39 protein-coding genes and 2 pseudogenes (1 of these 41 running past the window's edge) are annotated in these 41,749 nt (G+C 38.6%); 15 read left to right on the forward strand and 26 right to left on the reverse strand.

All coding sequences use genetic code 11. From position 1 onward, the window contains the following. Positions 1–1,110, reverse strand: partial view of a choice-of-anchor Q domain-containing protein gene (locus CFPU101_RS10795; protein ID WP_206815356.1) — the start only. 1,137 nt of this gene lie to the left of the window's left edge; only the first 1,110 of its 2,247 coding nucleotides appear in the window; its start codon is at positions 1,108–1,110; its stop codon lies beyond the left edge, outside the window. A gap of 26 nt (positions 1,111–1,136) precedes the next feature. Next, positions 1,137–1,886, reverse strand: a complete 750-nt coding sequence (locus tag CFPU101_RS10800; RefSeq protein WP_206815357.1) for a response regulator transcription factor — start codon at positions 1,884–1,886, stop codon at positions 1,137–1,139. A gap of 209 nt (positions 1,887–2,095) precedes the next feature. Here CFPU101_RS10800 and CFPU101_RS10805 point away from each other — a divergent pair, with 209 nt between their 5' ends. Both CFPU101_RS10805 and CFPU101_RS10810 read left to right on the forward strand, forming a co-directional pair. Next, on the forward strand, positions 2,096–3,667 hold the full coding sequence (locus CFPU101_RS10805) for a hypothetical protein (protein WP_206815358.1): 1,572 nt from the start codon (positions 2,096–2,098) through the stop codon (positions 3,665–3,667). A gap of 114 nt (positions 3,668–3,781) precedes the next feature. Beyond that, the gene (locus CFPU101_RS10810; RefSeq protein WP_206815359.1) at positions 3,782–4,777 is read left to right on the forward strand and encodes a pentapeptide repeat-containing protein; all 996 of its coding nucleotides are present in this window, start codon (positions 3,782–3,784) and stop codon (positions 4,775–4,777) included. A 162-nt stretch (positions 4,778–4,939) separates the two neighbouring features. Here CFPU101_RS10810 and opcA read toward each other — a convergent pair whose 3' ends face one another. The 5 genes from opcA to CFPU101_RS10835 all read right to left on the reverse strand — a co-directional run bounded on the left by opcA (position 4,940) and on the right by CFPU101_RS10835 (position 11,228). Further along, positions 4,940–6,292, reverse strand: coding sequence for a glucose-6-phosphate dehydrogenase assembly protein OpcA (gene opcA / locus CFPU101_RS10815; RefSeq protein WP_206815360.1), 1,353 nt, complete (start codon positions 6,290–6,292; stop codon positions 4,940–4,942). Positions 6,293–6,339: 47 nt separating this feature from the next. Next, entirely contained in the window at positions 6,340–7,869 is a 1,530-nt protein-coding gene (gene zwf, locus CFPU101_RS10820; protein ID WP_206815361.1) for a glucose-6-phosphate dehydrogenase, read from the reverse strand. Between the two features lie 169 nt (positions 7,870–8,038). After that, entirely contained in the window at positions 8,039–9,091 is a 1,053-nt protein-coding gene (fbp, locus tag CFPU101_RS10825; RefSeq protein WP_206815362.1) for a class 1 fructose-bisphosphatase, read from the reverse strand. Positions 9,092–9,488: 397 nt separating this feature from the next. Beyond that, positions 9,489–10,337 (reverse strand): transglutaminase family protein, encoded by an 849-nt coding sequence (locus CFPU101_RS10830; protein WP_206815363.1) that lies wholly within the window; start codon positions 10,335–10,337, stop codon positions 9,489–9,491. A gap of 33 nt (positions 10,338–10,370) precedes the next feature. Next, a complete protein-coding gene (locus CFPU101_RS10835; RefSeq protein ID WP_206815364.1) occupies positions 10,371–11,228 on the reverse strand; it encodes a transglutaminase family protein in 858 nt (285 codons plus the stop codon). Positions 11,229–11,498: 270 nt separating this feature from the next. Between CFPU101_RS10835 and CFPU101_RS10840 the strand changes: the two genes are divergently transcribed. Next, positions 11,499–12,773 (forward strand): DUF3747 domain-containing protein, encoded by a 1,275-nt coding sequence (locus CFPU101_RS10840; protein WP_206815365.1) that lies wholly within the window; start codon positions 11,499–11,501, stop codon positions 12,771–12,773. A gap of 47 nt (positions 12,774–12,820) precedes the next feature. Here the strand turns inward: CFPU101_RS10840 and CFPU101_RS10845 are convergent, their stop codons facing one another. From CFPU101_RS10845 to CFPU101_RS10865, 5 genes and pseudogenes are all read right to left on the reverse strand, one after another. Next, complete coding sequence (locus tag CFPU101_RS10845; protein ID WP_206815366.1) at positions 12,821–13,465, reverse strand: HAD family phosphatase; 645 nt, start codon at positions 13,463–13,465, stop codon at positions 12,821–12,823. A 58-nt stretch (positions 13,466–13,523) separates the two neighbouring features. Continuing rightward, on the reverse strand, positions 13,524–14,381 hold the full coding sequence (locus CFPU101_RS10850) for a PIN domain-containing protein (protein ID WP_206815367.1): 858 nt from the start codon (positions 14,379–14,381) through the stop codon (positions 13,524–13,526). Positions 14,382–14,390: 9 nt separating this feature from the next. Beyond that, on the reverse strand, positions 14,391–14,852 hold the full coding sequence (locus CFPU101_RS10855; RefSeq protein ID WP_206815368.1) for a helix-turn-helix domain-containing protein: 462 nt from the start codon (positions 14,850–14,852) through the stop codon (positions 14,391–14,393). A 192-nt stretch (positions 14,853–15,044) separates the two neighbouring features. Further along, positions 15,045–16,480, reverse strand: a pseudogene (gene lpdA / locus CFPU101_RS10860) (dihydrolipoyl dehydrogenase). Between the two features lie 64 nt (positions 16,481–16,544). Continuing rightward, positions 16,545–16,973 (reverse strand): hypothetical protein, encoded by a 429-nt coding sequence (locus CFPU101_RS10865; protein WP_206815369.1) that lies wholly within the window; start codon positions 16,971–16,973, stop codon positions 16,545–16,547. A gap of 374 nt (positions 16,974–17,347) precedes the next feature. Here CFPU101_RS10865 and CFPU101_RS10870 point away from each other — a divergent pair, with 374 nt between their 5' ends. The 5 genes from CFPU101_RS10870 to devC all read left to right on the forward strand — a co-directional run bounded on the left by CFPU101_RS10870 (position 17,348) and on the right by devC (position 23,581). Then, on the forward strand, positions 17,348–18,121 hold the full coding sequence (locus CFPU101_RS10870; RefSeq protein ID WP_206815370.1) for a PEP-CTERM/exosortase system-associated acyltransferase: 774 nt from the start codon (positions 17,348–17,350) through the stop codon (positions 18,119–18,121). Between the two features lie 166 nt (positions 18,122–18,287). After that, positions 18,288–19,910, forward strand: a complete 1,623-nt coding sequence (locus CFPU101_RS10875; protein ID WP_206815371.1) for an FAD-binding oxidoreductase — start codon at positions 18,288–18,290, stop codon at positions 19,908–19,910. A gap of 221 nt (positions 19,911–20,131) precedes the next feature. Then, the gene (locus CFPU101_RS10880; RefSeq protein WP_206815372.1) at positions 20,132–20,953 is read left to right on the forward strand and encodes a hypothetical protein; all 822 of its coding nucleotides are present in this window, start codon (positions 20,132–20,134) and stop codon (positions 20,951–20,953) included. Between the two features lie 135 nt (positions 20,954–21,088). Further along, positions 21,089–22,399, forward strand: coding sequence for an HlyD family efflux transporter periplasmic adaptor subunit (locus CFPU101_RS10885; RefSeq protein ID WP_206815373.1), 1,311 nt, complete (start codon positions 21,089–21,091; stop codon positions 22,397–22,399). Positions 22,400–22,408: 9 nt separating this feature from the next. Further along, positions 22,409–23,581, forward strand: a complete 1,173-nt coding sequence (devC, locus tag CFPU101_RS10890; protein WP_206815374.1) for an ABC transporter permease DevC — start codon at positions 22,409–22,411, stop codon at positions 23,579–23,581. 106 nt (positions 23,582–23,687) lie between these two features. Here the strand turns inward: devC and CFPU101_RS10895 are convergent, their stop codons facing one another. Continuing rightward, a complete protein-coding gene (locus CFPU101_RS10895; RefSeq protein ID WP_206815375.1) occupies positions 23,688–24,389 on the reverse strand; it encodes a PEP-CTERM sorting domain-containing protein in 702 nt (233 codons plus the stop codon). A gap of 490 nt (positions 24,390–24,879) precedes the next feature. Here CFPU101_RS10895 and CFPU101_RS10900 point away from each other — a divergent pair, with 490 nt between their 5' ends. Both CFPU101_RS10900 and CFPU101_RS10905 read left to right on the forward strand, forming a co-directional pair. Then, positions 24,880–26,160, forward strand: a complete 1,281-nt coding sequence (locus CFPU101_RS10900; RefSeq protein WP_206815376.1) for a glycosyltransferase — start codon at positions 24,880–24,882, stop codon at positions 26,158–26,160. Positions 26,161–26,200: 40 nt separating this feature from the next. Continuing rightward, complete coding sequence (locus CFPU101_RS10905) at positions 26,201–26,989, forward strand: lysophospholipid acyltransferase family protein (RefSeq protein WP_206815377.1); 789 nt, start codon at positions 26,201–26,203, stop codon at positions 26,987–26,989. Here the strand turns inward: CFPU101_RS10905 and CFPU101_RS10910 are convergent. From CFPU101_RS10910 to pipX, 9 genes are all read right to left on the reverse strand, one after another. Then, the gene (locus tag CFPU101_RS10910; protein WP_206815378.1) at positions 26,937–28,235 is read right to left on the reverse strand and encodes a glycosyltransferase; all 1,299 of its coding nucleotides are present in this window, start codon (positions 28,233–28,235) and stop codon (positions 26,937–26,939) included. The two genes, CFPU101_RS10905 and CFPU101_RS10910, sit on opposite strands and share 53 nt — an antisense overlap. Then, positions 28,232–29,254, reverse strand: coding sequence for a fatty acid desaturase (locus tag CFPU101_RS10915; protein WP_206815379.1), 1,023 nt, complete (start codon positions 29,252–29,254; stop codon positions 28,232–28,234). Before CFPU101_RS10915 ends, CFPU101_RS10910 begins: the two co-directional genes overlap by 4 nt. Before the next feature lie 292 nt (positions 29,255–29,546). Further along, positions 29,547–30,590, reverse strand: coding sequence for an SGNH/GDSL hydrolase family protein (locus CFPU101_RS10920; protein ID WP_206815380.1), 1,044 nt, complete (start codon positions 30,588–30,590; stop codon positions 29,547–29,549). 175 nt (positions 30,591–30,765) lie between these two features. Continuing rightward, a complete protein-coding gene (locus tag CFPU101_RS10925) occupies positions 30,766–31,068 on the reverse strand; it encodes a hypothetical protein (RefSeq protein WP_242577864.1) in 303 nt (100 codons plus the stop codon). Further along, entirely contained in the window at positions 31,031–32,032 is a 1,002-nt protein-coding gene (gene galE / locus CFPU101_RS10930; RefSeq protein ID WP_206815381.1) for a UDP-glucose 4-epimerase GalE, read from the reverse strand. Before galE ends, CFPU101_RS10925 begins: the two co-directional genes overlap by 38 nt. A gap of 51 nt (positions 32,033–32,083) precedes the next feature. Further along, positions 32,084–32,887 carry a pyrroline-5-carboxylate reductase gene (gene proC, locus CFPU101_RS10935; protein WP_206815382.1) on the reverse strand — a complete coding sequence of 268 codons (804 nt, stop codon included), beginning with the start codon at positions 32,885–32,887 and terminating at the stop codon, positions 32,084–32,086. Positions 32,888–33,067: 180 nt separating this feature from the next. After that, on the reverse strand, positions 33,068–33,646 hold the full coding sequence (locus CFPU101_RS10940; RefSeq protein ID WP_206815383.1) for a cell division protein SepF: 579 nt from the start codon (positions 33,644–33,646) through the stop codon (positions 33,068–33,070). Between the two features lie 395 nt (positions 33,647–34,041). After that, positions 34,042–34,707, reverse strand: coding sequence for a YggS family pyridoxal phosphate-dependent enzyme (locus CFPU101_RS10945; protein WP_206815384.1), 666 nt, complete (start codon positions 34,705–34,707; stop codon positions 34,042–34,044). Between the two features lie 6 nt (positions 34,708–34,713). Next, positions 34,714–34,983, reverse strand: coding sequence for a transcriptional coactivator PipX (gene pipX, locus CFPU101_RS10950; protein WP_206815385.1), 270 nt, complete (start codon positions 34,981–34,983; stop codon positions 34,714–34,716). Positions 34,984–35,317: 334 nt separating this feature from the next. Here pipX and CFPU101_RS10955 point away from each other — a divergent pair, with 334 nt between their 5' ends. Continuing rightward, complete coding sequence (locus tag CFPU101_RS10955) at positions 35,318–35,770, forward strand: ABA4-like family protein (RefSeq protein ID WP_206815386.1); 453 nt, start codon at positions 35,318–35,320, stop codon at positions 35,768–35,770. A 155-nt stretch (positions 35,771–35,925) separates the two neighbouring features. Here the strand turns inward: CFPU101_RS10955 and CFPU101_RS10960 are convergent, their stop codons facing one another. From CFPU101_RS10960 to CFPU101_RS10975, 4 genes and pseudogenes are all read right to left on the reverse strand, one after another. Continuing rightward, on the reverse strand, positions 35,926–36,117 hold the full coding sequence (locus CFPU101_RS10960) for a neurohypophysial hormones like protein (protein ID WP_206815387.1): 192 nt from the start codon (positions 36,115–36,117) through the stop codon (positions 35,926–35,928). A 246-nt stretch (positions 36,118–36,363) separates the two neighbouring features. Next, entirely contained in the window at positions 36,364–37,716 is a 1,353-nt protein-coding gene (locus tag CFPU101_RS10965) for an anthranilate synthase component I (RefSeq protein ID WP_206815388.1), read from the reverse strand. Between the two features lie 13 nt (positions 37,717–37,729). Then, positions 37,730–38,373, reverse strand: a pseudogene (locus CFPU101_RS10970) (Uma2 family endonuclease). A gap of 18 nt (positions 38,374–38,391) precedes the next feature. Next, on the reverse strand, positions 38,392–39,285 hold the full coding sequence (locus tag CFPU101_RS10975; RefSeq protein WP_206815389.1) for an energy-coupling factor transporter transmembrane protein EcfT: 894 nt from the start codon (positions 39,283–39,285) through the stop codon (positions 38,392–38,394). A gap of 91 nt (positions 39,286–39,376) precedes the next feature. Between CFPU101_RS10975 and CFPU101_RS10980 the strand changes: the two genes are divergently transcribed. The 4 genes from CFPU101_RS10980 to CFPU101_RS10995 all read left to right on the forward strand — a co-directional run. Further along, a complete protein-coding gene (locus CFPU101_RS10980) occupies positions 39,377–40,804 on the forward strand; it encodes an NAD(P)/FAD-dependent oxidoreductase (protein ID WP_206815390.1) in 1,428 nt (475 codons plus the stop codon). Between the two features lie 72 nt (positions 40,805–40,876). Continuing rightward, positions 40,877–41,218: a DUF433 domain-containing protein gene (locus tag CFPU101_RS10985; RefSeq protein ID WP_206815391.1), complete on the forward strand. Its 342-nt coding sequence runs from the start codon at positions 40,877–40,879 to the stop codon at positions 41,216–41,218. A gap of 115 nt (positions 41,219–41,333) precedes the next feature. Continuing rightward, entirely contained in the window at positions 41,334–41,531 is a 198-nt protein-coding gene (locus CFPU101_RS25550) for a hypothetical protein (protein ID WP_374191947.1), read from the forward strand. Further along, the coding region (locus tag CFPU101_RS10995) for a hypothetical protein (protein ID WP_206815392.1) at positions 41,509–41,749 on the forward strand (241 nt) is incomplete at its 3' end. The genes CFPU101_RS25550 and CFPU101_RS10995, both read left to right, overlap by 23 nt.

The following is a 41,749-nucleotide window of genomic DNA, read 5'->3' on the forward strand; positions in this document are numbered from 1 at the left end:
GCCGCCGTTATCTTGCAAAGGGCCAAGCTTAGGATCTCCGCTTATTGCAGGTTGACAACTGCCATCTTCAATTAAGTTATTGCTATTAGTGGCCAAACTCCCAGAAGTAATACAATCTCCACCTGCTAGACTATTAGCAATAATCGTATTGCTCAAGTTAAAGGTAGAATCATTAAAAATACCGCCACCATTGACTGCTCCATTATCTGAAATCGTGGAGTTAGCTACCGTCAACCGACCTCTAATACTAAAAATTCCGCCCCCACGAACGGATGTTAAATTATCAGAAATGGTCGAATTAATCACATTGACACGGCTATCTCTACTATAAATGCCCCCACCGTCAGTTCTAGCTCCCGATGCTACATTACCAGAAATAGTCGAGTTAGCTACATTCAGATTACCCGCTCGAATGAAGATGCCACCCCCATCAGCCGAATCATAACGAGAATCAGCAAAAGTCGAATTATTAGAAATGGTTGAATTAATAACTGTTACGCTACCCCGTGCGCTATAGATGCCGCCACCACCATCGAATCTCAAACCATCAACTCTATTATCAGTAATCGTGCTATTGATGACTTTTAGAGTTCCATCAATGCTATAAATGCCTCCGCCGTCGGGTGTATCACCCAGACAGGTATTTCCAGAGATGATACTGTTACTAATCGTTAGGCTGCCATTTTTACTATAAACGCCACCACCATCAAAATCATCGGACTGACTACCATTAACCGTATTGCCTGTGATAATGCTATCAGTCAGTGTTAGGTTCGTAAAATTGCTATAGATGCCACCACCTTCACCTGATGGCTTTCCCCCAGTTATCGTTAGTCCATTAATAGATACATTGATGGAACTCGACGTACTAGGGTTGATCTTAAAAATGCGAAATTCTTGATTATTCCCATTGATTGTGAGTCCTAATCCGTTAATTGTTACCGAGTCAGTAATGCTTAACTCCCCAGTGCTGAGATTAATCGTATTATTACCTGGGAAGTTAGCAAACTCAACAGTATCTAATCCTGGGCGGTTGTTTGCATTTTCAATCGCTTGACGCAAGCTTCCCAAACCTGAGTCAGACAAGTTGGTGACGGTGAATGTTGCCATCTTAGTCTCTAAGATTTTCGTTTAGTCTAACCAAAACGATAGCCAAAACCTCGCACAGTGATCAAATATTCTGGTTGACTGGGATCTAATTCTAATTTTTCTCGTAACCAACGAATATGGACATCAACAGTTTTTGTATCACCTAAAAAATCTGGGCCCCAAATTTGTTCGATGAGTTGTTCTCGTGACCACACTCGCTTAGGATAGCTCATAAACAACTCTAGTAATCGAAATTCTTTGGGTGATAGATTAATTTCTTCACCGCGAACTAGAACACGACATTCTTGGATATTCAGAGTTATATCTCGAAAACGACGCATCGGTGCAGCCGTCTGGGTACTAAAACCTTGGCGACGAATTAAGGCACGACAACGAGCAACTAATTCTCGCATACTGAAGGGTTTTGTTAAGTAATCATCTGCTCCAACTTCTAACCCGAGTACGCGATCGGTTTCGCTGGCTTTGGCACTTAAAATTAAAATCGGAATAATATTGTTTTGGTAGCGCAATAAACGACAAATATCTAAACCGTTGATCTGCGGTAACATCAGATCCAACAACAGTAAGTCAAATCCTGAATTTTGTGAGCTTGATTCGGATTGTAGCAATTCAATCGCAGAACGTCCGTCACTAACACTAACGACCTCGTATCCTTCTTCTTCGAGAGCGAGAACCACCATATCTCGAATAATATCTTCATCCTCAACGACTAATATTCTAGAGTTATGTCCTAAGTCACGGTTAGAAGAAAATTGAGGCACTTCTAGAGATAGCATAAAAAAATTTGGCTAATCTGTATCATCCTCATCTTAGCGTATGACGGCTACTGTGAAATAAGCTAGAGATTATAGTGACCATCTTAAATGATTCTTATTGCTAACTTTTTCTCGATTCAGTTTCCTTTAACCAAAACCCTAACATTGTTCTTAAGCTTTTTTCGTCTTAAACTAGGTGGCAACCTATAAACTCAGTCCGTGATTAGGATATGAATTTAGAAAAAAATCTACTTCCCATTGCTGTTACTACGGTTGCTACTCTGTTTCTTTGTGTTGTTTTAGCTCTGTTATTTGATGTTAAAGCGGCATTACTCGGACTTTTTCTGGTTCCAGGTGGGGTGGTAGCCTTTCTCAATCCCCGTTTAGGTTTATTAGCACTTTTAATTTATCTTCCGTTTAGTAGTACGATCGCTTTTTCGACTTTTAAAGTATTTACTGTTGTTGGTAACTTGATTAAATACAGTAAATCCTATCCTTTATTTAAAGTTGCTAAGGATGCGTTTTATTTTCCTGCACTCCTCAAAATTATATTATCGGGTGATGCTTGGCCAAAACTTAGAGCCAAAACCAAACCGTTAGTAATTGCGATCATTGTTTTAGTTGCTGTCTGTTTACTCACGTTTTTCTTTGTTAATCTTCCTAATAATATTTTGTCTAAAGGATTGATTGGAATTAAAATCTTACTAGGTTATATTCCTTTAATTTTATGTGGCTATTATTTAATACAACAGACCAAGGATGTAGCTATCATCACCCGTTTATTGGTTGTTTTAATCATTATTTGTTGTAGCTTGTGTCTGATTCAATATTTTTTATTAACCCAAGGAATTTGTCCTGATAATATTGTTCTTAATAAACTTCCTTCAGTGGTTGATTTGTCTCAAACTAAATTTTATCCAGATATTACCGATAAAGCAACCTTGAAAGCCAACTGTTTAGTAGGAGGTTCTAATCTCTACAATCCAAAACTCAATTTAATTCGTCTTTCTGGTACATTTTCTGATCCTTGGCAATGGGGATGGTTTCTGATTTCTAGTGCTTTTATTAGCTATGCTGCATCTTTTAGTGATCCGTCTCATCGTTGGAAAATTATTAGTTGGATCTCGATGGCAATGGTTTTAAGTGCAACGCTGGTTTCAGGGCAACGAATTGCTCTTATTTTAGTTCCTTTAATTTATATTATCTTACTGTTAGTAACTGAAAAACGAAAACAATCATTAATCATTAAATTAGCGATTATTGCAATTTTTGTTTTTATCTTGGTGACTCAAGTTGGTATTGTAGAACAACGGGTTGATAATTTGGTAGATCGATGGATGTATTCACCACCGCAAGAATTTATCGCTAGACAATTTTCTTGGCTCTCAAGTCGTTTGAGTTTATTTGGTGAAGGTTTAGGAAGTGCAACCAGTGGTGCGCGTCGTTTAACCGAAGAAGGAACACTATTAATTGAAACTTATTACGTTAAGTTACTCTATGAAATTGGAGTCCTCGGATTTATTGCATTTATGACGGTTGTTTCAATGATTACTTGGCTAACGTTCAAAGCTTATCGATCTCTTAAAACACCTGCTTTACGACATTGGGCAATTTGTTTATGGCTTTTTATTCTATTTATTAGCTTCAATCCATACTATTATCCTTTATCGGTAGAACCAGTTTCAATTTATTATTGGTTATTTGCTGGAATGTTGTTAAAATTGCCTGAGTTAGAGCAGAATATTAATTCAGAGTTACAACAGCCTGTAAGCGAGTCAGATCAGCATTTTCTTAATACCTGAGTAATAACACTGAGCCTAAATTCATTAAATTCTCTGAAGACAAAAGCATAAAGAATCAAGTATCTTGAAAAGTAGAACTATTATCCAGTTATTGCAAAGGCTATTCACTTCTCAATGCTAGATTCTAAAGTCACCTTTCATCTACAATATAACGCTGAAGAATTAATCTGGAGGTATGAACAAGGTGAACGAGAATTCGGAGCCATTGATCTACAACAAGTTAATCTCATTCAGCTAAATCTCAGAGATATTAATTTAAACCGTTGCTCTTTGGATTGGTCAAATTTAAGCGCGTCTGATCTAAGTTATGCCAATTTAAGTCGCGCTGATTTAAGTTATGCAAAGTTATTAGGAACTAATTTAACAGAAGCGAATTTAACAAGTGCGAATTTGAGTAGTGCTGATTTGAGTTGGGTAAATTTACAGGGTGCGATTCTCATTGGTGCAGATTTAGAAGAAGCAAATTTAAGACAAGCTAAATTGATCAATGCGAATTTAAGTTGTGCGAATTTAAAAGGAGCCAATTTAACAGGAATTGATTTAACAGATGTTAATTTATGTCGAGCCGATTTGAGACAAGCAAATTTATCGGGTGTGGATCTCAGTGGTGCAAATTTATGTCGAGCCGATTTGAGTGGAGCGAATCTTAATGGAGCCGATTTAAGTAATACAAATTTATATAAAGCTGATTTGAGTAATAGTTATCTAAAACAAGTGAATTTAGAAAATGCTTTTTTAAAAAGAGCAAGTCTCCGTCGAGCGAATTTAAAGGGTGCGAATTTAAGTGGTGCTGTTTTTAGAGAAATTAATTTAAGTATTGTGAGCTTATCAGAATTTAATTTACAATCAGTTCTTTTATCGAGTCGAATTAATTTAAGTTCAGCCAATCTAAGTGAAGCCAATTTATCAAAAGCGATTTTAAAAAAAGCTAATCTAAGCTATGCACTACTTCATCAAACAGCTTTAATGGAAGCGAGTTTACAAGGTGCGAATTTAACAGATGCTTCGTTACACAATGCAGATTTACGAGGTGCAAATTTAAAAAATAGCAGCTTAAGTGATATTAACTTAACTGAAACAACTATGCCCGATGGTAGTATTCATCCTTAACCATTAATGATCGCTTTGTAACTTTCTTGTCAATACTCATAAAATAACAGTTACAACTTTTGATAAGTTTACAGAAAATTAAAGACAATCCCTGCTCAAATATATTGCAGTTGATTAAGGATACGATGGGGGAAATTACCCCCAGACCCCAATGTTGTGAAATTACTTTAACTGAAGAATCAGGGAAGCAATTTTTAGACTTTCTGCATACAGAACATCTTGTCCCCAGCGTTGCAATTGATGGCTTAATAACTGTTCAGTTTTTTGATCAGCTAAAGAGGTTACTTGTTGGATTCGACAAGATTGTGCGCCACCTCCTGCTTCCATTCGCATACAGCCCGCCGTTTCTGAACACAATACTGTACAACAATCGGCTTGTGAATTGGTCGAACTAAGACGTAAACTAATTAAATCACCTAAAACAGCACCCCAGTCAGCGATCGGAATTCCTGCTAGTTCGGCAATAATAGTACGATTCTCATGATTGGTAAAAGTGACTCTTTTTACGTCATAATCACCCCCCTCGTACATATAAGCAACGGGTCGCCATTGTAAACGACTTGCCGCCCAACCTAGATACATCAAGGCTTGTGCGGGGTTCCCTTTTTCGTAATCAATGGTAATTTGATCAATTTCCATCGCTGCATCGCGTCTTTCTGGGGGATCAAAAGCCTCAGCCGTGAGTTCTTGCCATGCGGCAATGCGACCCCAGTTAAGATCAGCTACAGGTATATCATGTTCGATGAGTTGTCCAATTTTAAGTAAATCTTCTTCTGGATTTCTAAAAGTGCTAGAGTCAAAAATTACAGTGTCACAATGTTCGCTTAAGCGTTTAAATAAACCATAATCCATCTCAGGACTGGCTTTCCACCAGAGAAACTTCGGTAAATCAGGGATTATTAATGCCGACAGACTACCAGCGATCCGTTCTAATGCGCTTGCTGTACCGCGTAGGGTGATATACTCGCAACAAATCAGGGTGTTATGATTGCGTTTATTAATTGGACAATAAGCCGATACTTGTGCGGTTACGCCTTCATCTTCTTCCGCCGTTGGACAAAGTGTAATGATACGGCAAGGGTTAGAAGCGGCGATCGCATCAGCTATATTGCTACCTTCTAAGTCTGGTGCATAAGCATTAACAATCTTACTTTCTAATTTTCCATCGGCTTTAGCTTTAGCAAATTCTTCTTGAACTCGTTTTAAAAGAGCATCATTAGAAAGCCCTGTCACCTCCATACCAAAGCTTTTTTGTGCAGATTTAATGGCGGCAGTTGTACGGGGGCCTGCAATACCATCAATAGGGCCTGTATAAAACCCTAAAGCGGCTAAAAGTTGTTGGGTTGCTTCAGGTTCATAAACAATAAAAGTAAAAGTGGTCGCCCGCATAGCCGAAACACCATCATCATTACTGCTGTAGGCTTGCCAAATGCGACGTAATTCTGACTCAATTTCATCAATTGAGACATCTTTGGGGGCTTGTAACGATACTAGGGAGGGGGACTGTGTACTCATAGTTAATAATTGGTATTCTGTAATTTGTACTTAATTTCAGTTGAGGGTTAAAGTCTTCGCCAGCGTCTGCCATCACGGTTTAGTAAAAATTCGGCTTCGGTGGGTTCCCAAGTTCCTGCTTCATAGATGGGAACGGCTGATGGATCTGAAGGTGCATCCCAGACGGATAATGCAGGGGTGACGACGCGCCAAGCTTCTTCGACTTCATCCGCCCGTGTAAACAGGGTTTGATCCCCACTCATTGCATCAAGTAAAAGACGGCTATATGCTTCAGCAGTGGCTACACCAAATGATGAACCGTAACTAAAATCCATTTCGACGGTACGTGTTCTTAAATCTGCACCTGGCATTTTAGCTTCAAAACGTAGCGAGATTCCTTCATTGGGCTGAATTCGCAGACTTAGTACGTTTGCATTAGTTTGATTGGCGACGGATTGGAAGATGAGTAAAGGAACTTCTCGAAACTGAATGGCGATTTCTGAAACTTTTTTCGGTAGACGTTTTCCTGTGCGCAAATAGAACGGAACTCCTTTCCATCGCCAGTTATCTACCATTAATTTTAAAGCAACAAAGGTGGGGGTTGTCGATTCGGGATTAACGCCTGGTTCTTCTCGGTATCCCGCTACTGGTTTTCCTTTCATCCAACCTGCGGTATATTGTCCTCTGATAGCTGATTTTTCTAGGTTATGAATATCCGCTAAACGCATTGCCTGTAAAACTTTTACTTTTTCATTGCGAATACTATCAGCATTGAGGGCGTTTGGTGCATCCATCGCAGTCAGACACAGCAGTTGCATCAGGTGATTTTGCACCATATCTCGCAAAGCACCCGATTTATCATAATATCCTGCTCGTTCCTCTACGCCAACGGTTTCGGCTACTGTAATTTGCACATGATCAACAAATTGGCGGTTCCAAAGCGGTTCAAAAATTGCATTAGCAAAACGGAAGACTAACAGGTTTTGTACGGTTTCTTTGCCGAGATAGTGATCGATGCGATAGATTTGGTTTTCCTGGCAAACTTTTTGTACAATACGGTTGAGAGCTTGGGCAGATCCTAAGTCTCTACCGAAGGGTTTTTCGATGACCAGTCGATGTTTTAGGGGATCTGCTAACATACCTGCCGCGCCAAGTTGTTTAATACCAGGCGGGAAAAAGTTGGGCGATACGGCTAAATAAAAGACGCGATTTCCTCTGGTGCCTCGTTTTCCGTCTAATTCGTCTAAAAATACTTTTAATTTCTCATAACTTTCGGGAGCATCCATGTTTCCCGCAAAATAAAACAATCCTTGAGCAAAATCCGCCCAAATTTCCTCGTTTCCAATTCCATCGGAAAATTCTTCGACTCCTTGACGCATTTGTTCTCTAAAATAATCATGGCTCCATTCCCGCCGCGCAAAGCCGACAATTGTAGTTTCTGGCGATAGTTTTCTTTCTTTTCTCAGTTGATAGATAGCAGGAATTAGCTTACGTTGCGTTAAGTCGCCAGATGCTCCAAAAATAACAAGTATCGAGGGTTCTGGTGTCTTTTGTTGTGAAAGTCCGACTCGGAACGGGTTTTCTAATAATGTAACCATAGAATTGAATTTTGCTCCTTTATAGTTCTAAGTCTAGCGGTGAAGATTGAAGTTTATCTATAAAAGCTTGATTAAGATATTCCAAAGCTTTAAAGTGTATACAATAGTATGACAAAACTCAAATCTATTATTGTTTAGTTTAGTGAGCAGACCTCAAAAGTATTGTTTTTTATGATTCAGTTTGTCGCCGTTTATGTTCGCTGATAAACGATTCGACTAAGTTAACATCTTCTTTGCTACCAATGACTAACGGAGTTCGTTGATGTAGTTTTTGTGGCATGATATCTAATAAGTTCTGTTCTCCATTACTGGCACGTCCTCCCGCTTGTTCGATCAAAAAGGCTAAAGGTGCTGTTTCATAGAGTAATCTGAGTTTTCCCTGTGGATTTTTCACCGTTCCAGGATATAAGAAGACTCCACCTTGCATTAAAATTCGGTGGATATCGCCGACTAAAGCCCCACTATAACGGGAAGTATAACCTTCATGACGATGGACATAGCGCGTATAATCTCTGATAGATTCGTCCCACTGCCAGAAATTTCCTTCATTGGTGCTATAAATTGGCCCATGTTCGGGAATCTTGATATTTTCTTGAGCAAGAATAAATTCCCCTAAACTCGGATCAAGAATAAACGAATGAACGCCACGACCTAATGAATAAACCAACATCGTCGAAGGGCCATATAAAATATATCCTGCCGCGAGTTGCTGTCTTCCATTTTGCAATAAATCGTTGGCTTGTCCATTAAGGTCTTCACCTTGTTGTTGACGAATCGCAAAAATTGAACCGACATTGATATTAATATCAACATTCGATGAGCCATCGATCGGATCATACAATAAGGTATAACGACCAATCGGACAATTTTCGGGAATGTAATAAGGTTCATCCATTTCTTCGGAAGCAAGGCGACAAACTAAGCCACTTTGTTTAAAAACGGAGATAAACACCTCATTGGCGTAAATATCCATCTTTTTGACTGATTCTCCTTGGACATTCGTTTCCCCAGTAAATCCTAAGACATCTGCCATTAAACCCGCACGACTCAGACGACGGGAAATTAATTTACCCGCCAGAGCAATACGACTCATAATTGCGCTGAGATCCTGTGCTTCTGGGGTAAAGCTTTCTAATTGCTGTAGAACATGGCGTGAGAGCGTCATACAATCACGGTCTAAAGCTTGTTCTGGAATGTTAAAGGATTGAAGAGTGCTTGTCATGATTAATTTTTTTACTCCTGACTTTAAGCTAGACCTGTTTTCAGGCGAAAACTTCCCTACTATTGATCTATCTTAGGAAAAAAAAACAGGGGATTTATTAAAGAGACATTAAAATCTTTCTTTCTATAGGGTTTTTGCAGCTTTTAATTTTAAAACCCTTCTCAATAAAGCTTGGTTTCTCGATGCGAACAGATTTAAAGTAAACACAAGCGAGTTTAAATGAGTTAATGGGATAAAAAGTCAAAGAGGCTGATATTAGATCTAACAGGCGGTTGATTGAACTTTATAAAAATTTTGAGCAGATCAGCTAAGTTACAGAAATGTCAATTCATCAAAAAGCTTTATGACAATTCGCTTTAACTTCTGATTCTTTCGTTAAATTCGTTGAAAGCAGTCACTAAATCGTCTGTATTTTTAGAGAGACATCCATCTGAGACTGTACTTTTGTACCAACAAATGTACCACTAATGGGGGTGGCACCTTTGGGAATACGGGCTGCGGCTAGGGCTACATGAGCATCAGCAACTGCTTGTCCCCGCGTTTGGTCATAACCTCGCCATCCTCCACCAGGAATATATACCTCTGCCCAAGCATGAAGATAACGCCGTTCATTAATTTTGGGTACACTACGAGCTTGATAACCACTGACAAAACGACAAGCAAAACCTTGTTGGCGACAAATTGCCATAAATAAAACCGCCATATCACGGCAAGCACCCCGTTTTTTACTCAGGGTAGTTTCAGGTGATTGAGGGCTTCCAGTTTCGCGGATTTCGCTTTTAATTTCGTTATATATATATTGATTAACGACTTCTAAAAAGGGCAATGCTTCAAATTTGGCAATTGTCGCTAACTCGTTGGATAGTTCTATAATTTTTTGTTCTGGTACTTCTGTATTCAAATAAGTAATTAAATGTTCTTTTAAATCCTCAGAATAATTAATTGGCCATTGCTCAAAGTGCCTTTCTGGAAAATAATCAAAGGGATTACGGCGCAAAGTTTCTATACTAAAGCGAGTTTTGATGTTTAAATGAGTGGTGGGTTCATCAAACCAAGTTCGCGTTACTATATTTCCTTCTAAATCCATTAAACTGGTCATTAAACGGGGCGTTGGTTCAATGACACATTCAAAGTTTAATAGATGTTGACTACCATCACCTCTCGGTTGTAGTCGTATGGTTTGCGGCCCCAGAGAAACTGCATTACTGTAGGTGTAACACGTTGAGTGTTCTATTTCAAATCGCATGAGCTAAATTTTTCTACTCCACACACCATGTTACTAAGCGGCCATTGGCTTGAATCTTGAATTTTTGGTTACTTTTTCCCACGTATTGGGAACTTCATCCGCCCAGACTTTAAATTCTTTCAATTGATATGAGCCAAAAGAGGTCATTAATGCCACATCAGCCGCATCACGTCCGCGAACCATCAAAACACGTCCAATACGGGGGACATTATGACGAGCATCAAAAGTATACCATTGTCCATCTAAAAACACCTCAAACCACGCATGAAAATCCATGGCAAAGGGTAAGGGTTCGACTCGAATATCACCCAAATAACCCGCAGCATAACGCGCAGGAATATTTAAACAACGGCAAAAGGTTAAGGCTAAATGGGCGAAATCTCGACAAACCCCTGTACGCTCGGTGTAAACTTGATATGCGGTTTTGCTGACATTGGTATAAGCGTATCCATAACGAATATTTGCATGAACCCAGCCACAAATTGCTTGAACTTTTTGCCATCCTGGTGTAATATTACCGAACAATTGCCAAGCGATTTCACTAAGTTGATCAACTTCACAATAACGACTACCAAGTAAGTATTGTAGTGTTTGAGGCGGTAGGTCTTCAATGTCGTGCTGTATCGCTTGTGGATTAATGATATCGGGCAGTCCACTATCTTCTACGATCGTATCATTCCACATCCGCAATTGACCCAGAGGCGCAATAATCCGACCACAACGATTCCCAAAAGGATCAATATATTCTTTAATAGATATATCGGGGTCAAATCTAATTTGATCTGGCTTTCTTAAATCCCCGACTCGTTCTGGATGAGTATAAAGCATGAGGTGCATCGGCACGGGCGCGGGGGACTCAATAACAATGTCATAACCAATTTTAATTAACATGGGTTTAAGCGGGCTGACTGAAAACTCAAAGCCTCGTATTCAAAAATTTTTGTCATACTTATCACGATAACAACTTCATATCTTGAAAAAGACTAAACCAAAGACTGAAACCCAGTTACTTATTTAGAAAGACTTGCGACGCTAATTAATAGAGATATCAAAGACTTTAAGATCGGAACCTGTAACCGATGGCAAGGGTCAAATGATGATAGTGTCTAGCAATTTCATGCCTACCACCGATAAAAATATTTGACTATACGAATGAGACATATGAAATTTAGGAACTCACTCCACATCGCCGCTTTAGCTAGCTTGACCGTATCCTCTATTATTCCGTGTATTCCTGCTCAAGCACAAGGTACAACTTTTGAAGAACAAGAAGTTGAGCAACAACAAGTTATTGCTGTAGCTCGTCCTTTTGGCGATAATAAATATGATTTGCTGGTTATTGAACAAATTCCTGAGAAACAACAGTGCTGGAGTGAAATTGGTGCGGCACCCGCGATCGTTGAGCCACTTTTGCTTAATTTTGATTTTACAGGAATTTGCCGACGAGCCACCGATAGTAATGGTTACTCAATTCGTTTGGATGGTCAGGATTTAGGATTAAACTATATCCTGAGATTGGTTGAGCGAAACGGCGAGTTATTATTAGTTGGCTCACCCCGTACTCCTAATATGCCAGAAATCGTTGTGGGACGAACTAGAGGGGTACAACGAGACTTTATGAAAGTTGTTTTAGACCCTGGTTGGAAGTTTTCTAAGCGAGCTTTTAATGGCAAACAGGTCGGTCATTTTTATTTTAGTGGCAATAGTACCGAAATTGCGGCTGCATCGGGACAAATTCCGCCAGTTCCTCCTACTGATGCTGGTTCTGTGGCTAGTTTCAAGGATATTAGCAATGATATTTATAAATCTGAAATCGAAAAAGCCGTCGCTCTTGGTTTTGTAGCTGGATTTAAAGAAGATAATACATTCCGTCCCGAAACACCAGTCACGAGAGAACAATTAGTTTCGATGGTCATTGATGCAATGAATACGGTTGTTAAAATTGATGTTAATGCAGCAGCAACCAGTTCCAGTCCCTTTACAGATGTAGCTGATGACCGATGGAGTGCCAATAAAATTAAATGGGCCCAACAGAATCAAATTGTAGCAGGTAAAGCAGATGGTCAGTTTAAACCCACTGACCCCATTACCCGCGCCGAATTAATGGTTATTTTACGCAAGGTGAGTGAATACTTAAACACACAAACGACACAATCTTCTGTACTGGTGGCGAATACAACTCCGATGGCTTTTTCTGATATCTCTGGACATTGGGCAGAGACTACTATTATTCAAATGTCAAGTTTTTGTAATACTGCTTCACCTTTTAATGAACAGGGCGATGCTTTTGCACCCAATCAACCCGCTAATCGTAATTATGCCGCCGCCGCGATTATTAGATCTTTAGATTGTGTGAAAGCGAGTATACCTAGTAGTCCTTCGACCAATACGCCAATCAATACGCCACCCAGTACACCGAGTCAAACCACACCATAATGATTAATCTGGGCTTGGCAACCAAGCCCCTACAGCAACCTTTGTTCTTATATAATTTGTTTTAATTTTGAATCGGTAAAATCTTCAATCACCCATTTAGCCCCTACTTTAAGTAAGTCTTCCACTGGATGAGTCGAAAGAACACCAACCGTTAAGATATTGGCACCGACCGCCGAGATGATTCCCGATGGAGAATCTTCAAAAGCGATCGCATTTTCTGGCTTAATCCCCAATTTATCTAATGTTATCTGGTAGGGAATCGGATCGGGTTTTGCTTTGGGTAATTCTTCCCCTAAAACGATAATTGGAAAAGTGTTAGATAATTCTAAAGCATTTAACATAAAGTCTACATTCGCTTTCGGTGCATTAGTCACTAACGCGAGTTGTAAGTTTTGAGTAGTTGCCCAATTTAAAAAATCAACTAATCCGGGCAAAGGTTTCATTAAATTGGTTGCTAATTCCCGAAAAAGACTTTCTTTCTCGTCAGCAAGTTTAATTCCTGCTTCAGTTGACATATCAGGAAAGATATCCCTAATAATCTGCGGGTTATGCTTTCCCGAAATATGGTATTCATAAAAATCTTGATCGATTTCTAAGCCATATTGTTGTAGAATTTTCTGCCAGCTTAAAAAATGAATCGGGTTTGTATCGGCTAATGTTCCATCTAAGTCAAAAAGAAGGGCTGACAGCATAAGGAGGTTAAATAAATAATAATTGTTTTAAATTATAGATAATAATTTTACTTTCTTTCTATAAGCGAAAATTTGGTTGAGTTATTATTTTAGATTGCTGAATAAAGTTAGTCAAAATCTTAATATCCTCAATAGAAAGATTATTTTTAATAATTAATGTGCAGTTTGATTCAAGTAAACACTTTTTAGAAAGACAAGTGAGCATTAAAATTTTCTCTTTTAAAGACATAATATAATATTTTTCTCCTTTCAAATATTTTATTTCTTCTTGCTCCCGACCGTACTTTCTAAGAATATAAAAAATCTCGTTAATAATTTCTTGAACAAAATATTCGGTTAGGATGACTTTAACAAAATTTTTCACATTTCCTTTTTCTAACCTTTTTAATAGCTCGAGAAGTTGTTGTTTAATTCCTTTAGCTTGTTCTTGCAATATATCAAATAAATTGTCTGTAGTGTCATAAATCTCTATTAGCCACATGAAAAATTCATCAGGAGATATTGCTTTAACATTATATTTAGAAAGCTCAGAGCTTGGAAAATCTTTAAGATTGTGTGTAGCAATAATTACTGTAGCGTTATTTTCTAATTTTTGTGCTTCTATTGCCGTAGCTAAAACATGGCGATCTTTATGGTCATTCTTAAGACTTTCAATTAAACTATCAGTCGGCTTAACTAATGATTCAGGAAAGGCTTTTTTAATCTGATTAACTTTATATTCAGCTTTTTGTCTAGCTGTATCTATATCATCTTTTCTTTTAATAAAAATTTTCTCTAAATTTTTTTTGGTTTCGTCTAAAATTTTTGGAGAAGTATAAAATCGATATAATCCTTTTTCGGCCGCTCTAGGAAGAGTATCACAAAACGGCATTGGAATTAAAACACAGACATCAAGAACGACAATCGGTAAATTCACTGATAGCTTTTAATCATCCTTAAGCATTTCACAGACTGATCCATAGTCTAAATCATCTAAACCATCTTCGTAAATGCCAGCCGAAAACTCTTCTAAAGTTTGACGACGTTCTGTATCTCTTTGTGTCTTGTAAGATAAAACATCTTTGACTAATACTCTACGGCGGTTTCCCACTTTACTAAATGGAATTTCCCCATTTTCTAAAAGTTTTACGAAGTAGGGGCGTGAAACGTTAAGAACATCAGCCGCTTCTTGTGTCGTCATGTATGCTTCACTTGGAACTAATGTAATAGAGTTCCCTTGGCGCAAATCTGTTAGTACACTAGAAAGAATGCTGTACTCAATGTCAGATAAATAGGTAGGCAATCCATCATCTACTAAAGAATAACGAATATTGGGAAGCAAGGGTGTATAAACCCTGATATTTTGGCTACTATCTGTAAATTTTTTTGAGTGTTTGGTTGTAGGCATGGTTAATTCCTCATTAGCCACATCGCCTATGGGTTAAGTGACCTGAAGGTCAGCTAATAATGTACTTACAATTTGTTTGCTAAATTTATAAGTACACTTATAAGGAATATAACGTTTATCCGAAATATTCGCAATATCCGAAACAAAAAAATAAGTCCCCAAAGATATACTAGGGGACTCTCTGTATTAATCTTAAGCGGCAACTTCGGCTTCAGCGCGTTTGAAGGCTTCGTCTAAAATTTCCGAAAGGGTTGGATGAGCATGAATATTAAAGGCTAGGGTTTGAACCGAACGACGTTCAGAGATCGCATTAGCCGCTTCTTGAATTAAATCAGAGGCATGAATCCCGATAATATGGACTCCTAGTAATTCTCCCGTATCTTTGCGATAAACGACTTTTGCCATTCCTTCGGTTTCGCCTTCTGCTAATGCTTTGGAATTGCCCTTAAAATACGTTTTAGCGGTCGCTACTGTAAAACCTTCTTTTTCCCCTAATTCTCTGGCTTGGGGTTCTGTTAAGCCAACATAGCTGATCTCAGGGTGGGTAAAGGCGGCAGCTGGTATACTCCGATAATCGATCATTTTCTCACGACCGCAAATATTTTCGACAGCAACAACACCTTGTCCTGATGCAGCATGAGCTAACATCATTTTACCTGTCGCATCGCCTACTGCCCACAAATGGGGAATTGGTTCACCTTCTTTTAAGACTGCCATGCGATCGTCTACAGGAATAAAACCCGTCTGTCAATAGTAATACCGACATTTTCGAGTCCGAGATTTTTGGTCGCGGGAATGCGTCCTGTTGCTACTAAACACGCATCAACTTCTATAGTATCAATGACTTCTTTCGTTTTCATATCAGCTAATTCAATTACTACTGGTGAACCAGGTTTAACCGTTTTAGCCAATACACCAACATAAGTTTCTATATCACGCGGTTTAATTAAAATACGTTCGGCTAGTTTGGAGATTTCGGGATCAAAACCAGGCATTAGAGTGTCTAAAGCTTCAATCATCGTCACTTCAGATCCCAAAGCGGTATAAATGTCAGAAAATTCTAACCCAATATAACCACTACCAATAATCGCCACCCATTGGGGAACGCTTCCTAGTTTAACTGCTTCATCACTGGTAAAAACCGTTTGATGATCGATTTCAATTCCAGGGGGAACAAACGGAATAGACCCTGGACAAAGCATGATATCTTGAGCGGTAATAATCTTTTCGCCACTATCACCTAGTACGCTAACTTTGTGAAGATCGACTACTTTTCCCCAACCTCGGATCGTATCGACATTAAGGCGTTTTAAACTATTAGTAAGATCGCCACGAATTTTATTAACTAGATTAGTCGCATGATTAGCAATTACAGATTCATCGAATTGAAGATCTTGAACTTGAATCCCCAAGTCTTTAAGATGAGCAGTATCTTTTAATTCTCTGACTTTACCCGATGCTGCGAGTAAGGCTTTTGAGGGGATACAGCCTCGGTTGACACAGGTTCCTCCCATATCTTTTGCTTCGATGATGGCGGTTTTTAGACCACATTTAACTGCGTGTAGGGCTGCACCATGACCACCCACACCAGCCCCTATAATGACTAAATCATAATCAAACTCACTCATATAGTCTCCTAATATTTTTATACCAATTTTCTATTGTAATGGTTAGTCGCGAGTCACTCTTACTTTAGCGATCGCCACAATAGGTATTAATTTTTTCGCCAACTTCTCGTTCTAATTGTCCTGCTTTTCTAACTTTTTCTTGAGCCGATTTAGCTGCTAGACGATCTTTGGTTTCCCATACTTTAATAATTTCCCTAGTTGCTGTAGCATAGTCGAGATACACTTGAGCAAATAAGGTTTTATAGTTTTTCAGTTCCTCATCATTAATTTTTAAGTTTTTCATTTCGTCGGCTGCTTGCTCAATTTTATCAGCCGCTAAAAGCCAAGTTTTTTTATCAACTTCTTGACCACTTTTCGTTAAAGATTGAGTTTCTTTAGTAACTTCATTGGCAATCTGATAAATTTTTTGACACTGAAAGGATTTTGTTTCAGCACAACTTGTGAGTAGATAAGTGAGAAAACTAATTAACCAAAAACGGCTTGCTAACTTCATTTTACAAGAATTTAGACATTAACTACTTTCAAAAAAATTCAATACAGAATAAATTGCATTGAATGGATATCATCTATCTTGATTATTATATCTCAATTTTCCAACTGTGGAATGTTTAAATACTTTTGGTGTATAACCCGCCTTGATTTAAACGATAGCTACCCGTAGTTTAAGGTGTTGGAGTTAATCTAATTATTTAAGATTAATCAAGATTTCTAATTGGAGCAACTCAGTAATTTTACTATAATTTATCAAAAATCTGGATAAATACGGAAGTTGTTTAGCAAGATTTCTCAAAAAATGATTTAAGAAATAATGATAATTTACATCAGGATTAAGGGAATATTGATTACAAGATTACGGAGAAAAAAGACATGAGTGTAATACTTACTGAAAAAGAGATTAATATTTGTCAACACTTTCAAAAGCATTTTTTGCTCAAAATTGCTGAAAATGATTCATTATTAGAGGAAGTTTATCAAATTCGTTATAATGTTTATTGCGAAGAGCTTAAATACGAACAGAAAGAATGCTTTCCTGATCGACAAGAAAAAGATATTTTTGATCACAGATCAATACATTGTTTACTACAGCATCGTGAAAGTCAGCTTTATGCTGGTTGTGTAAGATTAGTCTTACCAGATCGACAAAAACCTCAATTTTCACTTCCTTTTGAAACAGTCTGTCAGAATCATTCATATTGTAGTCAATTTCCTCCTTTTTCTTATGGAGAAGTTTCTCGTTTAGCTGTTAGAAGTGAATTTCGCAGACGTACAGGAGAAGCTAAAACCCCTAGCGGATTACTATTATTCGATGAGCTAAATTTAATCACAAACAAAAAACGTAAATTTCCACTGATTGCCTTAAGTTTGTATCTGAGCGCAACAAGTATTGCTTTGCTTGCGGATATGGAGCGAGTTTTTGTACTAATGGAACCCTGTCTTGCTCGTCAGCTACAACATTTTGGTTTTGTCTTCTCTCGAATTGGTGATTCGGTAGAGCATCATGGCAAACGAGCACCTTATCAAATCACTAAAAAAGATTTATTTCAGCATCTTCCTTTAGATATCAGAGAATTTTTGGATATGATTTATGATAATGTACGAGCTACATCAGTAAAATCACGTATCCAACAACTTTTGAAGTAAATAGAGTTAATGATTCTGCTCCAAGTGTTCAAAAATCAGTTAAATTCAAAAAATGAAAAGAAGATCTTAATTTGATAGATACATAGAAAGGTGAGGAGTATTAAAAATCGTTTCTTCAACTTAGGATCTTTTCTCTTTAATTATGGGCTTGTTTTTGAAAAAAATTATGGATAATGCTCAAGCTATTCAAGCATGGATTCAATGTTTAGGGAATCAATACGTTTTAACAGAGCCAAATTATTTACACGAATGTCAAACTGCAACATTTACTACTGCTAGTCAGTTTCTAGCCATCTTGCGTCCTATAAATACAGCAGAAATTCAAGCCTGTCTAAAAATCGCTGATCAGTATCAAATTCCAATATATCCCATTAGTAAGGGAAAAAACACAGGGTACGGCTCAAAAGTTGCTCCCTCTGATAATTGTGCGCTTTTAGATTTAGGACGTTTAGATCAAATTACTGACTATAACGGAAAACTAGGTTATGTTACCGTAGAAGCAGGAGTGACACAAACTCAGTTATATCAGTTTCTCCGAGAGCAAGACGCACCGTTTTGGATGGATGCTGTAGGAGCAAGTCCCGAAGCTAGTTTAATTGGTAATGTTCTTGAAAGAGGATTTGGACACACACCCTATGGAGAGCATTTCGCTCACGTTTGTGGGTTTGAAGTGGTTTTAGCAACGGGTGAGTGTATTCATACTGGATTTGGTCAATTTACTAATGCACAAGCAACTCCGATTTATCGCTGGGGAGTGGGCCCTTATTTAGATGGTTTGTTCTCTCAATCTAATCTCGGTATTGTGACCAAAATGACCATTTGGTTAATGCCAAAACCAGAATATTTTCAAGCGTTTTATTTTAGTATCGAACACGATGAGCAACTGGCTGATTTAATCGATGCTTTGCGACCTTTACGATTGAATGGAACTCTTAAAAGCGCGATTCATATCGGCAATGACTACAAAGTTTTAGCCTCAATTCGTCCCTATCCTTGGACAGAAATGATTAATAAAACACCTCTTACGGATGAAGTATTGGAACAATTTGCCAAAACTTGGGGATTTGGTGCTTGGAATGGTTCAGGGGGGTTGTATGGAACTCGTAAACAAGTCGCTGAGGCAAGACGTTTAGTTAAGCAGGCATTAAAAGGTAAGGTCAAAAGACTACAGTTTATTGACGATTTTACTTTGCAGACTTTACAAAAATTAGAAAAACCCTATCAGTGGCTCACCAAAACTAAGGTATCGGAACTCTTGAAACTTTTGAAACCTGTTTATGGTCTAATGCAGGGTATCCCAACGGCAACCCAGTTAAAAAGTGCTTATTGGCGTAAAAAAACACTTCCTTTAGACCCAGTTAACCCCGAAAAGGATCAATGTGGCTTAATTTGGTGCGCTCCTATTGCACCGTTAGATGGTGCCTCAGCTGTCCAGATTAATGAAATTGTTAATGACGTTTTCTTTCAATATCAGTTTGAACCTTTAATTTCTATTTCTCTGCTAACTGAACGGTGTCTCAATTGTGTGATTGCGATTACTTATGATCGCGAAATCCCTGGTGAAGATGAGCGTGCCATGGCTTGTTATGAAAGTTTGATGGAACAGTTAACTCAAGCGGGCTATTATCCCTATCGTCTGGGTATTCAATCTATGAAACTCCTTGCTCAAAGCGAGGACAGTTATCAAAAGCTCTTAACAAAACTTAAACATTGTCTCGACCCTCATGGCATCTTAGCACCAAGACGTTATTGTCCTCCTCTAGCTGATTCTCTCAATACTGATCAGTAATTTTAAACTCGGTTCGGCTTTTCCTCTTCCATAAGTAATAAACCTAAATCTAGCTTAAATTAGAACGTTTAGGGGAAAAACAACTACCTTAGGACAGTTTTCCTAATCGAATTTTTTACCTAGGAGGTTTAAACTTCTCTTGGTACATTTTATTTACATATTTTAACAATTAGCATAAGCCTTATCCATCAAGAAAAAGAAAGTATTGAAATGAAAAACCAATGAAGAGTAAAGTTATGTCGAATAATGTGATTGATGCTTTATTAGCGAGATTCCGAACATCATCAGAACCGTCTAAACCAGAACCTTCGCAATGGGAAACTCCCTTTGCTTTCCCGATGGAAGTTCATATTGTAGACAAGCAAGATATTTTTTATAAAAAAGGGCGAGTTTTAGCAGAACACGCTTATCGTCGTACTTGGAAGACAGAAAATCTACTTGATGGAAACGATTATGCTGTGGTTGTTTCTCAAAAAGGAACTGTTATAGGCAACCTCAATTTGCAGCTACGCTCAAAAGACAAGCCGTTGAAAAGCGAAATGTTTTTTGGTCAAGAACATTGGCAAAGCTATTTTAACCTTGGTTCGACTGGAGTTGCTGAGATTTCTGCACTGGCTATTTCTCATGAACTTCCACAAGAGATGAGTCGTCCAGTAATGATGTTATTAATTTTAGGTATTAGTAGTCTCTGTCGTCTCAAAGAGATTAGCTTATTAGCAACCGTTCAACATGAATTTTTGATTCGTGTTCTTAAACAAAGTTTACAAATGCCCTTTATTTGGAATGAAAAGGTTCAAACTCCAAGCGGAAAGTTACCTAATGATAATTACTGGAACCGCAAAGAGCCGCCTAAGCTTTACTATCTAGATACTAATAGTCAGCAAGCTGTATCCTCTTGTGCCTCTTTTTTCTGGTATTTGAATGCGCTTGGAATTCAAACTGCTTTCTTACCGAGAGTACAAACGGAAGAACTAACCTATGCCACTTTTCGCAAATCTGACAAATCTCGAGCTTCCTTGATGAGCCTTAATTTAGCTATTTAGAGCAAACTGACAATTTTTCTTTAAAGCTTGGACGAATAAAGATAACTCTCGAAGAAATTTTGGGTATTTTATGATTATAAACAACCCAATTGTTTTTAAACTTACGCGAGTTGACATTGCTCAAAATTTGTTTTTATGAAATCTGTTTTACTATTTAAACTTTCTCAGCGAACCACATCTGTTCTAGTCTCATTAGCTTTAGCAGCTAGTGGGTTAACTTTGTACTCATTCGGACGATTTCGGCAAAAGACGACTGCTTCTATTCCTTCTGCGGTAGCAGCTAAACCTCAAATGCTCGGAGTAGCGGCTATAGGATATCTAGAACCCCAAGGGGGAGTCATTCAAGTCTCAACTTCATCGTTTCGAGAGGGTGTCCGTATTGATCAATTGTTGGTCACTGAAGGTGAGCAAGTTCAGAAAGGACAAGTCATAGCCGTTTTAGATAATCAAGCACGTCTGCAAGCAGTTCTACGGGAAGCTCAACAACAAGAACAAGTAGCACAAGCTCGTTTGGCACAAGTTAAAGCAGGAGCGAAGCAAGGAGAGATTACCGCGCAAAATGCCCGTTTTCAAGGCAGTAAAGCTGAGTTAGAAGGACAGATTAGTGTACAAAGAGCCTCAATTGCTAATGTAGATGCACAGTTAAAGGGAGAAAGGAACGCTCAACAGGCGGCGATCGCCAAACTAGAAGCCGAATGGCAGAATGCTAAGGTTGATTGTCAAAGATATCAATCACTCTATCAAAATGGTGGAATGTCAGCCCGCGAAAAAGATACAATCTGTTTAAAAGAAGCAACGGTTCGTAAAGAGCTTCAGCAAGCACAGGCGGTTTTGATGCAAATTATGGAGAGCCGCACTCAACAGGTTCTTCAAGCTCAAGCTAATTTACAACGCACGATCGCCACATCACAACGTCAAATTACAGAAGCGCAAGCCACCCTAGAAGCGATTGCTCAAGTTCGTCCAGTTGATATCCAAGTAGCTGAATCGCAGGTAGCTGCCACTCAAGCTGCTGTACAGCGCGCCCAAGCTGATCTAGCTCTATCTTATGTTCGTGCGCCTAGAACTGGACAAATTATTAAAATCAATACTTGGCCAGGTGAGGTCATTAGTGATAAAGGTATTGTTGATTTAGGCCAAACTGATCAAATGTATGTGACGGCAGAAGTCTATGAAACAGATATTAGCCGTGTTAAACTTGGTCAAAGCGTAAAAATTCGAGCCAATGGTGTTATTGAAAATTTAACGGGTATTGTTGCTCAGATTGGTTTACAAATTGGCAAAAAGCAGGTTGTGGGGAATGATCCAACTGCTGAGGCAGATGCTAGAGTAGTAGAAGTAAAGATCCGATTAACCCCAGAAGCAAGTCGCAAAGTAGCTAATCTAACCAATTTACAAGTTAATGCGATTATCGATACTTCTGAATCAAACTCTAATCCGCTATAGTCCTGAGCCATGTTTGGTAAATTACCGATCGCTTGGTTACAACTGAGACATCAACCAGTTCGCTTGCTTGTTGCTTTGTCTGGGGTTGTTTTTTCGGTTGTTATTATCTTTATGCAGCTTGGACTGAAAGATGCTTTATTAGATACTGCTGTACTATTTCATCGGTCTTTGCAAGGTGATTGCTTTTTAATTAGTCCTCGTTCAACGGCTTTAGTAGCGATGGAGAATTTTCCAGAACGGCGACTCTATCAAACTTTGGCTTTTGATGCTGTTGATTCTGTCAGCCCGATTTATCTCGGCATGGCTCGCTTACAGAATCCTGCAAAAAGAAATTATTGGCGTAATATCTTTGTCATCGGTTTCGATATTCGCTCTAAAATCTGGAATTTACCTGGTGTTGCAGAAAATCAATATTTACTGCAACTACCTGATACTGTATTATTTGATCGCGATTCTCGTCCTGATTTTGGGCCAATTGCTTCAGAGTTGGAGAAAAATGGGAGTTTAGAAACGGAAATTAAGGCGGGGAGTTCTATCTATAATATTACAATCGCTGGCTTATTCCAATTGGGAGTATCATTTGGTGCTGATGGTAATTTATTAACCAGTCATCTCAATTTTTTGAAAATCTTTGATGGGCGGAGTCCAGGTTTTATCGATATTGGTTTGATTCAACTCAAACCAGGAACTAATATTACATCCCTAGTCGAACAATTGCGTCGCTATCTTCCTTCAGATGTACAAGTTTTTTCTAAGCAGGAATTTATCGATTTTGAGCAAAAATACTGGAATTCGGGAACGGCGATCGGTTTTATTTTTACTTTTGGTACTGGTCTAGCGATTTTGGTCGGAATTGTCGTTGTTTATCAAATCCTTTATACAAACGTGACCGAACATTTACCAGAGTATGCCACTTTAAAAGCGATCGGTTACCCACACAAATACCTTTCATTAGTCGTTTTCCAACAAGCGATTATCATTGCTGTTTTAGGGTTTATTCCTGGCTTTTTACTATCGATGCTACTTTATGATATTGCGGCTCGAGCAACTCATCTACCTATGACGGCTCCTTTGCCGCGCATCATGTTAGTTTTAATTTTAACTATTGTCATGTGTGGAATTTCTGGAGCCTCAGCGATCGCAAAGCTTAAATCGGCTGATCCTGCTGATATTTTTTCTTAGCGGATTACTTTCAAAGCTCAATCTGTATTTTAGATGATACAAAAAAAGAGCAGATATAAATAGAAAATTTATCTAACTGCTCTTTTTCGTTGCAAAATTTAGATATTTAATGTTGCTGACGTTTCTTCAAGCCAGAAGCGGCTAAAGCTCCGACTGACAACAAACCAAAGATAGTACTTGGCTCAGGCATTCCTTCTATTGGTTCGTCAACTACAAGAGTCACAGAACCTGATGTTACCGTTTGGCCTTGAACAAATTGTCCTGTAAAACCGGCACTGCCTAAAGCTGTATTACCGTTTGTGAAGATACCTGAACCACTAACAGATGCTTCAAAAAGTCCATTACCAATATCACTAACGTTAATGACAAGGGTACTCGGATTGAGAGTGAATTTGACATTTCCGCCTCCTGCACTTGGAGTATTTGCATCATTTGGAAGATCAAATCTTACAAATGGGCCAACTGGTGGTGAAGCTGCGCTAAAACTTTGAATGTCGTAGGACTCGTCAAACAAAAGCAGACCACTACCGGGGCCAAAAGTTCCTGTGCCACTGGCAAAAGTAAAATCGCCGTAAGTATTAATGGGAGCAAATATTCCTTGGAATCCTGCAAGGGGATTTGCAGGATCAATCGTGTCAAACCGAAAGAATCGATCACCTGGATCATTAGGATCAGCAAACTCAACATTCACATTGAGATTTATTGTATCTCCTGCATCAAAGATTACAGCTTGAGCGGGTAAAATCTCTAGTAGTGTACCCACTGTGATTAGGGGAAATATTGCTAGAATACTACGAAAACTGAGCATTGGTCGAACCTTCCTTTTGTTTTAAATGTTACGGTTTATTTTTTTGTATGTTGAATTGACAACAATATATCTGTTTATTTTAAAAAAAGCAAGAGTTGATTTATAAAAAAAATAGAAAATTAATTTTTTACCTAAACATTGTAGGGTTATTTTAAATGCTTTTCAAACAAACGCTTATTAGCAAGATTTGATATTCGATGATTTAGGGCAATCTATGGATATCTATTTGCTCTAGCACATTCCTAGTTTTTTCAGACCAATGATAGTTACTTTTTTTCGTTTTTTTCAGTATGGTGTGATTTTTTGCTTGGGTGGCAAGCCAGTAATTACATTTAACTGAGGCAATAGCTTTAGTTTAATCATCAAACCTCATCATAAAATGCTATTTTGCTAGAATTTTGGGGAACCTTATCTATGTATCATCTAAGATCTCTAGATTAAGGAGATACATTCTTACATAACACATAAAATTAAGGAATTGTTTTGAGCTATGACAAAGATTGGGATTATTTGTCCTCCTATTTCGGGTCATCTAAATCCTTTAATCGCCTTGGGGCAGGAATTAAAAATTAGAGGACACTGCATCACATTCGTTCATGTACCAGATATTGAATCCAAGATACGAGAGGCGGGATTTAACTTTCAAAGCATTGGACAAGTAGACTATCCTGTTGGTGCGATGAAAAACTATTTCGACCAACTTAGTCAATTAAGGGGTCTAGCAGAACTGCGTTTTACATTGCAATGTGGACAAAAGTTGGCTGAAATGATTTGTCGAGAGGCACCTGCTGTTCTAAAAAAGGAAAACATTGAGCTTTTATTAGTCGATCAAAACGAACCTGCGGGCAGCACTGTAGCCGAAGCTTTAGGAATTCCTTTTGTAACTATCTGTAGTTCTCTGGCTTTAAACCGAGAGCCAGGAATACCACCCGTTTTTACTCCTTGGCATTATCATCACTCTGGGTGGTCTTCGTTGCGAAATCAGTTAGGATATGCGCTTTTCGATCAAATTATCCGACCCATTAATCAAGCTATCAATCAGTATCGACGACAATGGCAATTATCTCCAATTAGGACTCCAGATGATACCTTTTCTCAACTAGCTCAAATTAGTCAGCAACCCCCTGCATTTGACTTTCCTCGTCGATCTTTACCTAAGTGTTTTCATTATGTTGGCCCATTTCGCAATTTTGCCCTTGATGAGAACAGTTTAGCAGAGCTAAAACAGACTCAAATTCCTCTAATTTATGCTTCTTTAGGTACACTTCATAATCGTAAACCAGAAATCTTTGAAAATATTGCGGCGGCTTGTGCCAATCTGGATGTTCAACTGATCATTTCTCTAGGTGGTGGAAGTCGAGTAACCGAGTATGCTAATCTCCCAGGCAACCCAAAAGTCGTCGAATATCTTCCACAGGAGGAACTTAATCAAATTTTATCTCAAGCCAGTTTAGTGATTACTCATGCTGGTTTCAATACCGTTTTGGAATCTTTCAGTTATGGTGTACCTGTGGTAGCTCTCCCAATGACGATGGATCAACCCGCAACTGCATCTCGCATCAGTTGGCTTAAGGCTGGAGAAGTTATTCCTTTATCTCAATTAACGATTCCTAAACTTCATCAAGCCATTAAAAAAGTTCTCACTGATAATTCCTATCACCAAAATGCGATTAAACTTAAAACATCAATTCATCAGTCTGGTGGTGTGATTCGTGCTGCGGATTTAATAGAACAGGTTATCACTACTGGTCAACCTATTTGTTGTCCCTAAAATTTGAGTTGAAAGATTTTTAGCGGATTAAAGTACGATTATGATGAAATTTTTCAGTAATATTGTCAACTTTTTTAGTCCTTTTGATTTTAAAGGGAATGAGCAGTTTAACAAAATTGCCGAGTTGGATGGGCTACAGAAAGCGTCTCAATTCTCTTTAACCAATTTAAACTTACAAGTTGTGCAACAAGGCACAATTAATAGCACAAATCCTCAGTTAATTATTTCTAATCACATTGGGGGTTTGGATATCGCTATAATCAAAAGTCTGTTGTCCAAAAATAATTATGTTATTTCGCTATATGCCTCGAAAAAAACTCTGCCGAAAAGTTTTGCGGATGATATTTTACCAGTTTACTTTTCGGGAAAACCTCAAAAATTTAACAATATAATCGATCAAATTTTTTATTCATATTGCGTTTCGCTAGAAGGTAATCTAAGCAGAGAAGAAGCAATGCAAAAAAACCGCCAGACGATCGCAACAGCAGCCGAACTAATATCCCAAGGAGCCTCAGTAATTATTTTTCCAACAGGTGAAATGAATGAAGGAGGACATTGGAAACCTGGAGTCGGTCACTTACTCAAGCAAATTAGGAATCCTAATGCTGAAATTATTCTAACCCAAATTAAAGGAATCACTCGTGTAGATGAATATCGAATCTTTAAACCTAGCTTAAGACGTTTATTTTTTAAGCCTAAAACGGTAGAAGTTACGTTTCATACGCCGCTCAATATTTCAGAATTAGCTTTAGAAAATCAAGATATACCTCAAATTATTAATCGGCTTGAGCAGGAATATTGTAAAATTTATCCATCAGAGAATAGTTGATATCAATGACTTGCTCAATAATCTCAGCAGCCCGTTTCACCCCTCCTGCTTGCTGAATTGAAGTTTTTAATTTAGCTGCATTTTGTCGATAAATATCATTCGTCAAAACTTGCTCAATCTTATTTTTAAGTTTAGGAATACTAACTTGATTGAGTGGGATCACTTCGCCTACATTTAGCCATTGAAGACGTGAGGCGATCGCAGGTTGTTCGTAGGTAATTGGAATCGCTACCAAAGGCACCCCATGAGTGAGAGAATCCAAAACAGTATTTAATCCTGCGTGAGTAATCGTTAATTGAGCCTTAGCTAATAATTCATATTGCGGTGCATAAGATACCACCAAAGGAGAACCCGCTAATTGTTGAATCGATGCTTCATCCATTCCCCCACCATGCGAGATCACCAGTTGAACCTCTAAACCCTCACAAGCAGCCGCAATTTGATGAAATAATTCGGCTTTTGTATTTTGTTGTGTTCCCAGAGAGGCATAAATCAAAGGTTGCCCCGTTAATTTTTCATAGGGAAATGGGATCATTTGAGGTGAAGGAGAACGAAACGGGCCTGTATAGTAAAAATTTTTAGGGAGTGCTTTTCTTTTGAAATCAAATGCGGGCGGTTGCTGACTAATTTGTGCTAATCGGGAGAAAGAATCATCATAATGTTGATATGACTTTAGCTGCCACTGTTGTCGATATCGAGCAATCACCTTTTGGACGGGTTGTGTGAGCCAATCAAATAAAGCATAACCGAATTGATTCCGTAAACAAGCTAGAGGGTTAGTTTGATAGGGCCAAGCCGTAAAAATCGGCGGAATAGTCGGCTCACGATTAATGTTCATGGCACAACAAATCGTGACAAAAGGAAGATCTAAATAATCGGCTACAGTGGCTCCCGCAGGTTCCGTTTGATCGACTAATAAAGCCTCAATTCCCTGAGCTTGTATGGCTTGTGGTGCATCACGACAAACAGCATTTGTTGTTTTTTCGATTGCTTGAAGGGCAAACCGTAGCGCGGCTAAACCACTGAGTTTTCCTAATTGAGTAATTGATTCTGGAAGCGAACCTATTAAATGATCAGATTGACCAATGGGACGATACTCTAACCCTTCTGTAATGATTTTCGCTGCCACGTCGGGGAGTTGGAAAACAGTAACGCGATGTCCACGCTGTATTAATTCTCGTCCTAATGCGGCCATTGGATTGATGTGACCTGAGACGGGAGGGCAAATAATACCAAAGTGAGTCATTTTATTTGTCCTCTGGGTTGCTCATTCCACAACTGTTTTAAAGAAGACCAAAGACTAGAACTGGTGGTTTGGGGAGAAAAATTTTGGCTTAAACGTTGATAAGCGACAGGTAGATTATGATAAGGCATACTCGGAAAGTAGTGATGTAGAGCATGATAACGCAGTCCGACGGGGGCCCACAAAACTGTCCAAAACTCACCAGGTGTATCTACAGAGTCTTGTAACTGCTGCTCTAAATTCATTGAAGTTCCGTCACTGCCATAACGATGTGCGCCCAAAGTCCGTAGGGTATTTGTACACATAATCAAAGCCATCATGACATACCAAATAACAAAAATGCGCCAAGATAAAATTCCCAATGCGGCTAAACTAATGGGAATTGACCAAATGCTTAGTAGAATAATCTCTGTTATTTTGATTTCGCTTCGTTCTACGTCATTTACCTTACGACAATAGGCTAGATTCATCGAAAGAGATGAGGCATGACGTTCTAGCAGATGATGTAAAGAAGGTATAAAAAGTCCAATTGGAGCAAGGACTAAAAATCGCAAGGTTAATAAACCTGGGAGTAAAAAACTATGAGCTACAAAAAAGAGAATTTCTCCTTTTTTACCTGCAAATGGTCGATATTCTGGGTCTTGCTCTGTGCCATAAGTTGACAGGCGATGATGATCTGCGTGTACTCCAGTATAAGTAAAGGAAGGAAGTAAAAGTGGTATTCCTACCAAAAGATTCCAACATAACTTAAACTTTGGTATTGCGTTTTCTTTGAGATGGGTTAGCTCATGAATAAACACTAAAGCACGATAAAAAGCGATCGCTGCTATGATAACTGCAATACCTTGCTGCCAAGACAAGGGTGTGACGAGATAAGCAATAATAAAAGCCATCCAGCCAACCGAAGCACTTAGAAGAAGATCAGACCAGAAAATCGCTTTTTGGGGTGTCAATAAATCTTTAATCCATTCCCGATCCTCTGGAAATTGATTAATATTTATTTCGGCTACTTGACTTTTCATTGAAATGTTGTTATACATTTTTTAGAAGAATGGATTGACCATACCAAATTTGAAGCTTATTTCACTATAGTTCACAAAAATTATAGATTTAGTTACTACTCCAGTACTTAGGTATGATAACTATTTAGTTTTTTTGAACAAGGGAAAACACAAAGTCTTAAGATTATTATAAGTTTTCTTAAACGAATCGAGTTCCCTAAAAACTAGGAATTTTTTTAGTAAACATGATCACTGCTTTCCCTAAAAACTCTGATCTGATTTTGCGCTCAAGATATTATTGCTCGTTTTTTAACTAATTTTTCTTTTTTCGTAAAGTTAAATAAACAACAGCACCACTTAACAAAATTCCAAATTTCAAAGAACTTTCAGGGACGCTTTGAATATTATCTTGATCCCTTAAACTAACTGAAGACTCTTTGATTGAATGATCATCTTTAGAAACACGTTTAATTTTTTTCTGATAACCTAAACTAACTAAGGCAGCTTCGGTTATAAGTTGATGACCTTTTCGACTCGGATGAACATTATCCCAAAATAGATAACGATCAGGATTAGAACACATTTCGGGTAAAGGATCAGGAATATTACTGACATCTATGTTAATACAAGCATCAGATATATTATCTAATCCATATGCTTGTGGACGGCGACTGATTTGATTAAAAGCCGATTGTAAATTCAAAAAATCAATTTCGAGATCAAGGGATCTAGAAGCTTCGTTGAGACTAGATTTTAAAAGACGATTATGGGATGCTGAAAGTTGTCTCAAAGCTCTCAATTCTAAGCGTGGACGACCAGAACTAGCAGGAAGTCTTGCAAAATTGGGTACACCAACCACTAAGAAATTTTTTGCTCCCGCATCACTAAGACGATTGACGGATTCAAGAATATTATTCACTGTGTTAGGTATATCGGTATTTGTTCTTAAATCGTTTGAGCCTGTAGAAATAATATACAAAGCATTTGGATCGACTACGCCATCAGAACCAATTAAGCTCGTTACTTGCTGTCTTGCACCTAATGGTAAACCCGTCGGATGAAAATCACCTGCACCAGAGCCACCATAAGCAAAATTATTACTTGGATTATAGGTTAAACCGAGTCTTTCTGGTAATAACTCCGCCCAGACTGGCCCATTACTGAATCTTCCCTCATAATAGGGGGGACTTGCAGGAATCCCAATCAGTTGATATACGTTACCTGGATCGACAAGACTATCACCAACCGTATAAACATCGCTATAGGTTGTTACTGAAGGGAGTTGACTGGCTCTAACGGTGGTTGGGACTAAACCTGATAAGAGACAGATACCGATGACTAGAATGGGTTGTTTCATTTTCAGCCTTTCCTGCTCTGAGCAAAAAAGTGATCAATAATAATAACATCTTAAGTAAATCTAATTACGAAAATTTACTGAGTCAATCACTAATTTATCGAAGAGTAGCTTCAGATTATTTAGAAAAAAGTTACCAAAACAGGTCAGGAAGAGACTTCTAGCTTTATTAAGTTATTTAAACATTGATGACAAAACTTTGCAAAGCTTCAATAAGTTGATCAATTTGCTTTTTCGATTCGGCTTGATGATCAATTAAAGTTTGCAAAGCATCACTAAGAGCAAATATTTGATAACTTTGTTGCTGAACATGATGACTTTGGGTTTGAAGTGCAAGAGCGATCGCATCAACTTTTTGAGCTAATTTTTCGACGGTTTCAGTCGTGGTGATAACAGCTTCTCCCATCTGAACAACAATTAAGGTTAAACGAGACAAATCATCTCTAACTTCCATGACGTTTTTGATGCCAATTCCAAGCATGATTAATAATCATAGCTAAATCCGCGTATTGTGGATTCCAACCTAAAATTCTTTTTGCTTTTGCGCTACTACCAATCAAAATCGGTGCATCTCCAGCACGACGCTCGACTTCAACAACTGGTATTTCAACTCCAGTCACTTGTTGGGCAGTTTCTATGACTTCTTTGACTGAAAAACCGTTGCCATTCCCTAAATTAAAAACTTCACTATTTTCACCTTTTAATAAATATTCCAATCCTAAGATATGAGCATCAGCTAAGTCGCAAACGTGAATATAATCTCGAATTGCTGTACCATCGGGTGTTTCATAATCTGTACCAAATATTTTAAGCGAATCCCGTTTACCCAATGCAGCTAATAACGTTAGGGGGATTAAATGGGTTTCAGGATCGTGATCTTCTCCTAATAGCCCCCTTGGATCAGCCCCAGAAGCATTAAAGTATCTAAAGGCAACTGATTTTAATCCATAAGCGTGATCAAAATCAGTTAAGATTTGCTCTACCATATTTTTACTAGCCGCATAGGGACTGAGGGGATCTTTGGGATGCGTTTCAGTCATGGGTATTTCTTTGGGCATTCCATAAATAGCACAAGTCGAAGAAAAAACAAATTTCTTGATCTCGGCGGCTAACATGGCTTCTAATAGGTTGAGAGTACCGACGACGTTATTATGATAGTATTTGGCTGGTTCTGTAACGGACTCCCCTACTGCAATAAAAGCCGCAAAGTGCATCACCGCAGCAATGTTGTGTGTGGCAAAAATCTGATCAAGTAAATTGCGATCGCGAGTATCTCCGACGATTAATTCTACTTTTAAGACATCCTTAACAATTTCGGGATGACCATAGGATAAATTATCAAGTACAATTACCGAGTAGCCAGCGCGACATAAGGCATGAACGGCATGAGAACCAATATAACCCGCACCACCTGTTACTAGAATAGTCGGTTTTTCCCCTTCCATTTGCACTCCTTAAAAACAATTCGATCACTTATTATTTATATTCTATTGGTTTTACCGTTGTCCTAGTTCTACAGAACGTTTGTAAGCCGCCTTAACCGCTTCAATTATTGCAGAACGAAAGCCCTGGAGTTCGAGTTGAGCAACGCCAGCGATCGTCGTTCCACCTGGACTTGTGACTTGATCTTTGAGTTGAGCAGGATGTATCTTTGTTGTCTGTATCAGTTGAGCAGTTCCAAGAACAGTTTGTAGGGCTAATTCCGATGCGATCGCTCTAGGCAGTCCTGCCGCTACACCCCCATCGGCTAAGGCTTCGATCATCATCGCCACAAAAGCTGGCCCTGATCCTGATAATCCAGTCACAGCATCCATCAGGGTTTCGGACACTTCTACTACTTTTCCTACTGCACAAAACATTTTTTTTGTCAAGTCCAAGTGATGAGATTGAACTTGTTTTCCAGTTGCGATCGCTGTCATTCCTGCGCCGACGGTAGCGGGTGTATTCGGCATGACTCGAATAATGGGATTAGTGGGAAAAGAGGATTCTAAACGTTGAAGAGGAATCCCCGCTAAAATCGAGATGATCAAGGTAGAGGATGATATTCCAGATAAATCACCTAAGACAATTGATAGGATTTGCGGTTTGATGGCAAGTAGAATCACTTCGGCGGCTGAGGCTACCGAAGCATTATCCGATGTGACATTAACTTGATAGTTTTGTTGTAAAAATTCTTGTCGTTGTTGTTGCGGTTCACTAACTAATATGTTTGTGGGATCATAAATTTTTTCAGTGAGCAATCGAGAGAGAATCGCTTCTGCCATCACACCCCCGCCAATAATTCCTAATGTTATAGTCACCTAAACTTCCTTGACGAGTCATTGATAGTCTGCCGTTCTCCAATCTATCTTAGATTGCGAGTCATTAGAGCTAGAAAAATTAAAGGGTTCAAAAAAATTGATGAGGAGCGTAAAAATTAGAATTAATGCCACACGACGGCACGATGCTCTAAATTTTTATGCCCTCATCAGTCTACAAAACTATTGAGCAATCCGATTCACATCAGCACCCCAAGAGGAAGTAGAGGTCGAACGAGCCTTAATCTTATGGGTGTCACCTAGATCATGAAGTGAGCCACCTAGAGTACTGACTTTAACGCAATTAGGGGTAAAAAGAAAAATGCTTTCACCGATTCGCTCTTGATGTCCATCAATAGCATAAGTTCCACCCGCCACGAAATCTACTGCTCTTTGAGCTTCTTCTGCGTCCATCGCGTTGAGGTTAAGAACCACTGACTTACGATCTTTGAGCGTTTGAATGACTTGCGGCATTTCATCAAAGGTATGAGGTTCAATGACTACAACTTCTGCATTACCAGTATTAATTCCAGGCATACCAATCACATTATTTCTATTCGTTCCTAAAGGGGTTTCGGGGGTGAAATTCATAGTGCTATGAGGACGGCGATAAGGGGTGGGTTCTGGTTTAGCAGGCTCTACGTCTTCATCCTCTTCGGAGTCTTGATGTTGCCACTTGTTATTATTTGGATAGTCGGTTTCATACTCATCAGGCTCAGAGATGCCGACAAAATCTTTGAATTTGTTAAAGAGGTTAGCCACAGTTAGATGATCCTTCAAACTTCAGTTTTAAGTTTAAGCCTAGCGTTGAAATACGCCAAAAACAATATCGAAGTTTAGTGCTTTTTCTTGCTTTTTGTCTAGTTATTTAGTACAATTGAACTAAATAAAACAAGTAAGAATATAGATGCAAAAAGACTAAATAATTTTTACCTTTAGTCGCACAAAGAGATTGTTTAGTTCCCTAAAGAAATTTAGATTTTTAATCAGTAATTTCACCTGATATTTTAGGATACAAAGACCAAAAACTCAAAAATATTTTCTTAATTTTTTCAAATCAAGAAACATAGTATACTTATAGGCCTTTTTAAATTGATAGAAAAAGCCTATGATCATGAGCAAACGTGAAAGTAGTTTAAAAAGCTTAGAAATTTAGGTTATTTTAACAACGCTCGTTCACCGAAAAGAATCGTACCAAGGCGAATCATTGTGGCACCTGCTTGGATGGCTAAATGATAATCATTAGACATTCCCATCGATAACTCAGTAATTGATAAGCGAGATCGCTGGCTAATTTTTTGAGCCAGTTCATTTGTTTTATAAAAAACGTCCAGTTGTTCCGACTCCGACAAACCCACAGGAAGAATTGTCATCAAACCCTGAATTTTGAGTTGCTGACATTGCTCTAAAGCGGATAGGTCTTGCAGTAATTCCGCAATCTCCCAGCCATACTTATTGGGATCGTTAACAATCTTAACCTGTAAACAAACTTGGGGAGAAAGTTCCATCTCAGTCGCCAAGCGATTCAAGCGTTGCGCTAGGGATAGATTATCAACCGAGTGAAGCCATTGAAAATGTTCTAAGACTTTTTTAGCTTTATTTGCCTGTAAATGTCCGATAAAATGCCAACAGATATCGGGTAGGTCTTTAAGTTGTTCTTGTTTGGGGATCATTTCTTGTAAGCGACTTTCCCCAAAATCACGAATTCCTGCTTGATAGGCTTCCCGAATGGCTGCCGCAGAAACTTGTTTACTAACCGCAATTAAACGGACATTAACAGGAAGAGATTGACGAATCTTTTCAATCCGTTGGCTAATAGTCATGAGAACTTACTGGAATGTGCGCTGATAAGTCGCATACAAAGTAGTGTAATCGGCCGTCGAATTGTCTCGACGTAACTGGCGTAGACGACTCTCGACTAACAAACGTGCATCAGAACGACTAATCGGGTCAAATGAGATTGATTCTGACTGTGTTTTGACCAAAAAGAAAAGACGTTGAGCATAAAGAGTTGTAAAGATTTCTTGAGTCTCATCAATGACGCATACTCTGTATAGTAAACCAAAAGTTGGGTGATTAAGATAGATTTCTGTACTCATTAGGGGTTACACACGCTCATTCCCCCACTGCAATCGGGGATTATGGAAGAATAAATGATTAAAGAAAGCAAGAATTCCTAAATGTCAGGAATTGATGAAATAATTAAGCTTTGTTTTGACTAAATTAATATCTAGTAAAGCCTAGAATTAAGCCTAGACAATCGCTTAACATCTACACGACCAATCTAGATTATCTTATTTCGGTTCACTTATGGTGGCTAATTTTTCCTCTATTTTGAGTTGGAAAATCAGTAAAAAGATTGTGGTCATCAAAGAGGTAAAAATGTAAAGTAATGTTAAGCTGTACGACGATATACTAAAAGAAAACTGAGCTATGACAACATCTTTATTATTTAGCGTCTCTAACCTTTTTGTGTTGCCTTTTTGGGCATTAATGATCCTGCTACCGAATTGGGGAGTGACCAGAAAAGTGATGGAATCTTATTTGCCCTTTGTTGCTTTAGCAGGATTGTACATTTATTTATTTATCAATTCTCTAACCCCCGAATCAGCCGAAGCCTTTTCTAACCCCCAATTAGCAGACATTGCTCGTTTGTTTGCCGATGAAAAAGTAGCCGCTACAGGATGGACTCATTTTTTAGTGATGGATCTCTTTGTGGGTAGGTGGATTTATTGGGAGGGACAAAAAACAGGAATTTGGACAATTCATTCTTTAATTCTCTGTTTATTTGCGGGGCCGATTGGTTTACTATCTCATATTCTAACGAGTTGGCTCACTAAACAAATTCCTTCAGATTTAACGCCTAAAGAGACAGTTGAAAGCTAGCAAGTTGGTCTTGTGCAATTGCTCGATATAGCGATCGCTGTATATCGACTGATGTAAATATCGGGATTAACATTATGGTGCGTTCATCCGAGTTCAACCCCGATAGTAACCGATAATTTATGACGGTTTTAACCTAAATTGCGGCTCTAACTGCTTTAATCATCTTGGTCATCATCCTCATCATCGCGCCGTTTATCTCCCTCTTCTCGTTCATCTCCATCATCTTGCTGATCAGTATTCTGTCTGCGATACTCTTCTTGAGGTCGGTTATTGATTGGCGATTGACAAGCCCCTAGCATAGTGGTTAAACCTAAAACAATTGAAAAAATTAACAATTTTTTCCTCATTTGCTGCTCTCCTAATTTACAGATGAATCAATTAGTGTAAAGATTTTTTATTTACTCACCGAAGCTAGAAAAGACAAATTAGAAGCTTCTGTGGTTAGCTGAAAAAGTAAGTGCTATTAGTCAGATCTTTTGCTTGTCTGTCTTGCTTAACTTTCCTTCATTTTATGGGAAACGCGATTTAAGATTCTTCAACCTAAAAGCAGATTCCCAGTATAGTTCTCAATTTTACTACTTCAGAGCTAACCCCTAAAGAGACAGTCTAAGGGCGGCTAGTTGCGCTTCTGCCTTATTGAGGGATTCATACCATTCTCGCTCAGGATCGCTATCGGCTACAATCCCCGCCCCGACTTGTCCCCACACCTGATAGAAATCCTTTTCTTTGGTAAGTAATAACGTCCGAATGAGAATATTTAGATCTAAATGACCGCGCTTGTCTAGATAACCACAGGAACCATAAAACAAACTACGGCTAACAGGTTCTAATTCTTCGATAATCTCCATACATCGGACTTTCGGACAACCTGTAATTGTTCCCCCAGGGAATAATGATCGAATTACATCAATACTATTGTACTTAGTGCGCAACACTCCACTAATATTACTCACTAAGTGCATGACATGACTATAACGTTCGATAGTGAGTAATTCATCGACTTGAACCGAACCCCATTGACAAACGCGCCCTAAGTCATTGCGTTCTAAATCGACTAACATAATATGTTCAGCCTGTTCTTTAACATTTGCCTTTAATTCCTCGGCAAACTTTTGATCGGCTTCTAGAGTTATTCCACGTGGTCTTGTTCCAGCAATGGGACGGGTTTGAGCTTTTTGATGGTCTAGTTGGACTAATCGTTCGGGGGAACAACTCACCACCACACCCCAAGGAGTACGCCAATAACTGGCAAACGGAGAAGGATTAATCTTTTGTAACGTCCGATAAATCTGCCAACTATCCCTATGAGTAATCGTCGTAAACCGTAGAGAAAGATTGGTTTGAAAGATATCACCTGCTTTAATGTATTTTAGGGCGTGTCTAACGGAGGCTTCGTAGTCTGCTTGATCAGTACAAAATGTAATCGGCGGTGATGCGATCGTATTTTTGAACTGGGGTGATGGATCTTGTTCTAAAAGCGATTCTAAACGATCTAAATCGGTTGCTTGAGAAGCAGCTAACCAGAGTTTTTGTTCTTTGTGATCCAAAACGGCAAAGGTTTCGGGTTCATACCAATAAGCGACAGGAAACGGCAGAGGATCTCGATTTTGTTTCGGTAATTTTTCGATTTCCCAAGCCAAATCATAACCTAACCAACCTAACCAACCTCCAGTAAAGGGTAAATGGTCAGGTAATGAGGAGGAAATGGTACTAGACGATAATAAGTGATTTAAAAAAGGCAAAATTTCTCCGATTTTGGGAGTCCACAACTGACGCGGCGCACCTGCACAAATCGAATAGCGACAAAGATAAGGGTAATCTGTTGGAGTCGGATAGGGACTTTCTAAAAGAGTGGCAATGCTTTCTTTGTTGTAGAGTCGTTCAAAAATATCTGAACCCGTACGATGAGCAAGAGGAAGCGAGTGCCAATACCATTGAGAAACCATAAAAAATTAATTATTAATCCCAAATTTCGCTTAAATCTAAGACAAATTCCGCTAAAGCTGGATCACCACTGATAGTTTGAGGATTATTTAAACAAATAACCTCTGCATCAGGACGATAAATATAAACAACCTCACCCCCATCCCCTCTGCTACAGGAGAGGGGTGCCGAAGGCGGGGAGAGGTCAATCAAATTGCATAAAAATGCGCCATTGTCAATACAGTCTTGCATCTTTTTTATGGTACTTTTGAACTATTACTTTGAGATCTCAACTCGACAACAAAATCGGGACAAATGGGGGCAAACTTTTTGCGTTGTTCTGGGGCGATTGCTTCCCAACGTTCTTTTTTAATCCATGACGCATCAGGTGAACGCACTGCACCATTGGGTAAAGTAAAACCCGTACTAGAGTCAAATCCTTTACCTGTACCATCGTGTTTAACCCAGATTCCCAGTTGTGCAATTAAATTAAAATTTTGTCCGCCAGATTCTGTATAAACGGGTGGCATAATAATCATTTTTCCTTCTGCTGTTCGCTCAATCCGTAAATCACGATTAATCTGACAAAACTCGAAAAATTCATCTTCCGTCATGTTAATTACGGGATGAAACTGTACAACCAACGGCAAACCTGTATCAGTCTCTTGAGTTAAAACCATTGTTCTTACTCCCTATATCTAGCTCATACCACCCCAAATAGCTCTAGCACACCAAAAGGGAATCAATGCACCTAAAGCAAACCAATCGCGCTGTCTGAAGCGTAACTGATTCCATTGTACTTGATGTTCATTGGGACTCGTAAAACCTCGAACATCCATTGCTGTAGCAATTTGTTCGGCTCGTAATAATAAATTTTCTAATAGTTTTTCAACCACCATCAACCAAATTTGTAAACTGCGTTTAATGCCTAATTTTTGCCAATTAATTGCACGAGTCCGAATTGAACGTATTAAGTTTTGCACTTCTTCTAAAACCAGAGGAATAAACCGCAAAGATAAAGTTAAAGTTAGTACAATTTCTGTCACAGGCAGTTTAAAACGTCGTAGAGGAGTCATCAAGCGATCTAATCCTGATGTGATTTCTTCGGGTGCGGTGGTTAATAGATAAAGATTCGTACTGTAGATCAGTGTAAAAATTAAAGTACTAACCCTAACACCTAATTCTAGTGAACGCCGTGTTACTACTAATGGGGATCTGTTTAATAATTTACCTTGAAACAAAACATATTGATAATCACTCGCGGGGGGTAAAGATAAATCAGAATCAGGTATTCTAGGTTGAGAGTTAACGGCTAATCCATCTGGTGTAAAAGACGTTAGGATCAAGACGACAACCGCAAGGAAAAATAACCAACCCATTTGTTGCCGCCAGACTCGTAACGGGATAGCGGTTAGTAAGGTTAATAAGATCAAAATACCAACTATCCCCAAACGCCACCAAGGATTTGCTAACAAGGGTGCAGCCAAAAAAGTCATCAACCAAATCAGTTTAACTCTTGGATCGAGTTGATGAAGCCAGGTGATGGGTTTTTCTAAGTAAAGTCCGATGGGGAGCGATCGCAGTAAATCCATTTAAAAACCTTTCTATGAAAAAGAATTTTGCCCTCTAGTTCTCAGCCGTTTTTTTCACTTTTTCCATCTTACTCCAATATTAAAGGTACTTATGACAGTCGAATACGATTTAGTAGTAATAGGCGGGGGTTCAGCAGGGTTAGTGGTAGCGAGTGCGGCGGCTCAACTTAAGGCTAAAGTTGCTTTGGTTGAAAAGCATCGGCTTGGTGGTGACTGTCTCTGGTTTGGCTGTGTACCGAGTAAGTCACTCATTCAAGCCTCTAGAATAGCTTATCAAGTTAAACATAGCGATCGCTTCGGTATTTATACGCAACCTCCCCAAATTGATTTCCCGAAAACAATTGATTATGTTCAAGATGTCATCAAAGCCATAGAACCAAATGATTCACAGATACGTTTTCGCGGTTTAGGGGTTAATGTAATCTTTGGTGAAGGTCAATTTATCGATCCTAAAACTTTTTTAGTTAATCAGCAGAAATTAACGGCTAGAGCTTTTGTGATTGCGACGGGTTCTCGTGCTAAGATTCCAGCCATTAAAGATTTAGAAGATGTTGGATATCTCACCAATGAACAAGTTTTTACGCTATCTCAGCAACCTAAATCTTTAGCAATTATTGGTACGGGGCCAATTGGATGCGAGTTAGGACAAGCTTTTCAACGTTTAGGCACTCAAGTTACTCTTATTGGAAGTCAAGAAAAATTATTATCTAAAGAAGACCCCGAAGTGGCTCAAGTCGTTGAACAACAATTTATTCAAGAAGATATTAAAATTTTTAAAAATGCCAAGATTGAAAAAGTATCCTTAAACAATAGCAAAAAATGTTTATGGATAGGAGATCATCAAATTATTGCTGATGAAATTTTAGTAGCAGCAGGAAGAACACCCAGTATTGAATCACTCAATTTAGAAGCAGCCAAGGTACAGTTTAATCAAAAAGGAATTGAAGTCAATTCTAAATTGCAAACGACTAATCCTAAGATTTATGCTTGTGGTGATGTCATTGGTGGCTATCAATTTACTCATGTAGCAGGATATGAGGCGAGTATTGTCATCCAAAACGCGCTTTTTTTCCCATTCAAAAAAACAAATTATCGTGTCATTCCTTGGACTACTTTTACTGATCCCGAAGTTGCCAGAGTGGGACTCACTGAACAACAAGCAAGGGAACAATACGGCGATGAGATTGTTATTTTAAAACAAGACTTTTATCATGTAGATCGCGCTCAAGCTGAAAACGCAACCGAAGGTTTTGCTAAAATAATTACCCGTAACAATGGCGAAATTCTTGGGGGGCATATTGTCGGTGCATCCGCAGGGGAATTGATTCACGAAATTGTGTTAGCCATGACTCAGAAATTATCGGTTTCTGCATTAGGTGGAATTCATGTTTACCCCACTTTATCGGAAGTTAATAGTAAAGCGGCTCTTTTATTAACTAAACAGAAATATGCCAAAAATCAACCACTACAAAATAGTTTAGCGCGTTTATTTAGTGTGCTAAGGAAATGGAGTTTTTAGGGGCTAACCGTATTCTTCTAGCCTTTTAACGTTAGTTGGTAGAATTGAAGGAAATCCCAACCCAAGAAACTTATGCTAAAAACCATCGAAGGCATTTATCAAGATGTTAAACTTCCCGTGTTTGAAGAAGAGACGGGAGCCGTTCGAGTTGGTAGTACTAGGGTTTTGCTAGAGTTAGTCATTCACGCATTTCAAGATGGTGCAACTTTTGAAGTTATTGTTCAGCGTTACTCATCCCTTTCATTATCTGATGTTTATTTAACAATTGGTTATTATCTTCAACATCAAGATGAAATAAATGTTTATCTTGAACAGCGTGAGCAGTTAGCTGAATCTGTGCGTCAACGTCTATCAAGTGTTCAACCTGATTTAGTCTCGATTCGCTCTCGCTTGCTGACTCAACAACAATTTTAAGATAGACGTACTGATGTTGAGATTGTTGAGCGATGAAAACTTTAATGGTGACATAGTTCGAGGACTATTTTTACGTTAACCTCAGCTAGACTTACTTCGCGTTCAAGATATTGGGTTGCAAGAAGTCGATGATCTCAAAATTTTGGAATGGGCAGCATTTAATGATCGTATTTTGCTAACTCATGATCGTGCGCCTATGCCAGACTTCGCCTACCAAAGATTAGTAAGAGAAGAAATAATGGCTAGTATGTTTTTTGTAAACGATCGTATGCTGACAAGGCAAGCAATAGATGAATTATACCAATTCATTTGATACAAATATTGCTGTTTCGGTCGCTAATAATATTCACCATATCGCCCTATCGTCCAATTTTGCGAATGATCAGACACTAGCGATAAATACCTTATTTAATGCGCCTTATATTAGCCACGATCAAGGAAAAACTTGGCAAAGTATTGAGCGTGGAGTGCAGTTAGATGCACTTCTTAAACAACATTTAATTACTAATATTATCTCCTTAGCTTTTTCTC

This window comes from Chroococcus sp. FPU101, from assembly GCF_017312365.1.
Lineage (GTDB): Bacteria > Cyanobacteriota > Cyanobacteriia > Cyanobacteriales > Microcystaceae > Chroococcus.

Excerpts from the sequence above, each read along its gene's own strand:
- galE (WP_206815381.1), bottom strand. The coding sequence starts at position 32,032 with ATGGAAGGGGAAAAACCGACTATTCTAGTAACAGGTGGTGCGGGTTAT.
- CFPU101_RS10965 (WP_206815388.1), bottom strand. The coding sequence starts at position 37,716 with ATGGTTTCTCAATGGTATTGGCACTCGCTTCCTCTTGCTCATCGTACG.
- CFPU101_RS10845 (WP_206815366.1), bottom strand. The coding sequence starts at position 13,465 with ATGCTGTCAGCCCTTCTTTTTGACTTAGATGGAACATTAGCCGATACA.
- CFPU101_RS10885 (WP_206815373.1), top strand. The coding sequence starts at position 21,089 with ATGAAATCTGTTTTACTATTTAAACTTTCTCAGCGAACCACATCTGTT.
- CFPU101_RS10905 (WP_206815377.1), top strand. The coding sequence starts at position 26,201 with ATGATGAAATTTTTCAGTAATATTGTCAACTTTTTTAGTCCTTTTGAT.
- CFPU101_RS10870 (WP_206815370.1), top strand. The coding sequence starts at position 17,348 with ATGAGTGTAATACTTACTGAAAAAGAGATTAATATTTGTCAACACTTT.
- CFPU101_RS10980 (WP_206815390.1), top strand. The coding sequence starts at position 39,377 with ATGACAGTCGAATACGATTTAGTAGTAATAGGCGGGGGTTCAGCAGGG.
- CFPU101_RS10910 (WP_206815378.1), bottom strand. The coding sequence starts at position 28,235 with ATGACTCACTTTGGTATTATTTGCCCTCCCGTCTCAGGTCACATCAAT.
- CFPU101_RS10960 (WP_206815387.1), bottom strand. The coding sequence starts at position 36,117 with ATGAGGAAAAAATTGTTAATTTTTTCAATTGTTTTAGGTTTAACCACT.
- devC (WP_206815374.1), top strand. The coding sequence starts at position 22,409 with ATGTTTGGTAAATTACCGATCGCTTGGTTACAACTGAGACATCAACCA.
- CFPU101_RS10915 (WP_206815379.1), bottom strand. The coding sequence starts at position 29,254 with ATGAAAAGTCAAGTAGCCGAAATAAATATTAATCAATTTCCAGAGGAT.
- CFPU101_RS10975 (WP_206815389.1), bottom strand. The coding sequence starts at position 39,285 with ATGGATTTACTGCGATCGCTCCCCATCGGACTTTACTTAGAAAAACCC.
- CFPU101_RS10895 (WP_206815375.1), bottom strand. The coding sequence starts at position 24,389 with ATGCTCAGTTTTCGTAGTATTCTAGCAATATTTCCCCTAATCACAGTG.
- fbp (WP_206815362.1), bottom strand. The coding sequence starts at position 9,091 with ATGACAAGCACTCTTCAATCCTTTAACATTCCAGAACAAGCTTTAGAC.
- CFPU101_RS10925 (WP_242577864.1), bottom strand. The coding sequence starts at position 31,068 with ATGCTTGGAATTGGCATCAAAAACGTCATGGAAGTTAGAGATGATTTG.
- CFPU101_RS10920 (WP_206815380.1), bottom strand. The coding sequence starts at position 30,590 with ATGAAACAACCCATTCTAGTCATCGGTATCTGTCTCTTATCAGGTTTA.
- CFPU101_RS10985 (WP_206815391.1), top strand. The coding sequence starts at position 40,877 with ATGCTAAAAACCATCGAAGGCATTTATCAAGATGTTAAACTTCCCGTG.
- CFPU101_RS10945 (WP_206815384.1), bottom strand. The coding sequence starts at position 34,707 with ATGACTATTAGCCAACGGATTGAAAAGATTCGTCAATCTCTTCCTGTT.
- opcA (WP_206815360.1), bottom strand. The coding sequence starts at position 6,292 with ATGAGTACACAGTCCCCCTCCCTAGTATCGTTACAAGCCCCCAAAGAT.
- zwf (WP_206815361.1), bottom strand. The coding sequence starts at position 7,869 with ATGGTTACATTATTAGAAAACCCGTTCCGAGTCGGACTTTCACAACAA.
- CFPU101_RS10840 (WP_206815365.1), top strand. The coding sequence starts at position 11,499 with ATGAAATTTAGGAACTCACTCCACATCGCCGCTTTAGCTAGCTTGACC.
- CFPU101_RS10875 (WP_206815371.1), top strand. The coding sequence starts at position 18,288 with ATGGATAATGCTCAAGCTATTCAAGCATGGATTCAATGTTTAGGGAAT.
- CFPU101_RS10900 (WP_206815376.1), top strand. The coding sequence starts at position 24,880 with ATGACAAAGATTGGGATTATTTGTCCTCCTATTTCGGGTCATCTAAAT.
- CFPU101_RS10810 (WP_206815359.1), top strand. The coding sequence starts at position 3,782 with ATGCTAGATTCTAAAGTCACCTTTCATCTACAATATAACGCTGAAGAA.
- CFPU101_RS10800 (WP_206815357.1), bottom strand. The coding sequence starts at position 1,886 with ATGCTATCTCTAGAAGTGCCTCAATTTTCTTCTAACCGTGACTTAGGA.
- CFPU101_RS10865 (WP_206815369.1), bottom strand. The coding sequence starts at position 16,973 with ATGAAGTTAGCAAGCCGTTTTTGGTTAATTAGTTTTCTCACTTATCTA.
- CFPU101_RS10830 (WP_206815363.1), bottom strand. The coding sequence starts at position 10,337 with ATGCGATTTGAAATAGAACACTCAACGTGTTACACCTACAGTAATGCA.
- pipX (WP_206815385.1), bottom strand. The coding sequence starts at position 34,983 with ATGAGTACAGAAATCTATCTTAATCACCCAACTTTTGGTTTACTATAC.
- CFPU101_RS10835 (WP_206815364.1), bottom strand. The coding sequence starts at position 11,228 with ATGTTAATTAAAATTGGTTATGACATTGTTATTGAGTCCCCCGCGCCC.
- CFPU101_RS10805 (WP_206815358.1), top strand. The coding sequence starts at position 2,096 with ATGAATTTAGAAAAAAATCTACTTCCCATTGCTGTTACTACGGTTGCT.
- CFPU101_RS10880 (WP_206815372.1), top strand. The coding sequence starts at position 20,132 with ATGAAGAGTAAAGTTATGTCGAATAATGTGATTGATGCTTTATTAGCG.
- CFPU101_RS10855 (WP_206815368.1), bottom strand. The coding sequence starts at position 14,852 with ATGCCTACAACCAAACACTCAAAAAAATTTACAGATAGTAGCCAAAAT.
- CFPU101_RS10955 (WP_206815386.1), top strand. The coding sequence starts at position 35,318 with ATGACAACATCTTTATTATTTAGCGTCTCTAACCTTTTTGTGTTGCCT.